The following is a 57,671-nucleotide window of genomic DNA, read 5'->3' on the forward strand; positions in this document are numbered from 1 at the left end:
GTTTACCTAGCAATCGCTGCAGACCAATATTGCCGAGTGTTACGATAAGCTTCGGTTTAAGGTTGGCTACTTCAAAATCAAGGACCTGTGCATGAGCCAATTGCTCTTTTTGTGTCGGTGGACGATTATACTTTCGTTCCGTCAAACTACCATCCCGTTCTTTCCTTGTTCCCCATTTGTACGGTCTACTGCGGAACGAACTCGTCATATAGACATCTTCACGTGTTAGCCCAATCGATGCAAGAGATTTCATTAATTCATCACCTGCGCGACCGATGAACGGAACACCATGTATCGCTTCGTGTTCCCCCGGTGCTTCACCAATCAGCAAAAGTGTTGGTGATTGCGGCCCTTCTCCGTGGACAAAGCCTTCCACTGGAAATCCCTCGCTACGTTCTAAAGCAATACGCGCAATTTCATCTGGTACACGAAACATTGTATTCACTCCTTTCTGTAATTATAAAGGTTTTGCTACCGAATAAAAAATGTTAACCATCGAAAAAGCCGCTCCCATTTATATAAAATGGAAACGACTTATTTTATACTATGTTAACTCAGTTTGTTTCGTTTCTGTTCCAAGGAAAATGACGGCTAGTACACCTACCATGATGGCTGCACAGAAAATACCAAAAATGACTCCGAAACCGTATCCAGCTGTTAACAGTGAACCAACGAGAAGCGGTCCGAAAATCCCTCCCACACGCCCGACCGCTGCCGACACTCCAGAGCCTGTCGCTCGAATAGCGGTAGGATATTGTTCCGGCGAATACGCATAGAGCGCTCCCCAAGCACCCAAGTTAAAGAAGGATAGAAACGCACCTGCGACCATCAATGTAGTCAATGTCTCCGCATTACCGAAAGCTAGAGCACTGAGTGCCGTTCCAAATAAATAAGTAGCGAGGACGAATTTTCGTCCCATGCGTTCAATTAGCCAAGCGGCACTGAAATAACCTGGTAACTGTGCTAAAGTCATCAATAATACATAGCCAAAGCTTTTGATTAAACTGAAGCCTTTGATCACCATGACACTAGGTAGCCAGAGGAACATGCCGTAATACGAGAAGACCACCGCAAACCATACGATCCACAGCATAAGGGTCCGTTTTCTAAATGCCGGCGCCAGTAATTGCTTTAGTTTCTGCCCTGTCGTTTGTGATATTTTTTCTTGCTCTACAAACTTCTTGGAGTCGGGTAAATTACGCCGTAAGTAAATCGCATAAAATGCCGGTAGTGCCGTGATGATCAGTGCTACTCTCCAACCGAATTCCGGGATAATGAAATACGCTATTAAAGCCGCTAAGAGCCAGCCGGCCGCCCAGAAGCTTTCAAGTAACACCACTACACGTCCCCGCTCTTTTGCGGATACGCTTTCCGAAACCAATGTAGAGGCAACAGGCAACTCCCCACCCAACCCTGCTCCTACTAAGAAGCGTAAGGCTAAAAACGCCCATAACGTCGTCGTCAAAGCGGATAAGCCGCTGGCAACTGAAAATAAAACCAATGTCATCATAAATACTTGCTTACGTCCAATTCGGTCCGCCAATAAACCGAATCCGAATGCACCTATCGCCATACCGATGGAGTTAATGCTACCGATCCAGCCCATCTCAGATGAAGTCAGATTCCAATCTACAGCTAATGCAGCAATGACGAATGACAGAATTCCAACATCCATTGCATCGAACATCCAGCCAGTACCTGCGATTCCTAGTAATTTATTTCGTGAGATTTCTTTCTTTTTCACGGGGCTTCTACCTTTCTATTGTGCAATCTTTATATGTCTTTACAGGTGTCATTATAGCACTTTTTAATGGTATTTGACTAGTTTTGTTTAGTGGAGATTTTTGGATGTTGTTTGTTGTGTGTAGTTATTGAGCGGGAAGGCCACGGCTTTGAGCGGATAGCGAACGGGATAGAGCGCGACGACCACCGCGGTGAGCGAACGGGATAGAGCGCTCCTCAAAGTTTATTGAGCGCAATCCATAAATTAAAGCGAAAGAATAACCATGTAAATACAAAAATCCCAGAAGACAGAGTCTCCCGGGATTTCATTCGTTCTTATAGGCCAGCTTCTACTTCTTTGATCATTTCTTTGATCGATTGAAGTCCGCCACCAGACAGGTACCAGTATTCACCGTTCAAATAAACCATTTTGTCGTTCTTGAATGCGTTTGTTTTCTTCACAAGATCGTTTTCAACGGAATCCTTCGCTGTAGCGCCGTTACCGATTGCTGCGTCACGGTCGATAATGAAGAGAATATCTGGGTTTGTTTCTAAGATGTATTCAAATGTAATATTTTGTCCATGTGTAGAAACTTCAATTTTTTCATCGGCTGGTTTAAAACCAAATACGTCATGAACTAGTCCGAAACGCGAGCTTGGGCCGTATGCACTTACTTTCCCTTCAGTTGCCAGGATGATCAATGCAGTGCTGTCGATGCCTTCAGTTTTAGTTTTGATTCCTTCGATGCTTGCATCTACGTCTGCTAATTCAGTTTTCATTTCCTCTTCTTTGTCGAAGATTGTAGCGATTTTACCCATGTTCTCTTTGAAAGATTCCATGTAGTTAGATGTATCAACACCCATGTAGATTGTTGGAGCGATTTCAGATAACTGATCATACAAGTCTGTTTGACGTGCAGAGATGAAGATCACATCTGGCTTCATTGCATTGATTGCTTCAAAGTCAGGCTCTTTCAAACTACCAAGATTCTCATACTTTTTATCTTCGTATTTAGAAAGGTAACCCGGTACGTTTGATTGTGGAAGACCTGCCACTTCAATTCCTAGCTCATCCAATGTATCCAATGTTCCAAAGTCAAAAACTACTACCTTTTCAGGGTTCTTTTCAAGTGTTGTTTCACCAAGTTCATGTGTAATTGTTACTTCTGTGCTTTCTTCAGCTGGCTTATCTTCAGGTGTAGCATTGTCTGCAGGTTTTTCTTCGTCTTTTGCACCGCCACAAGCAGCCAGTGCAAGCATTAAGATCAATGCGAATAAGGATAGAGTAAGTTTCTTCATTTCAGTATAATTCCTCACTTTTTATAGTTTATTTTAAGAGTTAAAATACACACAAATACGGCAATCCTTCATTTGTTGAATCGGAATTTCCATATCATAAATTTCGCGTAATGATTCGGAGGTGATAATATCGTTTGTTACTCCGTCCTTGACGACTTTTCCGTTCTTCAACGCCACGATGCGGTCTGAATAGACAGAGGCAAAATTGATGTCATGCAAGACGATGACCACAGTTTTGCCAAGTTCATCAACAAGCTGACGCAAGATTTTCATAATTTGCACAGAGTGTTTCATGTCCAAGTTATTCAATGGTTCATCGAGTAAAATATAATCGGTGTCTTGTGCAATCGTCATGGCAATGAAAGCTCGTTGACGCTGACCGCCGGATAATTCATCCAAATAGGCTTCTTGCATGTTTGTCAGGCCCATATATTCCAACGCCTGATCCACCATCCGCTCATCTTCTTCCTGAAGACGGCCCTTACAGTGCGGGAAACGACCGAACGAAACAAGTTCGCGAATGGTAAGTTTGACATTCATGAAGTTGGATTGGTTTAAAATCGCGACGCGTTTAGCAAAGTCATTGGATTTCATGTCTTTCACTTTACCTTTGTCGAGCAATACTTCGCCCGTGTCAGCATCCATTAATCGACTTACCATCGATAGAAGAGTAGATTTACCAGCCCCGTTCGGTCCAATGAATGATGTGATTTTTCCACGGTGAATATTTACACTGACCTTTTCGACGACTGCTTTTTTTCCATAAAACTTCGTTAGCTCACGAACTTGGATCATGAAGATCGACTCTCCTTTAATAATAAGTAGATAAAGTAAATGCCACCGACAAAGTTAATGATCACACTGAGTGTGGTCGAGAAAGAAAATAAACGTTCAACAATCCATTGTCCACCCACTAATGCAATGACACTCATCAGTGCAGCGCCGGCAATTAACACCGAGTGCTTGAACGTGTTGAAGAATTGGTAAGACAAATTGGCTACGATCAACCCGAAGAATGTAATCGGGCCTACAAGTGCCGTGGACACCGCAATTAGTACTGCCGATAAAATCAACATGATCTTGACGACCGACTGATACGGCACACCCAGATTAATTGCTGTATCCCGTCCCAATGATAAAACATCGAGTTCATTGATATAGCGCCAACCAATCAGAAGTGTGATGACTAATATCGCCAATGCCCACCAAACGAGATCTCCATTGATATTGTTGAAACTCGCAAACATCTTATCTTGCACACGCAAGAATTCATTCGGATCAATCATTACTTGCAGGAATGTCGAAATACTTCCAAAGAATGTACCGACGATGATACCGACTAATAATAAGAAATAGATCGGCCGGTTTCCTTTACCGAATAAGAAGTGATAGAGCAGCAAGGCGAACACTATCATCGCACCAACAGACAGCATGAAGTTAAATTGCTGGTTGATCAGTACAAATGAAGTCGATCCGAAAAAGAAAATTAGAACGGTTTGCAGCAGGATATAAAGCGAATCCAACCCCATGATACTTGGCGTTAAGATACGGTTATGCGTGATCGTCTGGAAAATAACTGTAGAGTATGCCACTGCCACACCTGTTAAGATCATCGCCACCACTTTGACCGCTCTTCTGGGAAGTGCATAGTCATAGCTGCCGTTCAAGTCTTGGAATAGATATAATCCGCAAAATACTAATGAGAATGTTAATAAAATCAGTAGCTTCGTTGAATTACGCATAGGCTTTCCCCCTAAACAACAAGAACAGGAAGATTGCGCTTCCTATGACACCGACCATTAAACTGATCGAGATTTCATAAGGGAAGATAATAACCCTGCCTAGAATGTCACAGATAAGGAGGAAGATCGCGCCTAGCAATGCAGTATGCGGCAACGTCTTTTGTAGATGGTCTCCTTTAAAAATCGAGACGATGTTCGGAATGATTAACCCTAGGAAAGGAATTAATCCTACCGTCAATACAACGGTTGTCGTAATTAATGCGACCAAGATCAACCCGATATTGACGATACTCTTGTAAGCGAGTCCTAAGTTCTTGGAAAAGTCTTCTCCCATACCCGCCACTGTAAATCGATTCGCATATAAATATGTAATGATCAACACAGGTATACTAATATACAAAAGCTCATAACGGCCTTTCATGATCATGGAAAAATCTCCTTGAAGCCAAGCAGACATATTCTGGATCACGTTTGCTTTAAATGCAAAAAATGTGGCGATGGAAGAAAGGATATTTCCAAACATCAATCCAACAAGCGGAATGAAGATCGCATCTTTAAATTTAATACGGTCAAGAATTTGCATAAACAAGAAAGTGCCTAGTAAGGCGAATGTGAACGATACCGCCATTTTCTCTAATAGTGTTGCGTTGGTAAATATCAACATAGACACTAAGATTCCCAGTTTAGTCGCATCCAACGTTCCCGCCGTGGTTGGAGATACAAACTTATTGCGGCTTAGTTGTTGCATAATCAAACCTGCAATACTCATACCTGCGCCTGCAAGTACTATCGCAACTAATCGAGGAACTCGACTAATCAAGAATATTTCTGTTGCTTCAGAACGCCAGTCCAATAGGTCCGCTGGTGTGATTCGGCTTGCACCGACAAACAGCGAGAGTAATGATAAAAGTATAACTGCTGTAATTAAGTAACGTTTCTTCATGAAGAACTCCGATATCGAATATTTGAGCATTTCTCACTTAAATGAAAATGATTATCATTCGCTCAAGAACAACATTACTCCGTTTAACATATGATGTCAATATCTAAATGAAAATCGTTATCAATACTTTTTGGGAATTAAACATTACAAGACTTAAGTAACGTTATTTACCTATATAGAATCATACGAAAAAACCATTTTCCATATGATACGGAAAACGGTGAATTCACTTACTGCTGATTTATCCCTTGATACATTTCTTGAGCGCTATCCATTATTTCTTTCGGTACTTTAATTTCATCAATCTCATTAATCTTTGTCACAATACCCTTAATTCTCTGTGTGACTGTAACTTTCTTACCTTGCTCGTCCATGGTCATAATCATATCCATGTCAAAGTCCTTTGTGAAGAAGGTCTTTTTATCAATGGTGAATTGTAAATCAACCTTTTCAACTTTCATATCTGTTTCTTCCAACATCGCTTCATCAGTTCCTGCTGGTCTATTCCTCAACATTTCTTTCAAAAGCTCACTGAACTTTTCACCGGATCCTTCCAATGTCAGAACGTATTCATCATGGGTCTCTTCAAATGTAAAATCCTCTGCATATTCCTTATACATAGAAAAGTCCACTGGTGATTCGGTCACTCCAGCCATTTGACCGGTGACTTCTTTATACATATCATCCGGCAGTTTAACCCAGCTGCCTGATTGTGGATCTTTCATGAAGAAGCCTTCTTCTGTCATATATTGTTCTATTGCCATTTCTTCACCGCCAACTTGCATATTCATCGTTTGACGCATAGCGAGCGGTTCAAGAATCATATCCATATCAATCGTTGAAGTAATTTCCTGCTTCTCATCACCCATTTCTAACGTTTGCAAGATTTCCATATCGGAATGCATACTTTGTTGCGTTTCCGCTGCTGCATTCGCTTTTTTCATTACTTCACCGGCTGTCAGTTCACTCTTTACGACTACTTCTTCTTTTTCCCCTGTAATAGGATCTTCTTTAGGTACAGCAGTTTGGCCGCAGGCACTCAATACAAATGCTAGTATTCCTGCTGTACAAATTATTGTCCATTTTTTCATACAGTCCATCACTCCTTATATAATTTCCTTGCGAAGTTTTATGATTAATTAAGGAAAAACCGTCAGATCCACCTTTTCATATCAAGCATGAAAAATAAAGTACTGTGAATAAAGAAGAGTATATTAAGTCTTTTTTCTTATTTCTATTAAAGATGTTTAGATCTTTGTAATTCGGGCAAACTAGAAGCATCCCACCCCCTTTCTCTTCTTATAAAGATAAAAGGATTTGGCTGCATGCATTGCGCATGCAGCCTTTTTTTACGTTCACTTTAAAATGAATTCTTGAAGACGTTCACATTCACTTTCGGGCATTTCCACAGTCATCAATGTTCCTTCTTCTTCGTATGCCGTATCTTTAATCGAAGCATTTTCATTGAGATGGGCAACGATTTCCCCACGGTCGTATGGAATCATTAATTTACACGTGACATATTGTCGAAATAAGTTTTGATGGATTAAAGTTAGCAATTCAGGGATACCTATATTTTCGCCAGCTGACATCCAAATACTCTGATCCTTTACACGCGGATAGGAGATTTCGGTCAAGTCCGATTTATTATATATGTTGATAGTAGGGATACTTTTTACACCAATATCTCCTAGTGTTTCGTTGGTAACATCCATCATATGACCATGTTCTTCGTCGGAAACATCCACAACATGCAGCAGTAAGTCAGCATTCTTAGCTTCTTCTAGTGTCGAACGGAATGCTTGGACAAGATGGTGAGGGAGTTTGGAAACGAACCCTACGGTATCCGTTAAAATAAATTCTTTTTTATCTTGCAGTTTGATTTTTCTTACAGCGGTTTCAAGCGTTGCGAACAACATATCTTTTTCACTAACTTCTTTGGATTCATCTACATCCGTATATTGCAACAATCGATTCATCAACGTGGATTTCCCAGCGTTCGTATAACCCACGATCGATACAACAGGTATGCCGCTTCTGACACGCTGTTTTCGCTGTGTTTCACGTTGATCACTCACATGCTCGAGTTCTCGGCGAAGTTTCGCAATCTGATCTTCGATTTTCCGACGGTCGAGCTCAAGCTTCGTTTCACCGGCTCCTTTATTCTGTAAGCCGCCTCCTGTTCCGCCACCTTGCCTACTGAGTGAAGCCCGAAGTCCAACAAGTCTCGGCAATGTATATTGCAGTTGCGCCAATTCAACTTGCATCTGCGCCTCTCGATTGCGTGCCCGTCTCGCAAAAATATCCAATATAAGCATAGTACGATCAATGATTTTACATTCTAGATCTCTCTCCAGATTTCGCAATTGGGAAGGTGATAATTCATCATTGAAGATGAGTAAATTCGCTTCAGATTCCTCATATACACTACGGATTTCATCAATCTTGCCTTTTCCAATATAAGTAGATGGATTTTTCCGTTCTAAATTCTGTGTCACTTCACCTAGGACTTCCACATTGATTGCTTCCGCCAAATTCTTTAATTCTTCCATCGCATATTCAAAGTGCAAATCCTTCTGTTCGTGCACGCCAACTATTATAGCCTTTTCAATTAACACATCCATGCTAGCATCCCCCTGACATCTTTATATATAGTTTACCCTGCGTTCTGTTTGCTAATCGTTCGTGGTGAAATGAATCATTGCCAACCGTCTCCAGTTTGCTGACCATGAAAGTATTGTGCAATAAGCGGCAGATTCGTTGCCGCTATTCTTGCTTTGTCTTCGTCTTCTACTGTTAGCCATTCGATATATACATTGTCAGCATACAATAACGCATTCGCTTTTCCAAAGCTTTCATGCTGTGTGGATCATCCTGAGTGAAATAGACAAGGTGGTCGAGTTTCATAGTAAGCATGCCCTCCTAAATAGATAATTTTCTTCTATCATATCAAACCTGTCCTATCCATCGGGGTTCTCTACCACTCATAGTATGAGATCAGCTACAGTTAAAATAAGCTTCAGTGTTTCCCGAAAGGTCAGAATAGTGTAGGATAAAAGAAGAGTTTCAGGGAGATATATGTCCTGATGAAAACGAATGCGGAGGGATTGTATGGTAATCGATTTATTAAAATCTCACTCATCGGTTCGACGTTATAAAGATGAACCGATTTCAAGAGAGACAGTGATAGAACTAATTAAAGCGGGTCAACACGCAGCTAGTTCTCACTTTGTGCAAGCATGTACCGTAATGTATGTAACGGACACGGAAAAACGTGGTCAGTTGGCCGAACTGTCCAAGAATCGCCGTCAATTCTATACAGCCGGCGCAGTATTAGTATTTTGTATGGACTATAACCGATTATCTCACGCCGCTCGTTTACATGGTCAAGAAATTGACTATACAGTAGCAGAGAATGTGCTAGTTGGCGCAATCGATGTTGGTCTATTCTCGCAAAATGTCGTCATTGCTGCCGAATCAAAAGGCTACGGTATTTGCTATATCGGCGGTGTACGAAATGCAATGGAAGAAATCTCAGAAGTACTGGAATTGCCAAAAGGCGTTGTGCCTCTATTTGGATTGTCCATCGGTGTTCCAAATGAATCCAATGAGGTCAAGCCGCGTTTACCTGTAGAAGCCGTCTTGCATGAAAACACGTATAACGAAGATCAGTACAAGGATCTATTGCCAGCATATGACGAAATAATGAAAGAATACTATGCGAGCCGTGATACCAATCAGCGTGATGCCATGTGGACGAAAGAAATGGCGGATTTCCTTGAGACACCAAGAAGAACGGATCTCGAGGCTTTCTTACAAAAACAAGGATTCCTATTGAACTGAAGAAAGACAGGAGTGTCAAACGATGTCAGTAGATGACGTGCTGGAACTACTCCAGCGACGCATGACAGATGGAACATTCATCCGTGCCACAATTAGTGGGCCACGAATGAAATCCAATGATGTGAAACGAATTAAATTAAAGCCGCTTGAACTTAAAGGTCAATTTTATATTCAATTTGAATATCAGCATGAACGTATTCTCAAGCATGTTAATGTGGCACTCGAAGAAGTGGAGCAACCATTGCACGACGCTTTGGAAAACTTTAAGCAATTCCATATTGATTTATCAGATGAAACGATGCAGATTCAAATTTCTAAGAAGATGAAAGTGTCGATAAAACGAATTTTCCTCAACACGGAGAAGACGGTCGACTATGCGCATAATCGGACGAAGAATTATGCTTTACATGAAGGAACCCCTTACCCATTTCTCATTCGTCTCGGCGTTCAAACACCGGAAGGTAAGGTCAAAAATCAAAAACATGATAAGTTTCGTCAGATTAATCGCTTTGTTGAACTGATTGATGATACCCTTTCACACTTGCCGAACGACCGTCCGATTCGTATACTGGATTTCGGATCAGGTAAATCTTATTTGACGTTCGCACTGTATCATTACTTGCGAATCGAAAAAGGCCTCGATATTCGAGTAACGGGATTGGATCTAAAAAAAGAAGTCATTGAAGAATGCCAGGAAATTGCACGTGATCTGCAATACGATCAGCTAGAATTTCTAGTAGGCGATATCAATGAATATGATGGAGATACTGCAGTCGATATGGTCGTCACGCTTCACGCATGTGACGTGGCAACGGATATGGCATTGGCTAAAGCAGTCAACTGGGGAGCTTCAGTCATCCTATCTGTTCCTTGTTGTCAGCATGAGCTGTTTTCACAAGTTCAAGCTCCTGCGCTCGACATCATGTTGCAGCATGGACTAGTGAAAGAACGTTTTGCTGCACTCGCAACTGATTCTATCCGTGCAGAGCTGCTTACATTAGTTGGCTATGAATCACAACTTGTGGAGTTCATCGATATGGAGCATACACCGAAGAACATCTTGATACGTGCCTATCGAAATGATAAAGAGCCAACTCCAGAGCAAATTAATCGTTACGCAGCATTCAGGAATATGTTGCAGACGAAGCCTTTCTTGGAAAATGAACTGAAGCATTTGCTAAGTTTTCTACCGGCACATGACAATCAGACCCTATCATAACGAAAAAGATCGCCGCAATGTCCTATTACGACAATGCGGCGATCTTTATATATATCTTAAGATTGTGGCAAATGCTCAATAATGCTATCCACCGCTTGCTTAATATAGTGCGGTTTCGTGCCGAGATTTAAACGAATGAAACCTTTCGAGTTCTCCCCAAACCACTCTCCGTAGTCGATTGCCAGTTTACATGTATCTTGAACAAATTCTTTTACACCGTCTGGTTGGATATGTGCACGCAAGTCGATCCACAGTAAGTATGTCCCTTCCAACGGTGTAACGATTAACTTGGGCGCATGCTCTGCAAACTGTTTGACCGCATAGCGTTCATTTGATTTAACGACTTCTCGCAATCCTTCAAGCCAGTCTGTACCATGATTATAAGCTGCCTCTGCAGCCGTCATACCTAGCATATTTACTTCTGTTTGACTAACAGATTTCACAAACGTATCGAACTGCTCTAGCAACGCTTTATTTTCAATTATGATCTGTGATGTCAACAAGCCCGCCAAGTTGAATGTTTTGGAAGCCGAAGTAACGGTAATGACACGCTCAGAGTACTTCCCTTCAGCAACAATTGCAGAGGGTATATGTGTGTGATCACCAAACGTCATATCATGATGTATCTCATCGGACACTACTAATACATCATGCTTTTCACAGATCGACAGAAGCCTCTCTGCTTCCTCTGCTGTCCACACACGACCAACGGGATTATGCGGTGTACAATGAATGAATAATTTTACGTCGTTCTCCACTATTTGCTTCTCAAAGTCTTCAAAATCAATCGTGTAAATACCCGCTGTATTAATGAGCTCACTGCTAATCAGTGTGCGGCCGGTATCTTTCACTGCGTTGGCGAAAGGATAATAGACCGGAGACAGGATAATCACGGCTTCTGTAGGTTTCGTAAAGGCATTAACAAACCAGTACAGCGCCGTCACGACACCTGTTGAAAAACGCATCCATTCCTCTTTCACTTCATATCCATGATGCTCACGTTCCCAGTTAATGAACGCTTCAAAATAGGATTTAGGTGCATATGTATAGCCAAACACCCCAAAGTCCACTTTTTCTTTCAACGCTTCTATCACTTGCTCCGGAGCCTTAAACTCCATATCCGCTACCCAGGCCGCAAGTAAATCTGCATCTCCAAAACGTTCCTCAAGCTTGTCCCACTTCAGCGAGTTCGTACCCTTCCGATCAATTGCATAACGTTCCAAAAACTCTTCTTTATTCATATAGAAACCTCCACTTTTATCGATTTCATAACTGTCATTCTATTCCGATTGTATCATATGTCCCCTTTTGCTTCCTCCGTTGTTGTTATGAATTATTTTGGGGTATACTAGAGTATTGAAGCAGCATTTAGTTGGAGGTCATGAAAGTGAGAAAATGGAATACTGTAACACTTTTACTAGCACTACTTTTCATTTGTTCCATACAGTCTGTCAGCGCACAAACGACAGATGTAAAATATATAGATGTCCCGGATCATCACTGGGCAAAAAATGAAATCATGCAGCTGGATGAAATGAAAATCATTACAGGCAATTTTGATGTGCAGTTCCATCCCGAAACACCGCTAACAAAGGGACAGGCCGCTGTTTCTTTATCTAAAATCTTTGGATCAAAATTTATTGATAAATCCTATGGTTTTTCAGATATTGCCTGGGGATCGGATAAAGGACGTTTTGCTTTGACTGCGGTCGAAAATGGATGGATTCAACCAAGCAGACGAGGTTTTTTCGGCTTTGATGAACCATTGACGAAAACAGAACTCTGGAATTCATTCATTACAGCTTTTGATATGGAAAAGGACTTCGGTAAAATATTGGCCACTAGTTGGCCTTCTAGTTCGGATAGAGTTACATTAAAAAATATTCCCGTTTACACGTTTCCTCAAGCGGAGGAATTTCTTCATTACGGTGACTCGATCGTATCAAGAGCGTATTTTTCAAAAGCACTGCATCGGATACTAGTGGAAACTAACCGTATTAAACAACCGAAGCAGTTTACCCTTTCCACCCCAGAAGAGTCCGGTCACTATAGTAAAAGCGTCCCCGAGACTTATTTAGGAAGTGTACCATTCAATACTCACCCTCTTTATTTGCGCTCTAAGGAAACATTTGCATACAAAGACTTTACACAAACTAATTATGGATTTTCACGCGATAGTGCGTATACATATGCTGTCGGAAAAGAAGGCGCTGAAATCAAATTGACAGTTCGTGAATTGCCTAACAAAGATGTATTTGTATTCTCGGAACTAACTAATCCTACTGACAGATCAATAACGGTAGAGGTACTTCAAAAAGAACAAGATATCGCACGGTTTGATCTATTCCGCTATGATCGCTATCCACTCATGCGTGAGAACCTAGATTTGGCGGATGCAGATATGACAACTTATCCAACAGGCCTGCTGCGCTTTATCAAGACGGACGGCACTGTAGAAGAACGGATGATTGGACAGGCCTACCAATCCAAACAATTATCCCTTCGCTATGATAATGATGAAGAAAGTGTTTCGCGTGAACTTCTTGGAGAGCGAGAGAACTTCTCCTATGCGTTAGCCGGTAAAACGCTTTTATCATCCTATAAACTACAAGCTAAAGCGGGAGAAATAGTGGATCACTGGTATGTAGATTCCGATGAGCAGTTGTTTAAATCAAAGGATGACCTATTCAAGTGGATGAGAGAAACAAGTCAGAACCACAAGAAGCGCAATAAGTGGTACACAGCTGAAGGTTCATATAATAAATTGGCTGACTCAACAGAACCGATGCCCGTTACAGGTCAAAACTATGGTCGTAATTTATTGATGTTAAAAGAAGATCGCGCATTGACGCTTTATCACGAAAATAAAGGACGTTATTTTGAGAATCTAGTCTATAATGCTTTCGTCAACTTGAAAAACTTTAAAGAGGACAAAGACTACTGGGAAACAGAAGTAACAAGTACGTATCTTAAAAACTTATATGATATTCACGCACCATTTATTGATACGCGTTTCAATGAACAAATTGCTTTATTCTATTATAATAGCGGCGATGAGTTTGGAATTCCTTCTGCGAATGAACCACTGCGCGATTATGCTGACCTTCTCGTATCCCAGCAACGAAAAGGCAATATTATTCGAGTAGCTAGTGATGCCTATTACATTGCTGACTACTTTCCAATCAAACAGAAAGTCACTACCCATACATCCATGAATCATTCACTCGGTGGTATGAATATTTTACTCATGTCTTACCAGGAGTTCGGGGATTGGCGATATCTTCACACCGCGCGCAATATCCAGCGAGCCATTGTCTATCAAAAAGACAAATGGATTCGCGACAATGGAGATATTTGGTACAAGATTTCTCCGGAATCCACTTTTGAGGGCGATGATTATAAACATTTAACGCTGGAAGACTTGATAGACTCCTATCAACTTTGGCAACAAATCGATCCAATTTACTTGCCTACACTTAAGCAACTAATTATTTCGAAGGCCACTTTCCTATCAAATGAAAAACTCGGCTATACGACGAAGATTAAAAAAGGCTTGAAGAAAATTGGATTATACGAGTATCTGCCCGATGGCGACGAAGTGACGGACGCGTTATAAATGATATAGACAGAGAAAAGAGAGCTATCCATTGCATATTGCGCAATGGATAGCTCCTTTTTCACATCTCTTTTTCAAGTAATTCCAATGTGTCATCGTATTCTCTTTCAATAACAGGGTCTTGTTTATACGTTGCCTTGCTGACCAATACCGCAACAATAAGGCAAAGCACAAATCCAGGAACAATTTCATACAATGTGTCGTGCAGGAAATCGATACTTCCCCAAACACCTACCGTTACAGCACCAATAATCATACCGAACAATGCTCCTTTAGCTGTTAGCTTTCTCCAGTATAATGACAAGAGAATAATAGGACCAAACGCCCCGCCGAAACCTGCCCAAGCGAATGAAACCAATTTCAATACAGATTCTTTATTCGGCCAAGCGAGTACCATTGCGATGATCGTCACGACGAGGACAGCTAAACGCCCTAAAAATACGTAGTGACTATCTGTAGCATTTGTTTTGAAAACCGCTTTATACAAGTCTTCAATTAAAGCAGACGATGTCACGATCAATTGTGAAGATATCGTACTCATAATAGCCGCCAATACCGCCGCTAACATGATGCCTGCAATCAACGGATGAAAAATAATTTGTCCGAGAACGATAAAGACCGTTTCTGGATCCGCCAAGTCCGCGCTGTTTTGTTGAAAATACGCGATACCAATTAATGCAGTAGCAATGGCACCAAACAAACTTAGCATCATCCAACCAATACCAATCCGTCTAGCACTCTTCGTCTCTTTCACTGACTTGATCGCCATGAAACGGACGATGATATGCGGCTGTCCAAAATAACCAAGTCCCCATGCAAGCGAGGAGATTATGGTGACAACACTGACACCCGACACAAGGTTCAGCAGTGCGGGATCCACTTCACGTATACTCGCTGCCGTTTCATAGAAACCACCTGTGATAAAAATCCCGAACAACGGAACTAAAATCAGTGCCAAAAACATAATCAAGCCTTGTACAAAATCCGTATAACTAACTGCCAAGAATCCACCGAACAATGTATATGCCAGAACTACCACCGATACAATAATCAGACCCGTATGATACTCAAGTCCAAATGAACTTTGGAAGAATTTCCCGCCAGCTACCATGCCTGAAGATACATAGAATGTGAAAAACACTAAAATAATAATGCCTGAAGCCACTCTCAATAAGCGGGATTTATCTTTTAACCTGTTATCCAAGAAACTTGGGATCGTGATGGAGTTATTTGAAACTTGCGTATATGCACGTAAACGTGGTGCGACATATAACCAGTTTAAATAGGCACCCAATGTCAAACCAATTGCAATCCAGGCTTCACCCAGTCCACTTAGATAAATAGCACCCGGCAATCCCATCAATAGCCAACCCGACATATCAGAAGCTCCCGCACTTAATGCGGTGACTGCTGGGCCGAGCGACCGTCCGCCTAACATATAATCTGTTAGATTCGATGTGCGTTTGAATGCATACCAACCGATTAGCAGCATGGCTATCATATAGACGACAATAGAAACGAGTTGGTACATTTGCTCCGTCATATAATCATCTCCTTTCTTACTATCAATATACCTATACTACCTTATGGATAGTACACTTTGAACATTTTTTTGGCGATTCGTAGAATAGAACTATTTTTTCATACAGTATTCCCCGGGAAATTACACCATTTGACACAGCAACTTAACGTAACGTACTTTACATATTCTACGCATATATTGAAACCATTCTTTCTATTGTAACGTATATAAAAAAAGGGGGAGATCAAATGTTACACACGACAACTAATATGCTGCAAGGTCGGACAATTGAAACGTATCACGGGATTGTATCAGGGGAAACCATTATGGGGGCAAATATCGTCAGGGATATTTTTGCATCTGTCACCGATATTGTAGGTGGACGCAGTGCTGCCTATGAAAGCAAACTAACGGAAGCACGTCAAACAGCAATGGATGAAATGTCTCAGAAAGCGAGTGCTATGGGTGCGAACGCTGTCATTGGTATAGACTTAGATTTCGAAATGGTACGTGAAGGCATGATGATGTGTATCGCAACCGGTACAGCCGTTACGTATCGCGACGGGGAGTAATCAAATCCACGAAAAGAGGCTGGGACATAACTTAAAAAACAGTCCGTTCCCCTACGCTACAAAAGGCGCGCTTGAGCCTCCTCGTCGCTGGCGCACCTGCAGGGTCTCAACATTCGTGCTGAATCCCGCAGGAGACGGCCTTTTTCCGCTTCGGTACACTCTTGATTACTAACTAATTAAACTTTATAAATAAGTTTCAGTGAATTAAAAAAGGTATGAAGGTGTCTTCTCCTTCATACCTTTTGAGGTTTTGTCCCAGCCTTTTTTTGTTATTCTAATATTTCTGCCACACGTCCAACCTGTCCATCTTCAAGTCGTACTTTAATACCGTGTGGATGAAAACTGGAATTGGTCAATAAATCTTTAACAACACCTTCTGTTTTCACGCCGCTTCGTTGATCTTTTTTTAAAATAACAGCTACTCGTAAACCAGGTTTTACATCTGATCGATTCTGTCCATTCATATACTAATCTCTCCTCTTTTTTATTTAGTGTACCATATTCACGATCTCTTTCTGCTTAAGTACATCTGGTGAAGGAAGACATAATACATGGTACAATAAAGACTATCAAACTAGGAGGTGTATTCATGCGATTAACAGTATACCTAGCTGGAGAAATTCATACATCTTGGCGAGATGAAATCAAACAACAAGCAAGAGATCTACAATTACCCGTAGACTTTGTCGGACCCATGGAAGACCATGACCGCTCGGATAACATAGGAGAAGAGATTCTAGGACAACAGCCGGATAAAATCTTCAAAGATGCCGCGGCTTCAAGTCTCAACAACTTACGAACGGAAATTTTAATGAAAAAATCAGATGTTGTCGTTGCGTTATTTGGTGAACAGTACAAACAATGGAATACTGCAATGGATGCCAGCGCAGCAGTCGCTTTTGGGAAGCCACTCATTTTGATTCGTCAGGAAAACCATCACCATCCATTAAAAGAACTATCCCGTAAAGCACATGTTACGGTGGAATCGGTAGATCAAGCAGTTCTAGCATTAAAATATATTTTTGAGTAAACATGTACATTACTTGCCAGAGGACAAACCTATTAAATTATAGGTCTGTCCTCTTCTTTTCTGCTAATTTGTCTTAATCTTTAATTGAAACACAACGTATTTTGGCTAGTATTTTCATGCATGCAATTCAACCTACCACGTATCCAAAACATTATTTTTTAACTGAAAATTCTATCTGTAAATACTAAAGGTAAATGATAGAATAGGAGTATATGAGGAAGTGGGAAGGGGCAATCGGATGGCGCATAAAAAAGGGATTCGTCAACAATACATAAAAGTATTTATCGCTTCAATAGTTGTTGCGATTATCGGGATGGGTAGCATGTATTTCTATGCTAGTAGCTCTTGGGATCAACTAGAAGATAAACAGCAAGCCTCAATAGAAAAGTCGATATTGATTGAAGGAATATCCGATTCAATCCAAGAGCTATTCTTTCGGATTCGTGGTTACTATGCATTTCAAATAAAAGAGGAATTAAATTTTGCCTATCAAGCAATTGAGGACATCCATTCTCATTCCCGTGAATTTAAGTCCCTCCAATTAACGGCAGAAGAGCAGCGAATCATTGACGAAATCGATAATTTCTTAATAGAATATGAAAATGTTACCCTTCCAAATGCTATTCATTTTGTAAAAGAGAACGATTATGCTGGCTTACAGGCCCTAGCAAAGAATGGTACGAACTTAGCTGTTAATAGCTTCATTACATATGCTAATGAATATGAAGATTCTTCAAAGGATAAGCTAGAAAATGCATATAATAATACCATGCAACAAACCAAAACATTCTTTTTGATCATCACACTATTCGGCTTTATCTTCTTGCTTATTCCAATCTTTATGTTTTGGAGCGTTATCAACCGAGTGGTCAAGCCGATAGAAGATATCACGCGCGCAGCAGATCAGTATGAAACTGAAGGCACTGTCCTATTCCAACCAATTCAGACAGAGAATGAGATTGGCGCACTCTCACAATCCATTCATAAAATGATGGTACGCATTCAAATGAATGAGCAGGAGCTTCTTTCACAAAATGAAGAATTGATTACACAGCAAGATGAATTATTTAATCGCCAAACTAAGATGGAATTCGCTTTATCAGAAGCTCGATTTTCCCGTGTCCGTTTGGAACGATACAATGGTTTGAGTCATATATTATCATTCTCGTTAGATAAGCAAGAAGTATGTGACCAAACTTCTCGCTATGTAAATCACATCTATCAATCCGACTTAAGTTTTCTTTGGTTTCCTAAAAGTGACATTCATACGTTAAAGGGGATTTCAGAAGAGTTTTTCACTGAAATTAAACAAGAGCGGTTAGAGTATATAAAAATCCGACTTGAAACAGAACCCTATTTCATTATTAAAAGAGAAGCGGAATATGAAAAAGGAATAGCAGACACTATTACATACGTCTATGATTTTGTTACAGGTATCTACAATGTTGTTAACGAGTTAAGCGTTGTGTCTGTCCTCTCACGTGTCGGTAAGCCGTTTACAGAAGACGACCAAGAAGATTTGTACGGTTTGATCAAACGTATTGCGATCGCAGTGGATCGTATTGAGCAATACGAACTCATTAGTCATGAACGTCAGTTGAATCAGAGTATCTTGGATAACATTAACGAAGGCATTCGTTTCGTTTCAAATACAAGTGAGAATGATAAGTACAATACAGCCTTATTCGATTTACTTGGGATGGAACCTGAAACAGAATATAAAGCTTGGCCACGAGAGGAATGGACAGAGTATTTCCTCAGTCAAATTGACGACCCTGTTCAATATAAAGCATTTCTTGATGATGCAATCAGGTCTACATCCACGGAATTCATTACTAACGAATATATACTTTCATTGCCCTCTCAAGAGTCACGGGTAATGAATGTTTATAGTGTCCCAATTGTTATTCAAGATGAAAAAGTTGGTACGATCTTCGTACACCGTGATATAACACACGAACATGAAGTCAATAAAATGAAGACAGAATTGGTATCAACTGTTAGTCACGAATTACGAACACCTTTATCTAGTATCCTTGGATTCTCTGAGCTTTTACTCAATAAAGATATGGATGAACAACGCAAAAAACGGTATCTTGAAACTATTCATAGCGAAGCAACCCGATTAACGGCGCTCATCAATGACTTCTTAGATTTACAGCGAATGGAATCAGGGCGACAATCCTATACGATGGAGGACTTATCCGTCGGCAAAGTAGCTGAAAAGGCCGTAGATTATTTACGGATTCAATCACCTCACCATACGATAAAGATGCAGGATCTCACCTATTCATCTATAGTCAGAGGGGACTATGACCGCATTCTACAAGTATTCATGAATTTAATTGGCAATGCCATTAAATTTTCACCTGACGGCGGAAATGTGAATATTTCTCTGTTAAATCAACAAGATGCCGTTATCATTTCTATAGCGGATGAAGGCATTGGAATTCCATCAGATACTATTGAACATCTATTTGAGAAATTCTACAGATTTGATAATAGTTACAGCAGAAAAATTGGCGGAACAGGTCTTGGTCTATCTATTTGCAGAGAGATTATCCAAGATCATAATGGACAGATTTGGGTACATTCTGAGGAAAATGTAGGGACCACCATTTTCTTTTCCCTTCCTTTGAAACAACAGTTGCCTAAAGAGAAAATTGACTACGACAAACCTTTGGTTGTCATTGTAGAAGACGATGTAAATATTTCATTATTATTGGGAGAAGAACTAGCAAGCAATGGATTTTCAGTCATTCATCATTCCAAAATTAGCAAGGCATTTGAATGTATAGAAGCAATGCAACCAGCCGCAGTCGTCGTCGATTTAAAATTAGAAGAAGGTGAGAATGGTTGGGATTTAATAAGCCAAATGAAAGAACACACTAAAACTAAATCGATCCCAATTGTGATATCCTCTTCATTAGAAAAAGAGTCTGTATTGATGGAGAAATTCCAGGTCGGTAAATACTTGACGAAGCCTTATCCTCTTAGCGATTTATCATCTATTATCATGGAGACTATGGAGCGTTCTGATGGACTGATTTTGTATCCAGAGAACAACTAAAAAGAACGTCTTTTCCTTTACGGAGAAGACGTTCTTTTATTTTGTATGGATAGACTGTAATTAAAATAATGATTTGACTAATTCAGCCAGTTCATTTGGGCTAAAGGGTTTGGGTACGAAGTAAGAAGCCCCTTTTGCTAAAGCAACGTCCTGATCTGCTTGCTGTGCCTTCGCAGTGAGCATGATAATAGGCGTTGTCAGTTCTAGCGGTTGTAGACGCTCTAATAATTCTAAACCTGTCATACGTGGCATCATATAATCCAAGAGAATGGCGTCATATGAAGTGCTTTGAATTTTCTCCAAAGCTTCTACCCCGTCTTCTGCTTCTTCTACTTGAAATCCTTCAAATTCCAAAGTATCCGCAAGTAACATACGTAAAATATCTTCATCGTCTACAACTAACACTTTTTTTCCTACATGTATCAAAGTGGGCACCTTCTTCTATTCTCTTTTATCAAATAAACGATTCGCTAACTTGTCAATTCTTCCGAGCACTTCCGACGGTTGAAAAGGTTTAATAATATAATCATCTGCTCCAAGCCAAAGCGCTGCTTTAATATCATTCGCACTTTTTCTAGCTGTCATCATGGAGACTGTGACGTTTGTTTTGGAATGGTCACTCTTTAATCGGCTCAACACTTCTAGACCGTCCATTTTTGGCATGACACCATCCAGTAATACGATGAAATAAGCATCCGGGCTGTACCAATCATCCTCCAGAAACGAAGGGCCATCAGCATATGTCTTAACTGTAATATCGATATCTGGGGATTTTAACTCCAGCAAGGTTTGCTGAAGAATTTGTCTGATGAATGAATCATCGTCAACGATAATCACAATCAATTTCCGTTTTACTACCCGTTTTCTCTGGTCGTAAATCACCGTTTGGTTTCTCCCTGAACGCTTCGCCTCATAAAGAGCTTGATCTGCAGCGGATATCATGTTTGCAGTATTTCCCTCATACGTCGCACTGCCCGCTGAAAAAGTTACTTGGAATGTCTCATCACCGGATGTGAATATAGTGTTATTGAATTTGGCTCGAATCCGCTCAACGGCATGCACAGTATCTTCTGCTTTACTATTACAAAATAATAAAGCGAACTCTTCCCCGCCATAACGACATACATAATCGCCCTCGCGTTTTTCCTCTTTGATGATTTCGCCAAACTTCCGTAGAACTTCATCACCTGCTGGATGACCATACAGATCATTTACTTGTTTAAAGTGATCCAAGTCTATTATGACCAGCGAGAAAACCGCTTCAGATTGATCGGCTTTTTTGGCCAACGTATTGATGGTCTCGTCGAAGTAACGTCGATTACCAACGCCTGTCAAACTATCTGTAATCATACTGCTACTAACCGCATGCTGACGCAATTGTCGATTGAACAAATAAGGAAAAAAGATATCCATATCAAAAGGTTTAGATATCAAATCCATAGCACCTCTTCGATACGTTTCAATCAGAATTTCTTTCGTTACTTCTTCACTTGAGATGGCTAAAGTCGTATTTTTTTGCCGCGCGGGTTCTGCAATTTGATCCAATACTTCAAAGCCTGTCATATCAGGCAACTTTGCATCTATGATTACAATACTTGGCCTCATAGAGTAAAATTGTTCAATTCCACGCTTTCCATTCAATGAAATAATGACTTGAGCCCCAAGCTTCTCAAGCAACTCTTTTAAATAGGATACGAACTCTAAATCTTGATCAATAATTAAAATAAACGTTTCTTGATCAAGACGGTTAACGTAGCGATCAGGTAATTGAAATTCTTCTTTTTTTACAGCAATAGTAGTATCAAAATGCGATCGAATACGATTCTTCAAATTTTCTAATGAAGAAACGGGTATTTTCTGATCATTGGAAGACGTCAGAATCTCCAATTGTGACGCACAAAAGAGAGACAACTGTTGCAATCCAATTGTACCGGATGTTCCCTTCAATTTATGAAGAAAGTAATATAACTCCCTTTCCGTTAAACTACCCCGCGCTTTCCACTCTTCAAAGATATTCTCTGTACGTTGTGCAAGCATTTTCTGATATTTTTTTTGACTCACTGTTTTCCTCTCCGTTCAGCGGAAGCATTCCCATTTCGTCCTGTACATCTGATTCCCCGGTATTCTACTTCTATAAAAAGAGAGCCGGTAATATAGAATTTCCTATTACCAGCCCATACGTATATTTACTCTAGACCCATTTCCTCTTTTACAACTTGTGATATCCGATCTGCATATTCTGCACATTGTGCTTCTGTTTCAGATTCGACCATTACACGAACGAGAGGCTCTGTCCCCGAAGGACGTACAAGTACTCTTCCCTGTCCGTTCATCTCTTTCTCCACCTCGTTAATAACTCCGACAATACGCATATTATCCATTACCGCATATTTATCCATTACACGAATATTAACAAGTTTCTGTGGATACACTTTCATTTCGCTAGCTAATTCAGAAAGTTTTTTACCTGTTTGCTGCATGATGTTCACAAGTTGCAATGCTGTCAGTAAGCCATCACCCGTTGTATTGTAATCCATGAAGATAATGTGGCCTGATTGCTCACCGCCAAGATTATAATGATTTTTACGCATCTCTTCTACGACATACCGATCGCCTACAGCGGTTTGGACACTCTTCATGCCAAATTCCTCTAGTGCTTTATAGAAACCTAGATTGCTCATCACAGTAGAGACGATAGTATCTGATTTTAATCTGCCTTTGCTATGTAAATATCGGGCTACAATGAACATAATTTGGTCACCGTCGACAATATTTCCTTTTTCATCCACTGCAATAAGTCGATCACCATCGCCATCGAATGCCAGTCCGATATCTGCACTTTTTTCTACTACAAGTGCTGCAAGTGCTTCAGGGTGTGTAGATCCAACGCCGTCATTAATATTCAATCCATTTGGAGAAGCCCCCATTGTAGTCAAGTCTGCGTCCAAATCTGCAAATACATGGGTTGCCAAGACCGAAGTCGCACCATGTGCGCAATCAAGCGCCACATGGATATTCTCAAAATCCTCATCGACAATTTGTTTCAGATATTGAATATACTTTTGACCACCTTCAAAGTATTCCGTTATAGTTCCAACATTTCCGCCAACTGGACGAGGTAATGTATCTTCTTCTGCATTTAGTAGCTGTTCGAATTCTTCTTCCTGTGCATCCGTTAATTTAAAGCCGGTTTCTCCAAAGAATTTAATTCCATTATCTTCAACCGGATTATGTGATGCTGAAATCATAACACCTGCTTGAGCGCTCATGACACGTGTTAAATAGGCTACGCCCGGTGTACTAATTACGCCTAATTTCATGACTTCCACACCAACAGACAATAGGCCTGCTATTAAGGCATTTTCAAGCATTAAACCAGAAATGCGTGTATCTCTTCCTACTAGTACTTCTGCTTTTTCTTCTGCATCTTTAGTGAATAAATATCCACCAATTCTGCCTAATTTAAATGCTAATTCAGGTGTCAGTTCTTCGTTCGCTACACCTCTGACGCCATCTGTTCCAAAATACTGTGTCATGTTGTATTCTTCCTTTCGATCTCATCTCAGTAGATCACGTTTGTTACGAGTCTTATGATTCTTTATTATCATCCGTCTTTTTCGATACGTCGGAAGTATCGCCTGAAACCTTCACCTGAATTTTCAATTTGGCAGGTGTCACTTTCGTAATTCCTTCAGGACTTTTTACATCTACTTCCACTTTGCCGGACTTATCTATTTTATCTATATCTAGTTCTACTGGAATTTCTTTAATTGCATCCACTATACTCTTAGGACCGTATATGCGAATGATTTGAACATCGGGTGCTGCACTTTCAATAGTTATTCCACTTGGAGATTGTCCTTTTTGTTGCAATTTCAACGGAACTTCACGACTATATTCCTGAATATCTACTTTGACCGTGACTTCCTCAGGATCCAACGCAAGGGATAGCTTATTCAAGTCGCGATCCAATACCCGAACACGTGATTTTTGCTCAAAAGGTTTATCTAGGCTACCGTCATTGGTAATAGAAACTTTTACGAAACTAATCGCATCCACCACACTCTTCGCACCTGTAACATTAATCGAAGAGGGTCGGACACCCATGCTTTTCACTTCATAACCTTCCGCTAGTAATCTCGTATTCATCTCTGGATCGACACGAAATGATTGAGTTACCTTTTCCTCAATATTTATAGTAACCGTTGCAGGATCAAGTCGAACATCCAGTTTATCTGATAAATTTTCTGCTTGTATACGTACGCTATGTTCACCAAGTGTCAAGTTTTGTAAATCTAATTTTAATGTAAAATCCTTTAACAATTTAGTAGTCTGTACAATTTGAGCGGGTCCTTCAATTGTCATATTGACCACGTCAGGTACTCCGGTTACTACTAAATTTTCCGTATCGTAATATACTTCCACGGGAACGTCTTGCATAAGATCGAACACATCGCCTATTGTATTACGACTGGATTGATTCTCCGCTTTTACAGAAAAAAACAACATAATTGCTAAAAACAAGGCAGTCAGTCGCAGAAACCAGGGGCTATCCATGAATTTATCCATTTTTTCTCTTCCCCCACTTCCATAGAGAAGTATCCGTTTGTCCTGTAGTGTTACCAAACCAGGAAATACGTAATAATTTTTCGAATTCCTCGATATCCAGCTTCCTGTTAATTTCCCCATCCGCAGCCAGACTTATGGCACCTGTTTCTTCTGATACGATGATGGTTACCGAATCAGTGACCTCACTTATTCCAAGCGCAGCACGATGTCGTGTACCTAGCTCTTTGGAAATAAACGGACTTTCCGACAATGGTAAATAACAACCCGCGGCAGCAATACGGTTTTTTGTCACAATGACTGCACCGTCATGCAGTGGAGTGTTTGGAATAAATATATTGATAAGAAGTTCGGAAGTAATATGTGAATTCATCGGGGTGCCTGTTTCGATATATTCACTAAGACCTGTTTCCTTCTCAATCGTAATGAGCGCACCAATACGTCGCTTTGCCATATAACTAACGGATTTGACGAATGCTTCAATCAAACGGTCACGTTCTTCTTCTTCCTGCATAGCAGTCCGCGCAAAGAGTCTGCCTCGTCCCAATTGCTCTAATGCTCGACGAAGTTCAGGTTGGAATATAATGATCGCGGCCAAAAACCCAAAACGAAGTACTTCTTCCATCATCCATTGAAGCGTTTTCAAACCGAGCCATTCTGTAATATAGCGAACGATTAAAATCACAAATATACCTTTTAGTAATTGGACAGCCTTTGTTCCCTTAATAATGGTAATTAATTTATAGAGTACGAACCAAACAAGAAGCACATCCACAATATTTTTTAGTATTTCTATTGGTGCTAACGTTGTTGCTTGCTCCAAACCCGGCATGTGCTTCCCCTACCTTTTAAGAAAGTTCTTATATATTTAGTATAACATAATTACCAACTAACATGGTCAACTAAAAGGTATCGTACCTCTGAATGAAAACCAAAAAAGTGATGCGTAAGCTCTCAAGACGCATCACTTTGAAAATCTATTTTATCATTCATTTTCAAGCTTTTGATCCTTCGATGCCGGGATAATTTCTTTTGCCATAGACTTCATCTTATACCATAACCAATCAAAGATCTCATTGATTTCTTCACTCGATCCCGTTATAACGGCTGTTGAAGCCATATACTTAGAACCCCTAATGACTGTGACATTACCATCGACTTCTCCCTCAATTCGAAGGTCTCCATTCTTCACAACAAGATCTCCAACAACCGTTTCTCCTGCCGGTACCACAACCGTTTCCCCTTCAACCACTAAATTAGGCTGTTTCGTAAATGAAAACTGCTGCTCATTTTCAAAACTCGAGAAGAAAGATGCACTCATCAGCAATAAAAACATCGCGGCCGCCACCATAAACGGGTGTTGACGAAACCACTTACTTGGACCTTTTTTAATTGTCTGTTTCGGCAATCTTGCAGTCACGCCATTGACAAATCCAGGGGGCGCTTCCACTATATCTACACCCTTAAATAAAGTAACAGTTTGCCCTAGTTCCTCAAACGTTTCTCTGCATTCTTCACATATTTTCAAATGTTCGTTCATAACTTGTTCATCCTCAATGGTGATATCACCATCTAGAAACGCATGTATATAATGGACAACATGTTTAGGACATTTTCCCATGAATCTAACCTCCTACATACTCCCCATTTGTTGCCGAAGTGCTTCTCGCCCTCGATGTACTCGTGTTTTCACTGTACCAAGTGGCATCTCCAAAATGTCAGCAATTTCCTGCAACTGTAGGTCTTCCATATATCGTAAAATAATAATCGTGCGGTATTTATCGGGCAGCCTGTTTACTTCATATTGAATACGATCTTTCATTTCCATCTTTTCTACTTCTTCTTCCGGTAATTTTTGCACTGCTGCAATTTGTGAATACATATCCAAGCCTTCAGTTCCTGGAATTGTAGCATCCAAGTAGTAATCGGGTTTTTTCTTACGAATGCGATCAATACACAAATTGGTCGCAATGCGGTACAACCAAGTAGAAAATTTCCGCTTTTGGTCATAGGTTTCCAAGTTTACATAAGCGCGCACAAAGGCTTCTTGCGCAATATCTTCTGCCTCTGCCGCGTTGTTTAACATTCGGTAGCACACTTGATATAGGCGGTGCTGAAAATGGATGACGATTTCCTCAAAAGCTTCCTGATTACCGTGTAAAACTTCTTTTACCCGTTTGTTAATTAATTCGTCCAATAGGCTTCACTCTCCGCTCTTATGCGGCTGTCCCTCTATATACGTTAGAAACTACATTTAGTTTCACTTTTTTCATTTAGTATGCTCATCTCTACTTTATCATTAATCTCGCCATCAGTGATAGTCATTTCCACAATAGGAAAAAGTGATCAAAACCTGCAGGCTTTAATCACTTCAATTAATTATAGTAGTTTTTCACCAAATAATGATCCCATCAATCCGACTGCTACATCAGCCGTCTTATTGTACTCGTCAAGTACAGGATTAACCTCAACAAATTCCGCGGATGTAATGACATTTGCATCTTCTAGTAATTCCATAGCTAAATGACTTTCGCGGTATGTGATCCCTCCTGGCACAGGCGTTCCTACCCCCGGTGTATATAACGGATCCAAACCGTCCAAATCCAATGACAAATGAACACCGTCTACTCGTCTTGAAGCAAAATATTCAAGTGTTTGTTGTATCACCGCTGACATTCCATAACGGTCGATTTCATGCATAGTAAATACTTTTACGCCTTTTTCTTTAATTATTTGTCTTTCACCAGGATCTACTGAGCGTGCTCCGATAATTACCACGTTTTGGGGATTGATTTTCGCTCCCTCACTATGCACATTCACCAACTGCTCATGCCCCAACCCCATACTAACCGCGAGCGGCATACCGTGGATATTTCCCGACGGAGATGTTTCGCTTGTATTCATATCTGCATGCGCATCGTACCAAATAACGCCAAGGTTTTTATAGTGTTCTCCCAATCCGGCAAGTGTCCCTATTGCGATACTATGATCTCCACCAAGCACCAGTGGAAACTTCTTGTTTTTTACAATAGCCGAAACTGTCGCGGCGAGCTTTTCGGCCGCTTCAGTCACTTCTGTTAAGTTCTTCAATCCTACTTCATTACACGATACATCATGAATAGGAGAAACAGAAATATTTCCTTCGTCCATTACGTGATGACCCAATGCCTGGAGACGATCTACCGCTCCTGCATATCGAATCGCACTTGGCCCCATATCCACTCCACGTCGGCTCTGACCTAAATCCACGGGTACCCCGATTAAAGAAATGTTTAATTTGCGCATGGCTAATCCTCCCACCTAATCTTCATATTTTCGACTAGAACGATATTATCCTATTTTTTTCGCATCTTCTAGTGACATCGGTCGGCCGAAATAATAGCCTTGTCCTTCGCGGCATCCTAAGTTGTAGAGCATTTTGGCCTGCTCTTGCAATTCTATTCCTTCTGCCACTACATTCAACCCTGCTGTATCGGCAAGAGTAACAATCGCTTTGACTATAGCCTGACTGTTTTCATTCTCCAATATATCCCGTACAAATGATCTATCAATTTTCAACGTATCAGCTGGGAGTTCTTTAATATAACTGAACGTACTATAACCTGTACCGAAGTCGTCAATCGCAACAGTAATCCCTTCGCTTCGAAGTCTTTGAATGGATTCTTTCATGCCTTCCGTATCCATAAATGAGCTTTCTGTCAATTCAAGCTCTAGCATCTCAGGCGGTACGCGATATTCTTTAATAATATTCAAAACGGTGTCAATAAAGCCTTCTTCTCTCATTTGAACTGTTGAGACATTCACAGCAAACCGGCATCTACCACCTGCTGCGAGTTCTATTTGTGCGCGTTTACACACTTCCCGTAAAATCCATTCTCCAAGTGGTATGATGATTTTCGTTTCCTCAGCGAGTGGAATGAATTTATCAGGCGGAATCACGCCTAAATCAGGATGTTTCCAACGAACCAGTGCTTCTACGCCAGTCAACTCACCGGTATCCAGTAGTACTTTCGGCTGGTACTCAAGATAAAAATGTTGTTGTTGCACACTTTTACGTAATTCATTTTCTAACAAAATTCGCTCTAATGACATCTTTGAAGTACCCGGCTTGTACATTTCCGTATCTCCGCCACCGTGTAACTTGACCTTACCTAATGCTAATGTAGCTTTAGTGACCAATTCGGAAGGCTGATTGGCGTGTTCAGGATAGATAGAAACACCGCAACTTATTGACAAGGTGTAGAATTGTTTTCCGACTTGAATAGGTTGTTCCAAAAAGATACGAATATCTTCCGCATGATTATAGAACTCTTCTTCGTCTTTCAATCCGGATATAATGAATGCAAATTCATCACCCGCAATACGAGCTAATAGACTTTCAGGACCGGTTCTCTTTTTCAATCGTTCTCCAACCATTGCCAATAAATAGTCTCCCGCTTCATGCCCCAGTAAATCATTTGCATAGCGTAGACGATCAATATTCATATGTACGAGAGCAAATACTTGCTTGCGTGTACGTGCTCTTTCAAATGCTAGTGCCATCTGTTCTCTAAAAGAATTTCGATTCATTAAGGAAGTTAGTTGATCATTGTAGACAAGATATTTGATTTTCTCGTCTGATTTCACACGTTCTGTAACATCTCGCATGACGACTAACAGCTTATCTTCATATTCAACTGTTTCTTTCACTTTATCAATTTTCGCTTCCATAATATGCAAACCCTTTTTACTATCTAAAAAAGAGTACTCTAAATTACATGCTTGGCGCTGATATCCCCCAAATTGCATAATTTTCTTTTTTACTTGTTGACGATTTTTCTTACAGATATAAGAAAAGAAGGAATTGGCATATAGTTCATTCACCGAATGTCCAAGAAGTTTCTGAAAAGAAGGGGATACGTAGTAAAACATCCCTTGTCGATCAATAATCGCAATATAGTCAGATGCATTGTCTGTAATAATTTCGTAAAGATCTGCATTTTTTCTTATCTCTAGCTCCATTTTCTTTCTCTCGGTAATATCATAACGAATTGCAATGTATTGGTAAGGTTTTCCTTTATCATTTAAAAATGCGACGATCGTTGTGTCTACCCAATACGTTGATCCATCCTTCGCACGATTACATATATCGCCACGCCAAGTATTGCCCGCCCCAATCGTTGACCACATGTCTTTGAAAAATGCTGCATCATGGTGACCTGAGTTTACAATACGTTGATTAGCACCAATTAATTCTTTTCTCGAGTATTTTGAAATTTTTTCAAAGTGTTCATTTGCATATTGGATCGTTCCTTTTGAGTCAGTAATTGCGACAATGGCAGCCTGTTCTAGTGTATAGGCAATATCACTAAGAACCTTTTGTAATTCCTTTTCACTACTAGACTCCACAAATGTATCCATACCGTTTAAAAATTCTTGCATTGCTATATCACAATCCCTATATCTGGTTATTTTTTCATTACTTATACAAGATAAATTACCTATACATGTTCCAAATTATTAAACAAGATAAACAAGATAAACAAGATATACAAGATAAACTACCTATACATGATACAATTTATTATACATGATAATTCCAATTATTCTATATGATTAAGTAATTGGACGACAAAAAAACCCTTTATCATTTTAAAATAATAAGGATTCGACATATTTACTATTAAATTGTAAGTGCATGGGTACAATGGCTGGGGTAGCTGGATTCGAACCAACGAGTGACGGAGTCAAAGTCCGTTGCCTTACCGCTTGGCTATACCCCAATGTATAGCTGACTATATTTGTCTTAAGGTAAAAAAACATGGTGGTGGGGGACGGATTCGAACCGCCGAACCCGGAGGGAGCGGATTTACAGTCCGCCGCGTTTAGCCACTTCGCTACCCCACCGTGTTAAATTTTTGCTAAGCTTTGCTTTAAATGAGTAAATGGTGACCCCTACGGGATTCGAACCCGTGATACCGCCGTGAAAGGGCGGTGTCTTAACCGCTTGACCAAGGGGCCATGAAAATGTTCATGGAGCTTCCAGCCGGACTCGAACCGGCGACTTCTTCCTTACCATGGAAGCACTCTACCTGCTGAGCTATGGAAGCATAAAAAATGGCTCCGCAGGTAAGACTCGAACTTACGACCGATCGGTTAACAGCCGATTGCTCTACCACTGAGCTACTGCGGAATAATAATATGTTTAGTACGCCTGACGACAAAAACCATTATAGCATGATTGCTAACTCTGTGCAACAAATACTTTTGAATCACTCAAGCTTTTTTAATTATAGTGGTCATAGTCATAGACGTCAAGGGTTTTTCATATAATAGTTTAGATTTCACATAATGAAGGAGATTGGCATGATAAAAAAATTTCTCTTCCTTTTTGTATTAACTGCAATATTCCTAGCTTTTATTCCCCAATTGACCAAGCCTTCTTCAACTTTGAAGGCAGTTTTCCGATTGACTGAACAACCTGCAGTAATAGTGAAAGGTACACAAGGTTCAGCATTGACCATTAATATTTCATTTGGTGAAAAAGAAGTGGAGGAACTTCTTGAAAATTTGTCGCAGCCCTATCCTTTATTGTTTATTGATAGTGACTGGGCTTCACGCTTCCCCCACATTACAGAACAGATTAAACAGCGATCTTTGCCTGTCGCATTACTTGGAACCGAAGGTCAACAATATGTGAGCAATCCCAAGCTTTTAAGCGAACAACTACAAACGTTTGAAGAGTTGTTTAGCACGCGTCCTCTTTGGTTCCGTACGACAGATGAAGAATTCCCTTTGACACTGCTGCAAGAATTGAGTGAAGCTGAAATAAACGCCTTGGGATCTACTATCCAGTGGTCTAGCGGTGCACTACCGAAGGCTTCTAAGGGAGAAATCATTGCCGTTCCATACACTCGTAATGAACACGTCGCCACGGCAGATGTAAAACGACTACTTGCCAGTCGTACTTTTCAATCCGTAGAGGATCTATTATTTCGGACAACTGTAAAAACAAAAAAAATTCCAAAATAAAAAACTGACAGGTGAAAAACCTCCTGTCAGTTTTTTTTTGATTTCTTTGCTTGTTTCTTCGTTTTTTTTCTATCACTTCTGCGTTTATCTAGCTTTTCTTTATCAATATCGGATTGTTTATTGTATTTAGGCAATACTAATAGTTGATACGCATTTACTGCGAGTAGCGGGAATAAAAGAATTGTTACCCATTCATCTTTGTTACCTGAAGTAACCATAAGCGCCGGCAACCATTCAAGCGTCGTGATAACAATCATGAAAAATAATGCAGAAATCAATGCATGTTTTTTCGTCCACTGTGCTTTGAAGTACGCTGTCACTACGGATACTGCGATTAAGGTAATCAGTAAGAAAATATACAGAAGCGTACGGCTCGTATCTGCTTTCGTTAATTGAAAACGGAAAAAGACTAAGTCAAACAGCACGACTACTATGATCAACAGTTGAACCCAGTTCCACAACGTGAGTGTACGGAACATATTCACACCAAACTGATGAACGGTCAAATAGGCAAAGAAGCCCATCTGCGCAACTACACTCATCGTAAACCCTAAGAAAATCATCCATAAAAAAGCACCAAGAAATTGCCATATCTCGCCTGCCTGTATGTATCCATAGAAAAAGTCCCACCGTACAATTAGACCGACAATGGCTGTAATCGCTCCACCAATTGCCATTGCGCGTAAGAAAAATTTTACCCAATTTCGTATTGTCACAGCACTGTTCCCCTTTTTATCATGTCTATCCTAGTGTATCAACGATCGACAAAAAAATCTATTTCATTGAACGATTCATGCATATTCCTCCTTATATTGTGAACAATAAATGAAAATACAAGTGGAAGGTTGAGTGGAATGAAAAAAATGGCAGTTCTTTTTCTATTCCTTCTATTTCTTACGGGTTGCAGCGGAAGTCATCAAGCAGCACCAAGCTATGATGAGATGAAAAAGATGATGACAGATGCAATCCAGACGGAAGACGGAAAAAAGGCACTCCGTAAATTGATGACTGATCCCGAGTTCAGGGAATTATTAGTACTTGAACAACCAGAAGTCAAACAGAGCATTGAGAATGTATTGCTTTCTAAAGAAGGAGAACGCTTTTGGAAAACGGCTTTTGAAGATCCTAAATTTACTGAATCCATTGCAAAGAGCATGAAAAAACAACAAGCAGATATCATGAAAGATTTGATGACTGATGCTTCTTTTCAAAAGGAATTGGAGAAGTTTTTTGGTCAACCTGACATGATGAAACAAATGGAGAACATCGTGAATTCCGCAACGTTGAAGAAGGAGATGGAGAAGGCCATAGAAGATACAATTAACAGCCCTTTAATGCAGGCGAAGTGGCAAGAACTCATCATGAAGGCTGGTAAAGGCGCTACGGGGGGATCTTCCAAGGATGGTGGTAAAGGACAAAAAACAGACGAAGAAGGAAAATAATTCTTTCTTCGTCTGTTACTCATTATTTTTTCGTTTTTTTGATTACTGTATCGGCAACGTCTAAATAGATTTTCCCTATCGGATGATCTTCCGCATAAACGGAAGGTGCAAAGTCCGTTTCGTTCCAGTCAGGTTGACCAAGTGGGATTTGGCCTAATAATTCTGTACGAAGTTCTTCAGAAAGACGAACACCGCCCCCTTGACCAAAGACATATTCTCTCTCGCCCGTTGCTTCCGATGCGAACCAAGACATATTTTCAATCACACCGAGTAGTTCATGTTCAGTCTGTAATGCCATCGCTCCCGCACGCGCTGCAACGAATGCCGCAGTTGGGTGTGGAGTAGTCACAACAATTTCTTTGGATGCCGGAATCATTTGGTGAATATCAAGCGCTACGTCACCTGTTCCAGGTGGTAAGTCGAGCAACAAGTAATCCAATTCGCCCCAGTCTACGTCACGGAAAAATTGATCCAACACTTTTCCAAGCATAGGTCCACGCCATACAACAGGTGCGTTATCTTCAACAAAGAAGCCCATTGAAATCACTTTTACGCCAAAACGTTCCACTGGCATGATACGATCTTCTCGGACTTCAGGCATTGCTGTAATCCCCATCATATCCGGAACACTGAATCCATAAATATCTGCATCGATTAAACCAACTTTTTTGCCACGTCTTGCTAAGGCTACTGCTAAGTTGACGGAGACAGTAGATTTCCCAACGCCACCTTTACCAGATGCAATCGAAATAAATTCAATATTGGATACAGGGGATAAGATATCTTGTGTTTCCGCTTCGGTAACTGTACCACGGAATTGCTCTAATACTTCTTTAGGCAACTCTTCAAATCGTATGCCTACAGAGTCTGCTCCTGCACCTTTCAACACTTCTACTATTTTTGATTGTAGCGTCAATTGCTCTCCGGTATTCACTTTCGCAATCGCGATTTTAACACTGACGTGTTCTTTCTCAGGTTTAATGGTGACACCCACAATACCATTCGTTTCTGCCAATGTTTTATGTAAAAACGGATCTTCCAATGCGCCAATCAATTCACGGACTTGTTGTTCATTAATCACATGTAACACTCCTTACTGAATTCATTCACTCCTTTTTAGTATATCATATTCCCTATTCACCCAACCGTCATATGCATTATTGCTCTTCAGCAAGTTGATATTTTACAATTCCATCTACAATCGCCGCGGCTACTTTTTTCTGGTACGATTTATTTGCCAACAACTTTCTTTCTTCCGGATTGGACAGGAAGCCCGTTTCTACTAATACAGCTGGAACCGGCACTTTTTTCAACAAGTAGACTCCTGTGATTTTCATCGCTTCCCGTTCGGTATTTTTCAACTGATCACGCAGTTCGTATTGGATGGACGTCGCTAGTTGCTTACCATCTGGGTGGCCGCCTGGATGATAAAATACTTGCGCCCCTCTCCAACGTTCTTCTGGAATCGCGTTAACGTGTACGCTGATAAACATGTCCGGCTTCGATTCTACTGCCATGCTTTCACGTAGTTTTAAGTCTGCAAACTTTCTGCTTCTCAATGAAGTAAACTTCTCGGATGGTGCATGTTCCGCAACTGCATCGCCGTTTTTCTCCCTAGTCATTTCAACAGTTGCTCCTTTTTTCTTCAATAGTTTACTTACTTCATGAGAAATGTTTAACGTAATATCTTTTTCAATGAGTTCACCTGCCGAAGCACCTCCGTCTTCCCCACCATGTCCAGGATCAATGAGAATGCTTACCCCACCGAGTTCTGAGGGCAGAAAAAAGCCACGATCGGATGCTTTGACGCCGTATAACACTCCACCTAATGAGAAAATGATTAGCATCACTGCCACAAGCCACTTTTTCATACAGACACCGCCTTTTTCTTTCACTATACGCTTGGACTTTTCAGGTTATGTCTATCTAGTACATGACTAGAAGTTTAGAGTAGATAATAGATTGGATAACAGGCGGCTACGAATTGGTATCTGCGAGGGCAAAGGCATCGTTGCACTAAGCTTAGGAAAATTATCAGGACTTCAATCCGATCTAGCTGATACCTTCTTCTCCCACCTCCCTTATACTTCTTTCCCTACATTAGAACTGTGAGATCCGTTAGCGAATAGCGTTTCTTTGGGAATACAGGCAAAGCGTTAAGCGTGTGTATTCCATGGAGTTAGCAAACGCTACTCCGTACGGATGAAAGTGCGCACAAAAAAGCCGTCGCAAGAAGTTTTTCACTTCTTACGACAGCTTTAGATTCGTGTATTATTTTGTTTGGCCTTCCCACGCTAGCATTCCGCCTACCATGTTTGTTACATCAAAGCCTTCGTCAGCCATAAGCTCTTGCGCACGGCCGCTTCTTCCGCCTGAACGGCAAACGAGAATGTAAGGTATTTCAGCATTCAAGTCATGCATTTCGACTGGCAGATTACCGAGGGCGATGTGTTCTGCGCCTGGAATCATACCTTCCGCTACCTCGTCATCCTCGCGTACATCGATGATATTCAATTCTTTACCACTTTCTAGTTGCTCTTGTACTTCTTTTGCAGTTAATTCTTTTAAAGTCATGAGTGATATCCTCCAAAGTGTTTAATGTACCCTTATTCTATCTTGCTAGGTTGAGCATTGTCTATTTAAATGAACTAATTAGTATTGCTGTAATTCTTTCGTAGTATGTCCACGGTTTTCCCATAATCTAGTCGTATCCGCTACTGCGACAATCGCAGGGATATAGCGCTCGGATTCTTTAATAGGCAGCTCCAGACGGGATATAAATGAGGACAGTTCCATCATGAAGTCACCGCCACTTACTTGCAAATTAAATACCAGTTCCGAGACTATTGCGTCTACATCCAATTGATCACCGAAATCCTCTTTTAACATATTTTTCACTAGTAATTGCTCGGGCGTTTCTTGTACATACTCCTCGTCAATGAAACACAATAATTCTTCTCTTACAGGTATATAATACGGCTTTCTAGCTGCGTTTTGTCTTAGGTTGTCCTTCTCGGCTTCTTCGATTGTCGCTTCAGCTACAAATTCGTTTGATTCAATATAGACGAAGCTCTCCTCTAGTTTCTCTTTCACTCGCTTAGTTTGCAAAAACCTTTCCACTTCATCCAATGAAATCTTCTCTTCATTTTGATCATTGTAAATCTCCATTACTTTTTCAATAGGCACAATCCCATATAGGTTTGTGCACGCCACAATATACTTCATTACCATTTCTTTATTCAATATACACACGCCTTTCGCTGATCTGGATACATTCCCTATGTACTCTTTCTGTATTGTATCAAAACTATTACCTATTGTTCTGCCTGAGAACATTTTGATCATCCTTGAAGGTTTCATAATATACTATACCAACTAGAAAATTCAGGAGGAATGGTATGGGTGCTATAAATGGCAACGAGTTTGTGCGTAGAATAAATGAGCAGGACGCGGAGATTTGGCTAGATGGACAGCAATTAAAAGGACCTATTTCTAAACATCCAGCCTTTAAAGGGCTTATTGAAACAAAGGCTTCTCTGTATGATTTACAATTATCACCTTCACATAAGGCTCGCATGACATACGCCTCACCAGTCACAAACGACCCAATTGGACTTTCTTACTTACAACCGAAAACCAAAATGGATTTGCAGAAACGAAGAGTTATGACAGAAGAATGGGCAAGACTTTCCTGTGGCTTACTTGGTAGAAGCCCAGATTACCTCAATACGGTGATCATGAGCTTTGCCTCTTCTTCCCCTCACTTGCTCGGCAAAGAAAACTGTTTTCCAGAACATATTCAAGCGCTTTATGAACGAGCACGAGAAGAAGATCTATCTTTTACTCATACCTTTATTACACCGCAGGTCAACCGATCGCAGAATGCCTTTAATACGTCAGATGAACCGATCTCTGCGAAGATTGTAGGCAAGACATCTGCAGGGCTCATCATTAAAGGAGCAAAGCTACTAGCCACACAGGGCGGCGTGACGGATGAAGTGTTGGTGTTCAGCACGCCTTCATTTCTTGGGGATCCTGATGAAGCTTTCGCCTTTTCCATTCCTTCCAGTACAGAAGGTTTACGTTTTCTTTGCAGGGAATCATTTGTAGGTGGGAATTCTACGTTTAATTACCCACTGAGTTCACGGTTTGAAGAGATGGATGCTATAGTTGTTTTCGATAATGTTCTCGTCCCATGGAAGCGTGTATTCTTTCATCACAATAAGGAAGTAGCTTCAGAATTTTTCTCAATGAGTTCATTTCATCCATTTGCTACCCATCAAGTCATTACGAGACAGATCGTCAAGACGGAGTTCATGTTAAATTTGGCAGAGCAACTCGTCCAAACGATTAATATAGCGGAATATCTCCACATTCAAGAGAAATTGTCTGAAATAATTATAGGGCTCGAAACGATGAAAGCCTTGCGAGATAAATCCGAAGCCGATGCATTACCCGATCAATGGGGTTATATGTGTCCAAGTGCGATACCACTTCAAATAGCTAGCAATATTTTCCCCAAAGTCTATCCGCGTTTTAGTGAAATCATTCAGCTAATTGGAGCGAGTGGAATGGTTGCGCTACCTACCGATAAGGATTTCCATTCGGCTATTCAACCTGATCTCACAAAGTACCTACAAGGTGCTACGAAAACCGCGTTAGAACGTGTACAACTATTTCGATTGGCTTGGGATTTGACGATGAGTTCGTTCGGCACAAGACAAACGCAATATGAACGGTATTTCTTCGGTGATCCAGTTCGCTTATCAGGTCATCTATACCGATCCTATCCAAAAGACGCAGGACAAGAAATGATACACCGGTTACTCTCAGATTAAATGAAAAGTCAGTAATTTGCCGAAATTATGTCAGCTCATCGTATTTGCCAGATGCTACACTTTGTATATGGAGTTGATGATTATGGTGCTATCTGTAAATAGAATTAAGCTATTTCAAGAAGCAGTCCGGTTTATTCACAGTTGTTATGACGAACTAGGACTTTCTCAAGAAGAACAAATCAAGCGCGTGAAGGAAATTGAAGAAGAGATTATCCAAACGGGAACGTACACCCATACAGAATCCGAACTGATACAAGGCGCGAAAATGGCTTGGCGAAACAGTAATCACTGTATCGGCCGATTGTTGTGGGAAACATTGGAGGTATTTGACGAACGACAAGTCACTACTGCTGAAGTAGCATTTGAAAAATTGAAGCATCACGTGGATTATGCAACGAATGATGGAGATATTCGCTCAACGATTACAGTCTTCGCTCCGCGAGCGCAAGATAAAGACCCCCTAAGGATCTGGAATCATCAATTAGTTCGTTATGCTGGATACAAGGAAGGTCCCACAATCATTGGTGACTCTACATCCATTGAAATGACTAAGTTATGTGAAAGCCTTGGTTGGCAAGGAGCCAAAACACCTTTTGATGTATTACCGCTTGTCATTCAAGAGTATGGGAAATTTCCGCGGCTTTTTGAATTGCCAAAGTCGTCAGTAAAAGAGGTACCTATCAGTCATCCCGAAATCAAAGGAATTTCTGAGTTGCACACAAAATGGTATGCTGTTCCGATCATTTCCAATATGCGTCTTGATATCGGTGGAATTGAATATCCCATGGCACCATTTAACGGCTGGTATATGGGTACGGAAATTGGAGCGCGTAATCTTGCAGATGCGGATCGTTATAATCTTTTGCCGTCTGTCGCCAAACTGATGGGGCTCAACACAAAATCCAATCGATCTCTTTGGATAGACAAAGCACTTGTAGAGTTGAATATAGCCGTTCTACATTCCTATCAGCAAGAAGGCGTCACACTTGTTGATCATCATACCGCAGCTAAACAATTCAAATCGTTCGAAAAGAAAGAGCAAAGTGCAGGAAGAAAAGTGACAGGTAACTGGGTATGGCTCATTCCACCACTATCACCCGCCGCTACCCATGTCTATCACAAACGGTTTGCCAATGACATTATAACTCCCAATTTCTTTTATCAAAAAGATCCCGAATAAACCAACGCCCCTGCACCATGTTATATGGTCTAGGGGCATTGGCTTATTGAACAGGTATTTCTTGAAAGTTAATGCGAATAAATTGACCCGTTTCAGCTGAATATGTGACAGTCACTATCACACCGAATTCTCGTTCTTCCTCTTTTAACCAAAGCTGAAACTTTTCCACACTCGTCACGTTCTTTGAGTCGGTTGCGATATGCAAATAATCCTTGATTTCTGCACGAGGATATTTGAGCATCGTTTGCTTGATCGCAAGCCTCGACCACTTAGCGTATGCCGGTACTTCTACCTTACTAAGAGTGGCAACCGGCGCCTCGCTAGTGCCCGTCGCGCTTGTCATTATCATCCCAAGCGCAAAGATTATTTTCGCAAAGATAGCACGCACCTCCTTTTGGAATAGCATGCGCTGTTTATATCCATTCAATTCTAATTAATAACATTCAACTTAAATAGTCGCACGTTTTTTTTATATTAATTTGTAATCATCTGTCCTTCATGCATACCGGGCCACATTTGCTTCGTGTAGGCCATGTCCCAGAACATATACTCATATCGAGTCGTATTAAGGAAGATCTCCTCTAACCTCACTAATTCTGATTCAGGCTTGCCTCCTGCAGTTTCATCCATTAATTCTAAGCACCAAGTAGCCAACTCGCCAAAGTCTTCCGATGAATACATGCGAATCCAGTCACCATACAATGGATGTTCCAGCGCACCAGGCAATTCCGAAAGCTCTTTGCCAATCTCCCAGTAGCTCCACGCACACGGCAATAATGCAGCGACAACTTCCGCTAGAGAGCCGTTTTGACTTACATGTAGCATATAGTGCGTGTACGCTAGAACAATTGGAGACGGCTGAGCATTCTCGAGCTCTTCCTCGGTAATGCCAAAGCGTGCTGCATATTGACGGTGAAGTTCCATTTCAGTGTGTAGTGTACCGTTAAGCAATGCAGCAAATTTACCCATCGTCTCTACATCCGTAGCCTTCATCGTGCCCACAGCAAACACTTTCGCGTAGTCAATTAAATACAAATAGTCTTGCACCATATAAAAACGAAACTTCTCCTGATCCAACAGACCATTTCCAATCTCCTGTACAAACGGGTGACTATGATTCTGTCTCCAAATCGGTAATGTCTTCTCTAATAAACGTTCTGTAAACTTCATGTATACTCTCCCCTTTTTCGTAATAAATGAAAAAGCCACTTCTTGACTAGAAGTGGCGGAGAGACATCACAGAGCACAGAAATAAGCTAAGTAACATCTGCACCACTTCCTTACGCCGGTATGAACCGGATCAAGTTAAAGGGTTAAAGCATATGCTTCTCTCAGCTCCACAGAGCACCCCTAGCGGTAACAACTATTTCATTTGTATATTCTATTGTAGACTTACTTTATCAGAAAGGTCAAACGAATTGAGATTACACGTAGCCTACATACAACACAGCAATTGGCAGCAGACCTTAAATTGGTCTTACTCAATCGAATACGTTTATTCCACAAACTTCACGCAGTGTCAGTTTGTTATTCTAGATGTTCTTTTAGCTTTTTCTCAACATCTTCTTCTATTTTTTTTACGCGCTCTTCTTCTAGTTTACGTCGTGGTTTAGGATGATACCATTCAATTTTCCCATTAATGAATGTACCTTTAAATTCTTCGCCTTGAATCTTCAATTTAAATGACTGAAGTGGTCGAGTTTGACTTCCGCTATTCGATTGTTCGATCTCAATATTATCCGCTTCATTTCGAATCCCTTGCTCGGATAAAAGTTCCAAAACTTTATCCTCTATAGCAATTACTTCCTCTTCGCCAACATCATGTTTGGGATGTGGATTAAGCCATTGAATTTTACCGTCATGATAGTCACCTTTATAATTACGACCTTCTAAGATGAGCTTAAACTGAATTCGCTCGTACTGCCTGTCTTCAAAAACTTTTTCTGCTTCAAAGTCATCTACCACAGGGAACACCTCCAAAAATAGTATAAAGCCTCTTTTTATAAAATGGCTCATCTTACGTTATCCATAACTACTAATTCAAGCCTTCTAGCCTGAAGTTTAATTACCCATCATTCCTGCTCACGTATAAATCCTTTAAAAAAATTTAAACTCTAATATAACTTAGCAATAGGTTGTTGTCAAATCCATTAATATTCTACTATGCTTTATATCATTCGAATATACGGTCCAAACACCGTAAATCGTAGCGAACTTACTCCCCGTACACTCTATTACATCTTCACTCACTACCAGGCAGAAGATCAACTTCACACATGTGTCACAACTTTATTGCAGCCTTTAATAATTACCGTGAGTGTTGAACCAATACACGCAAAGACTGCTATACATTCTATTGACTTGACGGACATGGTTAATCCTATGAAGGACACACCACGTATGTATAATAATACCCCATTTTTTGTGTTTCAATCATTTGAACAGTGACATAGTTGTTTGAACAAACTACATAATATATTCGGAATAACTTAGCTCTCTTTATTACTTTCCGTACATATTAATTTCTGCAGTACTAGCATAACGGACAGAAAATGCCCAACAACTCATTGAATTGTCGGGCCATTTCTAGTACTTCCTTAAAAAACTTGGTTTCGTTTGATTCCATTCTTCGCTAATTACGTGGTGGCAGACTGAAATAATTCGCTCTATGACTTGTGTATAGTTTGCCAAGATGCGTATAGTGAAGCCAGGAACGGCAAGCTTAGACAATCCGAATGCAAATTCTCCAGCCTCTTGTTGAAGAGTTTCATATAATCGATCCAATAGAGCATCATTCGTTTTTTCTCCAACGACAATTAAGGAACCCAAATGTGTGTATCCTTCCATAAAGCCTAACTCATTCATATTTTGTGACGCTGGATGAAGTTTTATATGGTCAAAGACAACAAGTTGACCTCCCATATAAATCTCGGTTTTCAAACGGAGCATGTCATAGCTGAATTTTTCTCCTTCCGGCGACCAGCCCGGAGTCAATATTTCGGCATACAGCAAAGTTGCTCCTTTTTCCATGTATATACTATTTTTCTGATAGCAACTGGCATCTTTGTATGCAATAAGCGCATCCGGTAAGTACTCTAGATAACTATCTTTTTTCATACGAATGACTGTCTCTTGATATACTTGCTCGGTCGGTGTTCTATATACTTTCGTCGCTGACTGGGTCGTCAACGTCAGCATCGCTCGTTCACCAAGGGTGACTTTCATTTGATACCGATCCCCATCTAAATAGCCACCGCCAGGATTCAATAAATAATAGCATGGATAACTATTCTTATTAAAATAGACAGGACGCATCACTTTAAATGCACCTTGAAAGTAAACACTTTTCGCCACGGAGCGTCCTTGTCGATTTTCCATGACGAGGTCAAGAACACCTGTCCATTCAGACATCTTGTCCTAGTCCTTTTAACAAAGCGTGTTTTCTGATCCATTCAACCACTTCATCTAGTCCTTGATCATCTTTTAAATTGGTGAAAAAGAAAGGTTTATTTCCTCTAAATACTTTTGTGTCGGACTCCATTACTTCAAGACTCGCCCCGACATATGGCGCTAAATCTGTTTTGTTAATAATAAACAAATCAGATTTAATCATTCCTTGTCCACCTTTGCGCGGGATTTTTTCACCTTGCGCTACGTCAATTATATATATAGAAAAGTCTACGAGTTCTGGACTGAACGTAGCCGCTAGGTTATCACCGCCACTCTCTACAAAAATCAACTCGAGGTCGGAATGTTTTTCTTTCAATTCATTAATCGCAGCGAAATTCATCGAAGCATCTTCACGAATTGCCGTATGTGGACAGCCTCCTGTTTCCACACCGACAATACGGTCTTCCGGAAGAATACCGTTCGCAACTAAGAATTTGGCATCTTCTTTCGTATATATATCATTGGTAATAACCGCCATACTCACTTCGCCATCTAATGCGCGTGTAATTTTTTCAACGAGCATGGTTTTTCCCGCACCAACTGGTCCGCCGACACCTATTTTAATTGGTCCCATTCTAAGCACATCCTTATTATCAATTTCATTACATTCATTACGAACTAAAAATACGTATCCCGACACGTTCATGTTGCATTTGTGAAAGCTCGAGGCCTGGCGATACAACGCCAAACTCTTCTTCGTCTAATTCCATTATTTTGTCTGTCGTTTGCTGAAGTTGTTGTTGAAAAGTGTAAATGATTTTCTGTCCAGCAGTTTGTCCAAGCGGGATTGCCCGTACAGCATTTTGCACAAGACTAACAACCGTCGAGTATAAGTAATATAAAACCGTTGTATTCTTTTCTACTTGAAGATGATGTCCGATCATCGTAAAAACAATGGCTGGATGGCCAAAAGCTTGTTTATCACGAATTTTTTGGGCGTAAGTAGTTAACACAGGTATTTTGTAAATGGCTTCTGCAATGTTTAACATCCTATCACCCATACGCTGTGTACCATCACGTGATTCGCGAGCAAGATTCTGTACAGTCAATATGCGGTCCAATTCCCAAACCTTATCCAGGTCATCGATATCCAGTGCATCATAAGTGAGTCTTACAGCTAAGCCGTCTGCATAAGCAAGCTGTTCATGCACATAGACATGTAACCATTCAGAAAATGTGTTAGCATCGGTAACCTTGTTTTTTTGAATATAGGTTTCTAATCCGAATGATTGACTAAAAGAGCCGATGGGAAAACTAGAATCGCATAGCTGTAACAAGGATAATGCATGATTAGTCATGGCTATGCCCAATATGACGGAAAGCCTTTGCAACTTTTCGTTCTTCTCTCTTAAATGGAATATCCATTTCCTGTAGCAAATCCTCAACTAAATAATCATATTGCACAAGCATATCCTCTTCTTCAAATTGCGCAGGCAAATGACGATTTCCAAGTTGATGGGCAATCGTTCCCATTTCAAGCATTGTCCGCGGGCTAATAACAAGTAAATCATCAGAAAGGACATCAACCAAAATAATATTCTTATCATCCATAAACAGAATGTCTCCCGCTTCCAAATCACGCGGGTTTCTTAATCGAATTCCAATTTCACGTCCATGATCGGTTTCTACGCGTTGAATTCTCTTCATTAAATGTGCGCTTTCTAAGTACACTTTCTCTTTATGACGGCTTTCATACTCACTTGGATCTAAATCCCTGATATTCATCACGATTTCTTCTACAATCATTTTCTTCACCTCAGAATAGGAAATAGCGTTGCCCCATTGGCACCTCGTCAACTGGGTCACATGTTATAAGCTTTCCATCGATTTTCACTTCGTACGTTTGTGGATCTACATCAATATGTGGTGTAGCTGTATTTAATTTCATATCTTTTTTCGTAAGACTCCGTATGTTACGGACAGGCAGTACTACTTTTTCAAGTCCAAGCTTCTCTTTTATTCCTTGATCATATGCGATCTGTGAAACAAATGTAATGGAACTTTGCGGCAATGCCTTCCCGAGTGTTGCGTACATCGGACGGTAAATCATTGGTTGCGGTGTAGGAATGGTTGCATTTGCATCGCCCATTAAGCTAAATACCGCCATTCCACTCTTCAAAATCATCTCCGGTTTAACTCCAAAGAACTTCGGATCCCAAAGGACAAGATCAGCCATTTTGCCAACTTCAATTGAACCGATATACTCAGATACCCCGTGAGCAATAGCAGGATTAATCGTATATTTAGCGACATAGCGTTTTACCCGAATATTATCCGAATACTCACTATCACCTTCCATCACGCCAAGTTGCTTTTTCATTTTATGGGCTACTTGCCACGTACGAAGAGCAACTTCACCGATACGGCCCATCGCCTGAGAATCGGAGCTTGTCATACTAAAGACACCCAAGTCTTGTAATATATCTTCCGCTGCAATCGTTTCGTTGCGAATGCGTGAATCTGCGAATGCGATATCTTCTGGCACGGAAGGATTTAAGTTATGTGCAACCATTACCATATCCAAATGCTCATCAATCGTATTAATCGTATACGGCAATGTAGGGTTGGTAGAAGCCGGCAACACATTCATCATACCAGCCGATTTAATCAAATCCGGAGCGTGTCCGCCTCCCGCACCTTCCGTATGATACATATGAATACCTCGACCATTAATTGCCTTGATCGTATCTTCAAAGAATCCTGATTCATTCAACGTATCCGCGTGAAGTGCGACTTGTACATCATATTCATCAGCAATTCGTAATGCATGATCAAGAACGGACGGTGTCGCGCCCCAATCTTCATGGACTTTCAAACCAATCGCACCAGCAATTATTTGTTCTGCCAAGGGAGCTCCCGCTGCCGCATGTCCTTTACCTGTTAAACCAATATTGATTGGTTGTCCATCTAAAGCCTTCAGCATGGAGTGAAGATGCCAGGCACCCGGTGTGGCTGTCGTAGCCCTAGAACCATCTCCTGGTCCAGCTCCGCCGCCGATTAGTGTGGTTGTCCCCGCCGTCAGTGCAACATCGACTTGTGCGGGATTAATGAAATGCACATGCGTATCAATTGCGCCAGCCGTAATGATTTTACCTTCCCCCGAAATCACTTCAGTGGAAGCCCCAATAATAATGTCTACTTTGTCTTGCACAAGCGGATTACCTGCTTTTCCGATACCCGAAATTTTACCGTCACGAATCGCTAGGTCGGCTTTATATATCCCCGTATAGTCAAGAACGACGACGTTTGTAATGACAGTATCAGGTACTCGTTCATCTTCTTCACGCGTAATAAGCGGATGTTGCCCCATTCCATCACGAATGACTTTCCCACCGCCAAATACAACTTCTTCTCCATATTTCGTAAAATCTTTTTCAATTTGGATAAACAAATCGGTATCTGCTAATCGAACAGAGTCTCCGGTTGTTGGTCCAAACATTTGAGCATATTGCTCTCTATCCATTTTAAAACTCATTTCGTATTCCCGCCTTCCAATGGTCCGTCTACTTTATTGTGAAATCCGTAAACTTCTCTTTCTCCAGCATAGTCAATTAGTTGTATTTCTTTCTCATCGCCCGGTTCAAAACGAACAGCAGCACCTGCAGGTATGTTGAGACGTTTACCGTACGTCACTTCCCGATCAAATTGTAATGCAAGATTCACTTCGTAAAAGTGGTAATGAGAGCCAATTTGGATAGGTCTATCGCCATGATTAATTACTTGTACATGTATACTTTCCGTGCCTTCATTACAAGTAATCGGTTCATCTTTTAAAATATATTCGCCTGGTATCATCGTTACGTCTCCTTTCTTTCCATCAACAATTTATCTTATTGGATTATGCACTGTGACCAACTTCGTTCCATCCGGGAATGTCGCCTCTACTTGAATATCATCGATCATTTCTGGAATGCCATCCATTACATCTTCACGAGATAAAATCGTTGCACCATAAGACATGAGTTCTGCCACAGTTTTACCGTCTCTGGCACCTTCCATCACCTCATACGTAATGAGTGCCATGGCTTCTGGGTAGTTCAATTTAAGTCCTCGTTCTCTTCGTCTTCTAGCAACATCTGCAGCAACAACAATCATTAGTTTATCCATTTCACGCGGTAGTAATCGCATTGTTCAACCTCCTAAAATAATAGTATGTATTATATTCCATTAGTGCGCTTCTCTCATAATCCACTTTAATAGAAGGCTTTAAATATTCCGAGTATTTAACGAGCTATTAGTAGCTCACATGAATTTTCGGGATAAACTTAAGCCATCCCTTTTAAATAAGGCCCTGTTTGAAGCAACAAGGCAAAGAAAAAGTCGGTATACCGACAGTATCCCCTTAAGTTAGTTAGCATAAACGTTGCCACGCCTAAAGTTTTTGCTAGTAAATGACTAATGGGCAGTCATGGATGCAAGTTCGAACTATACGTGTAATGTAACAAAGTGTGTTATATAATGGTTTGATCGCAAGTTGATCCGATTGTGATTCATACATCCGGGGAGGATCGGTGAATCTCTTGGGTATTCGAAACAACTGGAATGGGGGGATTGTGTCCATTTACCTCATTTAAAAACAGTGGAAACGGCTGGGAGTTACTGCTACTAATTTATTGTACAGCTTTGTGGCGAAGAATCAAGTGTTCACGCTTACACAATGAGCTGGTAAGATATCTACTCACAGAAGTACTGCTAAAGCTATTTTATTGCAGATAAAATGCTTGGATCACCTCTCATCATACAATCATCTGGTATACAAAACTTCGCAAATTATGTGTGATGCGAACATTTGTAAATTAGCAAACGATACTCCTAGTGTCAGCACTATTTACTGACCAGCCAGTAGTAACTGTTCATCCCCAAAATATAGCTAATGCTACACGCAAAAAAGCCCTTCTCATTAAATAATGAGAAAGACTTTTGAAAAAAATTATCGTTTTGAGAATTGTGGTGCACGACGCGCGCCGCGAAGACCGTATTTTTTACGTTCTTTCATACGTGGATCACGTGTTAGGAATCCTGCTGATTTAAGTGCTGCACGGAAATCAGGATCTACAGTAAGCAATGCACGAGCAACGCCGTGACGGATTGCGCCTGCTTGACCTGTATAACCTCCACCGTGAACGTTAACGTGGATATCGTAGCTTCCAAGTGTTTCCGTTGTTACTAGTGGTTGTTTAATGATTTCACGAAGTGTTTCGAATGGTACGTAGTCCTCTACATCACGATTATTGACGACAATTTTACCTTCGCCAGGAATTAGACGTACACGAGCTACTGAACTTTTACGACGGCCAGTGCCGATATATTGTACTTGTGCCAAGTGGGTTTCCTCCTCTTAATTAACCGCGAAGCTCGAAAGCTTCTGGTTTTTGTGCGCTATGCTGATGCTCTGGACCAGCGTATACGTGTAATTTCTTGATTGTTTGACGACCTAGAGGACCGTTTGGAAGCATTCCTTTAATCGCTAGTTCAAGCATTTTTACAGGGTAGTTAGTACGCATCTCAAGTGCAGTACGTGACTTAAGACTACCTGTATAACCAGAGTGACGGTGGTATAATTTATCTTTCAATTTATTACCTGTCAAATGGATTTTTTCAGCGTTGATGATGATGACGTGATCGCCTGTATCAACATGTGGTGTAAACGTTGGTTTATGTTTACCGCGTAAAAGAGTTGCAACTTCTGAAGCAAGACGACCAAGCGTTTGTCCTTCAGCGTCGACAACTAGCCATTTACGTTCGACTTCGTGACCTTTAGCCATGAATGTTGTGCGCATATTGTATTTCCTCCTAAAATATCGAATCTGTTCCCTTGTTTTCTCTATCCCTAAACACAAATAAACTTCCGGGGCTTGTTTGTGGGGTTATTGAAATACCATTTATCATGTTATACTTTATTGTCAATAAAGTCAAGCGTTTTTATGAAAACGCCAGGATTAGTTGCCATGAGCTCAATAGGTCACTTCTATTAAGTACAAACCGTGTGCTGCCGCTGTCTTCCCTGCCCTTTGACGATCTTTCGCCTCGAGAATCTTCTGGACATCTTCCGGCTCGTCCCAACCAATACCAACAGCCAGCAAAGCACCGGCAATCGTACGAACCATATTGTAAAGAAATCCATCACCTTCCACTTCAAGAATCAGTTCCTCCTGATGTCGCTCAAGTGTTAGTTTTCGGATTGTGCGGACTTTATTCAAGGTAGCGGTCTTCGCTGAACAGAAACTTGTGAAATCATGTGTACCGATTAAATAGGCAGCACCTGCATTCATTCGTTCCACGTCCGGATTCCATCTACCTAAATGGACTGCAAAATTACGCTCAAATGGACTTTGCAATTCTCCATAAGACCATTTATATCGATACGTTTTACCTTTTGCACTGTAACGCGCATGAAATTCTTTAGACACCTGTTCAATCGCAGTTATGCGTACGTCCTTAGGTAGTAGCACATTCAATGCCATCAGCCAGCGATCACCTAAATCCAGAGGTGTATCAAAATGGATCACCTGACCTAGCGCATGAACGCCAGCATCAGTTCGTCCGCTTGCTACCGCGTGTGATGTCGAATCTTTATGCAATTTCACAAGCGCCTTATCAATCTCTGCTTGAACTGTCCGCATGCCTGGCTGGGATTGATAGCCAGCAAAATCCGTGCCATCATACGAAACAGTCGCTTTCATTCGTTTCAATCTATTCACTTCCTCACCCATAGCAATACACCTACCAATAGCACAAAAGCGATCAAGACAACAGTATCCCTCATTTGCCAAGACAGCTGTCGGAACCTTGTGCGACCTTCTCCGCCACGGTAGCCACGCACTTCCATTGCAATCGCCAAATCTTCCGCGCGCTTAAATGCACTAACAAATAGCGGGACAAGCAAAGGAATGACTGCCTGTATCCGTTCTTTGATGGAACCGGTACTTAAATCAGAACCTCTTGCTAGTTGTGCCTTTAATATTTTATCTGTTTCGTCCATTAAAGTTGGAATGAAACGTAGAGAAATGGACATCATGAGTGCTAATTCGTGTACGGGTAATTTCAGCTTTTTAAAAGGATTGAGTAGCGTTTCCAACCCATCCGTAATCGAGATCGGTGAAGTGGTTAGCGTCAATACTGTCGTAATCAACACAAGCACCAAAAATCGGATGGATATGAATATACCCATTCGCAATCCTTCTTCATAAACTTTAATAAACTTCCATTCAAATAGAAGGGGGCCTTCACGTGTAAAGAAAATATGTAATAGAAGAGTAAAAATAATTAAAAAGATGACAGGTTTTAATCCGTTGATCAGAAAATAAGGTCTGATTCTGGCAAGCGCAATGACAAATGCTGTGAAACCAAGCAAAATAGCATAAGACACTACGTTGTTGGCCAAGAACACCGCTATTACAAACAGAAAGACAAAGAGTAATTTGGAACGCGGATCCATACGATGGACAATAGAAGTACCAGGAATAAAACGACCGATAATCATTTTTTCTAACATGGCCGCTCCTCTTTCCTTGCAATAGCTTTTGCTAATTCTTGTGCCAATACGTCTTCCGTAAGTGCAATACGATCAAAACATCGTCCCCTCATCTTTTCTATCTGACGCTGAAAACGCACGGAACGTGGGACGCTGAGTCGAAATGAATGAAGTTCCTCTTCCTGACTATATATTTCTTCAGGCGTTCCTTCCATCACAGCTGTTCCCTCATGCATTACCAGAATTCGATCACTGTAGCGTGCAGCATCTTCCATACTATGGGTAACGAGGATAGTCGTTAGACTCTCTGTCTTATGCAAATGATGGAACAACTCCATGATCTCTTTACGGCCTTTAGGATCCAACCCCGCTGTTGGCTCGTCAAGTACCAAGACAGATGGTTTGAATGCGAGGATACCTGCAATCGCAACACGCCGCATTTGCCCTCCTGATAGCTCAAAAGGTGACTTCTGCAACACGTCTTCAGGAAGACCTAAAAGCTTCACTAGTTCATGTGCACGAGCCCTCGCTACCTCTTTCGGCACTCCAAAATTGATAGGGCCGAACATAATATCTTTTTCAACTGTTTCCTCAAATAACTGATGTTCAGGAAACTGAAACACAATTCCTACGTGCTGTCGAACTTCCTTCATCTGCTTACCTTTAGTCTGGGCAGTAATTACCGTGTCACCTATTTTGACAATACCCTCAGAGGGCTTTAGCAATCCATTCAAATGAAGTAATAAGGTCGATTTCCCTGATCCTGTATGCCCAATGATGGAAGTATAAGAACCTGAAGGAATCGTAGCTGTCACGTCCTGCAGGGCACGTTTCTCAAACGGTGAATCTTTAGCGTATAAGTAGCCTACTTGCTGAAGTGATATGTCCACAATTCATTCACCAACTCTTCTTCTGTCATATGATTGCCAACCAACTCTACGCCAGCTATTCTCAATAACTCAGAAACACGTAAAGCAAACGGCAGATCGAGCCCAACCTTTTCAAGTTCAGTACCTTGTTGAAAGATTTCTTGCGGTGAACCTACCATCAATACTTGTCCTTCATTCATTACCAATATACGATCTGCCAATAATACCTCTTCCAAGTCATGCGTAATAGATAACACAGTCAATCCGATTTCAGAGCGTAACCTCTTAACGATCTCGATTACTTCTTCACGTCCCTGGGGATCCAACATGGAAGTAGCTTCATCTAGTATAAGAAGTTCGGGGTGCAAAGCTAATGCACCTGCAATCGCCACACGCTGCTTCTGCCCCCCCGAAAGATGATGTGGTTCATGGTTGATGTAATCTTTCATCTTCACCTGCTCCAGAGCCTCATGGACACGTTTTACCATCATGTCGTGTGGTACGCCATTGTTTTCGAGTGCAAATGCCACATCATCCTGCACGGTCGAACCGACAAACTGATTATCAGGGTTCTGAAAGACAATACCCATACGCGAACGTGTTTCCCAAAGATTCTCTTCAGATAGTCGTTCCGAAAAGAGATGTACTTCACCTGACGAAGGAAACATCAAGCCAATCAATAGCTTGGCTAACGTCGACTTACCAGAACCATTATGTCCTACAACTGCCAGCCATTCTCCTTCATATAAAGTGAAAGATACATCATGTAATGCTTTAGTTGACATACGCGAAGATTCCTCTTCTTCCATGTCGTAAGAAAAGTCAACATGGTGCATCGACGCTATTTCCTCCATCTGGACTCCCCCTCTTAAGTGTTGTTATGAATTAATGTAGTTTTTATGTAATGAATTATTCTTATGTATAAAAAAAAAGCGCGTACCTCATCTAAGGAATGCGCCTTTGAAAACGAAAATGCCGGGTGCTCATGCCGACATCTCAGATGAGGTACGTAGAGCTAGACCAGTCGATTACTCGCGGATCATAACACTCAGCTTTTATGTCGTATAAATCTCGTACTTGTAATAAAAGGGTGTGCTGTGCGTGACAGACACACCCTCGAAGTGTTGGAATTACACCAGTTCGATAATAACTACTGGTGCGCCATCGCCACGGCGAGGTCCCATTTTCATTATACGTGTATAACCGCCTTGGCGATCTGCATAACGTGGTGCTACTGTATCAAAAAGCTTTTGAAGTGCAAACACTGTTGCTTCTTCGCCTTCTGCGTTTTCAACAGCTACCTTTTCACGACGAATATATTCAGCCGCTTGACGACGCGCGTGAAGATCTCCACGTTTTCCAAGAGTGATCATCTTTTCAACTACTTTACGTAATTCTTTCGCACGTGTTTCAGTTGTTTGGATGCGCTCATGAATAATAAGATCTGTCGTTAAGTCGCGAAGCATTGCTTTACGTTGTGAACTTGTGCGTCCAAGTTTTCTGTATCCCATTTGAAGTTACCCTCCTTCAATATATGTCAGTTATTCTTCAGAGCGTAACTCAAGGTTTAGCTCATCCAATTTAGCCTTCACTTCTTCAAGTGATTTACGGCCTAAGTTACGCACTTTCATCATTTCGTCTTCGGACTTGTTAGCAAGTTCTAAAACTGTATTGATGCCTGCACGCTTCAAGCAGTTATAAGATCGGACAGAAAGATCAAGTTCTTCAATCGTCATTTCCAGAACCTTTTCTTTTTGGTCTTCTTCTTTTTCTACCATGATTTCTGCAGTTTGTGCTTCGTCAGTCATACCAACGAATATATTTAAATGCTCTGTTAGAATTTTAGCTCCAAGTGATACCGCCTCTTTAGGACCTATGCTTCCATCTGTCCATACGTCGAGTGTCAACTTATCAAAGTTGGTACTTTGTCCGACGCGAGTGTTTTCAACTTGGAAGTTAACGCGTGATACAGGAGTGTAAATCGAGTCAATTGGAATCACACCAATCGCTAGATCCTCACGTTTGTTTTGATCGGAAGGAACATATCCGCGTCCACGTACAGCATACATACGCATACGTAAATGTCCATTTTTACCGAGAGTAGCAATCGGGAGATCTGGATTTAATACTTCGACATCACTATCATGTGTGATGTCTGCAGCCGTCACGACGCCTTCACCTTTCACATCGATCTCAATAACTTTCTCATCATCTGAGTAAATTTTGAGTGCTAGTTTCTTCACATTCAAAATAACTGTAGATACGTCTTCGACGACACCTTCAATTGTAGCGAATTCATGAAGTACACCATCGATTTGAATAGATGTCACAGCAGCTCCTGGTAATGAAGACAAGAGAATGCGGCGCAAGGAATTCCCTAGGGTATTTCCATATCCACGCTCTAAAGGTTCGATAATAAACTTACCGAACTGTGAATCTTCACCGATCGTTACTGTTTCAATCTTTGGTTTCTCAATCTCGATCATTTATTTACCCTCCTAAAAACGTCTCTATATTGGTTTAACCTTATTGAATTCACTGATAATAGATAGTCTATTTCAACAGTATTAACAAAAAATGTCTTTCTTAATCCAATAGATTCAAACCGATTATACGCGACGACGTTTTGGCGGGCGACAACCATTGTGCGGAACCGGAGTTACGTCTCTGATTGCAGTAACTTCAAGACCTGCAGCCTGTAGTGAACGGATAGCCGCTTCACGACCAGCACCTGGCCCTTTAACTGTTACTTCCAATGATTTCAAACCATGTTCCATTGCTGTTTTTGCTGCAGTTTCAGCAGCCATTTGTGCAGCAAACGGAGTAGATTTACGGGAACCTCTAAAGCCAAGTGCACCAGCGCTAGACCATGAAAGTGCATTACCGTGGCTATCCGTGATAGTTACGATAGTGTTATTGAACGTTGAACGGATATGTGCAATACCAGTCTCAATATTCTTTTTTACACGACGTTTACGAGTTTGTTGTTTACGTGCCATGTTGGAAAGAACCCTCCTTTACCTATTATTTTTTCTTGTTAGCCATTGTGCGTTTAGGACCCTTACGCGTACGTGCATTGTTTTTCGTGTTTTGTCCACGAACAGGCAATCCACGACGGTGACGGATTCCACGGTTACTACCGATTTCCATCAAACGCTTGATATTAAGAGAAGTTTCACGACGAAGATCTCCTTCTACTTTCAAGCCGTCAATTTGTTCACGAATCTTATCCAGCTCAGCGTCAGTTAAATCACGAACGCGAGTCTCTTGTGAAACGTCAGCTGCAGTTAAAATTGATTGTGCAGTTGTTTTACCAATACCGAATATATATGTCAATGAAATGACAACGCGCTTATCGCGCGGAACGTCTACACCAGCAATACGTGCCATATAAGTTGTGCACCTCCTTGTGTTTTAGCCTTGTCTTTGTTTGTGCTTTGGATTTTCACAGATTACCATTACTCGGCCGCGTCTACGAATAACTTTACATTTTTCGCAGATCGGTTTTACAGATGGTCTTACTTTCATCCTACCCAACCTCCTTCAATATTTCGGGAGTGCAAAAGTTTATTTGAAACGGTATGTGATACGACCACGTGTTAAATCGTAAGGTGAAAGTTCCAATGTCACCTTGTCGCCTGGCAGAATACGAATAAAGTGCATACGAATTTTACCTGACACGTGTGCAAGCACAGTATGTCCGTTTTCTAACTCCACTTTAAACATCGCATTCGGCAACGTTTCAAGAACAGTTCCTTCTACCTCAATTACGTCGTCCTTCGCCATCAATCCTGTCTCCCTTCTATATCCAATAAAGGCTTTCACCATCGAGCGGCATCAGTTGCCTTCAAAAGGCTTCCTTCAACATATGTCCAGTTAGCATGAGTGATGTTCGAAAGACGTCTGCCACATTTCGCTGTTTCGCATAAATTGCGAATGAGATCCTTTATTGCCCTCGTTGCAGTGCCAATTATATATTATACTGCCATTGACAATAGAATGCATGTCGGAACTACCAAGGAATTAATGATAAACTCTCATTTATCTTATAACAGGAACTTAAAGCTTTTGCAGATCGTTTTCATCCATTACTTTCCGAACCATGATGAAAATGTGCCCGAAAAGGATTGATTACTTATTACGTTGTTGCAAAATTGCATCCAAGTCCTTGAATACAAGATTAATGTCCTGTTGGCCATTAATTTTAGTCAGTACACCTTTTTCGCCATAAAAGTCGAGTAAAGGAGCTGTCTGATTCATATTTACTTCCAGACGATTCATGACAGTATCCGGATTGTCATCTGCACGCTGGTAAAGTTCGCCGCCATCTTTATCACACACATCTTCTACCTTTGGTGGGTTGAAGATCAAGTGATACGACGTGCCACACACTTTACAAATCCGACGACCAGATAATCTTGCGACTAATTCTTCCGTATCGACTTCGATATCCAATACGTACTCAATGCTTTTTCCTAGGTCCTTAAGTAAAGCATCTAGTGCTTCAGCTTGAGGTACTGTTCTAGGGAAACCATCTAGCAAGAATCCATTGTCACAATCCGTTTTGCTTAACCGCTCACGCACGATACCAATGGTAACCTCATCAGGAACTAATGCGCCTTGATCCATGAACGATTTTGCTTTAACTCCAAGTTCCGTGCCATCTTTGATGGCAGCACGGAACATATCGCCTGTAGAAATATGAGGGATTCCGTACTTCTCGACAATTTTGTCTGCTTGTGTACCTTTACCAGCACCAGGCAGACCCATTAATACGATATTCATACGTCCTTGCCCTCCATTTGTTTACAATAGGTCAGGCTATTGTTCTTTATTTCATAAAGCCTCTGTAATGTCTCTTCACTAACTGTGATTCTAATTGCTTCATTGATTCGAGGGCGACCCCTACTACGATGAGCAAGCTCGTTCCACCGATTTGAGCGGATTGAGGTAAATTCGCCAAGTTAATGAAGAAGATTGGCATAACCGCTACGACGGCCAAGAAAATTGAGCCGACGAACGTCAATCTATACAGAGTACTTGTTAAGTACTTTTGAGTGTTTGCTCCTGGGCGTATTCCCGGAATATATGCACCTTGCTTTTTCAGATTGTCTGCCATATTTTCTGGATTCACTTGAATGAATGCGTAGAAATATGTAAACGCAATAATAAGTGTTACATACAAAATCATACCGATCGGATTCGTATAATCGAAGATCCGAATAATAGTTTTAGTTACACTGTTTTCACCGAAAAACGGAGCAATTTGTTGTGGCGTAATGAAGAATGCCACCGCAAAGATTACCGGGATAACTCCTGCAGCATTCAATTTCAAAGGTAAGTGTGTTTGTTGACTTGCAACAGACTGATTACGTCCTGAGACACGCTTCGCATATTGAATCGGAATTTTCCGCAATGCTTCTTGGAAGTAAATAACCCCGACTACAATAGCTACGATCACGATCAATAATAAGACCATCGTTGCAATTCGAATAAATAGTGCATCTCCAGCGTCTTGAATTTGCGTTACATACAACTGGTTAACAGCATTTGGAATGCCGGCAACAATCCCTGCAAAGATAATGATGGAAATACCATTCCCAACACCTTTTGCAGTAATTTGTTCACCAAGCCATAGTAGGAAAGCTGTACCGGCAGTCAATACAATTGCAATTGTGATATAAGTGGATATGCTGTTGTCTTGAATCAGTGTACCGCCAAATGTTTGGTTAAAACCAAATGACATGGCAAGTGCTTGAATAAAGGCAAGAACAATCGTGAAATATCTTGTGAATTGTGCAAGTTTTCGTCTTCCGACGTCCCCTTGTTTTGACCACTCAGTAAACTTCGGAACAACATCCATCTGCAAGAGTTGTACAATGATGGACGCCGTGATATACGGCATAATCCCCATTGCAAAGATCGAGAAGTTGGATAATGCTCCTCCACCGAATGTGTTCAAGAATCCGATAAACTGGTTATCTGATTGTTGTAAAGCAGTTGCATCAACGTTTGGAACCGGAACAAATGTCCCTAGTCTAAAAACGATGAGCACTAGGAGGGTGAAAATTATTTTAGACCGGATCTCCTTCACACGCATGAAATTAGAGATTGTCTGAAACATTATACCACCTCTGTTTGCCCGCCTGCTTTTTCAATTGCTTCTTTTGCAGAAGCGGAGAATTTGTTAGCACGTACTGTAATCTTCTTATCAAGTGTTCCGTTACCCAGAATCTTGATACCAGATTTAGCGTTGCTTACAA

The 57,671-nt window shown here is 40.9% G+C and carries 61 protein-coding genes, 5 tRNA genes and 1 riboswitch (2 of these 67 cut by a window edge); of the genes, 10 read left to right on the forward strand and 56 right to left on the reverse strand.

Going from position 1 to position 57,671, the window contains the following annotated elements; all coding sequences use genetic code 11:
• The 9 genes from CSV75_RS09885 to CSV75_RS16650 all read right to left on the reverse strand — a co-directional run.
• Window positions 1–436: the 5' portion of a uracil-DNA glycosylase gene (locus CSV75_RS09885; protein WP_099675718.1), read on the reverse strand. 227 nt of this gene lie to the left of the window's left edge; 436 of the gene's 663 nt are visible here — the first part of the coding sequence; the start codon lies at window positions 434–436; its stop codon lies off the left edge, out of view.
• A 108-nt stretch (window positions 437–544) separates the two neighbouring features.
• Complete coding sequence (locus CSV75_RS09890; RefSeq protein WP_199171350.1) at window positions 545–1,687, reverse strand: MFS transporter; 1,143 nt, start codon at window positions 1,685–1,687, stop codon at window positions 545–547.
• Between the two features lie 371 nt (window positions 1,688–2,058).
• Window positions 2,059–3,021, reverse strand: coding sequence for a siderophore ABC transporter substrate-binding protein (locus CSV75_RS09895; RefSeq protein WP_099675720.1), 963 nt, complete (start codon window positions 3,019–3,021; stop codon window positions 2,059–2,061).
• A gap of 33 nt (window positions 3,022–3,054) precedes the next feature.
• Complete coding sequence (locus CSV75_RS09900; RefSeq protein WP_099675721.1) at window positions 3,055–3,816, reverse strand: iron ABC transporter ATP-binding protein; 762 nt, start codon at window positions 3,814–3,816, stop codon at window positions 3,055–3,057.
• Window positions 3,813–4,763: an iron chelate uptake ABC transporter family permease subunit gene (locus CSV75_RS09905; RefSeq protein WP_099632431.1), complete on the reverse strand. Its 951-nt coding sequence runs from the start codon at window positions 4,761–4,763 to the stop codon at window positions 3,813–3,815. The genes CSV75_RS09900 and CSV75_RS09905 overlap by 4 nt, the downstream gene beginning before the upstream one ends.
• The gene (locus CSV75_RS09910) at window positions 4,756–5,706 is read right to left on the reverse strand and encodes an ABC transporter permease (RefSeq protein ID WP_099673618.1); all 951 of its coding nucleotides are present in this window, start codon (window positions 5,704–5,706) and stop codon (window positions 4,756–4,758) included. Before CSV75_RS09910 ends, CSV75_RS09905 begins: the two co-directional genes overlap by 8 nt.
• Before the next feature lie 230 nt (window positions 5,707–5,936).
• A complete protein-coding gene (locus CSV75_RS09915; protein WP_099675722.1) occupies window positions 5,937–6,797 on the reverse strand; it encodes a DUF6612 family protein in 861 nt (286 codons plus the stop codon).
• Between the two features lie 264 nt (window positions 6,798–7,061).
• Window positions 7,062–8,330, reverse strand: a complete 1,269-nt coding sequence (gene hflX / locus CSV75_RS09920) for a GTPase HflX (RefSeq protein WP_099675723.1) — start codon at window positions 8,328–8,330, stop codon at window positions 7,062–7,064.
• A gap of 74 nt (window positions 8,331–8,404) precedes the next feature.
• Window positions 8,405–8,536 (reverse strand): hypothetical protein, encoded by a 132-nt coding sequence (locus CSV75_RS16650; RefSeq protein ID WP_255406638.1) that lies wholly within the window; start codon window positions 8,534–8,536, stop codon window positions 8,405–8,407.
• Window positions 8,537–8,817: 281 nt separating this feature from the next.
• Between CSV75_RS16650 and nfsA the strand changes: the two genes are divergently transcribed.
• Together nfsA and CSV75_RS09930 are read left to right on the forward strand one after the other, a co-directional pair.
• Complete coding sequence (gene nfsA, locus CSV75_RS09925) at window positions 8,818–9,549, forward strand: oxygen-insensitive NADPH nitroreductase (RefSeq protein WP_099675724.1); 732 nt, start codon at window positions 8,818–8,820, stop codon at window positions 9,547–9,549.
• A gap of 22 nt (window positions 9,550–9,571) precedes the next feature.
• A complete protein-coding gene (locus CSV75_RS09930; protein ID WP_099675725.1) occupies window positions 9,572–10,768 on the forward strand; it encodes a class I SAM-dependent methyltransferase in 1,197 nt (398 codons plus the stop codon).
• A 56-nt stretch (window positions 10,769–10,824) separates the two neighbouring features.
• Here CSV75_RS09930 and CSV75_RS09935 read toward each other — a convergent pair whose 3' ends face one another.
• Window positions 10,825–12,009, reverse strand: a complete 1,185-nt coding sequence (locus CSV75_RS09935) for a MalY/PatB family protein (protein WP_099675726.1) — start codon at window positions 12,007–12,009, stop codon at window positions 10,825–10,827.
• Window positions 12,010–12,155: 146 nt separating this feature from the next.
• Here CSV75_RS09935 and CSV75_RS09940 point away from each other — a divergent pair, with 146 nt between their 5' ends.
• A complete protein-coding gene (locus CSV75_RS09940) occupies window positions 12,156–14,384 on the forward strand; it encodes an S-layer homology domain-containing protein (protein ID WP_158231646.1) in 2,229 nt (742 codons plus the stop codon).
• A 61-nt stretch (window positions 14,385–14,445) separates the two neighbouring features.
• Here CSV75_RS09940 and putP read toward each other — a convergent pair whose 3' ends face one another.
• Window positions 14,446–15,927: a sodium/proline symporter PutP gene (putP, locus tag CSV75_RS09945; protein ID WP_099675728.1), complete on the reverse strand. Its 1,482-nt coding sequence runs from the start codon at window positions 15,925–15,927 to the stop codon at window positions 14,446–14,448.
• Window positions 15,928–16,154: 227 nt separating this feature from the next.
• Between putP and CSV75_RS09950 the strand changes: the two genes are divergently transcribed.
• The gene (locus tag CSV75_RS09950; RefSeq protein WP_099635762.1) at window positions 16,155–16,478 is read left to right on the forward strand and encodes a YbjQ family protein; all 324 of its coding nucleotides are present in this window, start codon (window positions 16,155–16,157) and stop codon (window positions 16,476–16,478) included.
• A gap of 269 nt (window positions 16,479–16,747) precedes the next feature.
• On the opposite strand, the gene CSV75_RS09955 is transcribed toward CSV75_RS09950, so the two are convergent.
• Entirely contained in the window at window positions 16,748–16,942 is a 195-nt protein-coding gene (locus CSV75_RS09955) for a YwbE family protein (RefSeq protein WP_099675729.1), read from the reverse strand.
• 125 nt (window positions 16,943–17,067) lie between these two features.
• On the opposite strand from CSV75_RS09955, the gene CSV75_RS09960 reads away from it, so the two are divergent.
• Window positions 17,068–17,508, forward strand: coding sequence for a YtoQ family protein (locus CSV75_RS09960; protein ID WP_099675730.1), 441 nt, complete (start codon window positions 17,068–17,070; stop codon window positions 17,506–17,508).
• A 238-nt stretch (window positions 17,509–17,746) separates the two neighbouring features.
• Complete coding sequence (locus CSV75_RS09965; protein WP_099675731.1) at window positions 17,747–20,578, forward strand: ATP-binding protein; 2,832 nt, start codon at window positions 17,747–17,749, stop codon at window positions 20,576–20,578.
• Between the two features lie 60 nt (window positions 20,579–20,638).
• Here the strand turns inward: CSV75_RS09965 and CSV75_RS09970 are convergent, their stop codons facing one another.
• The 14 genes from CSV75_RS09970 to CSV75_RS10035 form a co-directional block, all read right to left on the reverse strand.
• Entirely contained in the window at window positions 20,639–21,004 is a 366-nt protein-coding gene (locus CSV75_RS09970) for a response regulator transcription factor (RefSeq protein WP_099630576.1), read from the reverse strand.
• A 15-nt stretch (window positions 21,005–21,019) separates the two neighbouring features.
• The gene (locus tag CSV75_RS09975) at window positions 21,020–22,639 is read right to left on the reverse strand and encodes a diguanylate cyclase (RefSeq protein ID WP_099675732.1); all 1,620 of its coding nucleotides are present in this window, start codon (window positions 22,637–22,639) and stop codon (window positions 21,020–21,022) included.
• 125 nt (window positions 22,640–22,764) lie between these two features.
• A complete protein-coding gene (gene glmM, locus CSV75_RS09980; RefSeq protein ID WP_099630574.1) occupies window positions 22,765–24,114 on the reverse strand; it encodes a phosphoglucosamine mutase in 1,350 nt (449 codons plus the stop codon).
• Between the two features lie 52 nt (window positions 24,115–24,166).
• A complete protein-coding gene (locus tag CSV75_RS09985; RefSeq protein WP_099675733.1) occupies window positions 24,167–25,147 on the reverse strand; it encodes a CdaR family protein in 981 nt (326 codons plus the stop codon).
• Window positions 25,140–25,976: a diadenylate cyclase CdaA gene (gene cdaA, locus CSV75_RS09990; RefSeq protein ID WP_099675734.1), complete on the reverse strand. Its 837-nt coding sequence runs from the start codon at window positions 25,974–25,976 to the stop codon at window positions 25,140–25,142. Before cdaA ends, CSV75_RS09985 begins: the two co-directional genes overlap by 8 nt.
• Window positions 25,977–26,129: 153 nt before the next feature.
• Window positions 26,130–26,765, reverse strand: a complete 636-nt coding sequence (locus CSV75_RS09995) for an anti-sigma factor family protein (protein ID WP_099675735.1) — start codon at window positions 26,763–26,765, stop codon at window positions 26,130–26,132.
• Window positions 26,766–26,777: 12 nt separating this feature from the next.
• Complete coding sequence (sigW, locus tag CSV75_RS10000) at window positions 26,778–27,341, reverse strand: RNA polymerase sigma factor SigW (protein ID WP_099630570.1); 564 nt, start codon at window positions 27,339–27,341, stop codon at window positions 26,778–26,780.
• A gap of 182 nt (window positions 27,342–27,523) precedes the next feature.
• The gene (rocF, locus tag CSV75_RS10005; protein WP_099675736.1) at window positions 27,524–28,429 is read right to left on the reverse strand and encodes an arginase; all 906 of its coding nucleotides are present in this window, start codon (window positions 28,427–28,429) and stop codon (window positions 27,524–27,526) included.
• 45 nt (window positions 28,430–28,474) lie between these two features.
• Window positions 28,475–30,565: a sensor domain-containing protein gene (locus CSV75_RS10010; protein ID WP_099675737.1), complete on the reverse strand. Its 2,091-nt coding sequence runs from the start codon at window positions 30,563–30,565 to the stop codon at window positions 28,475–28,477.
• Between the two features lie 266 nt (window positions 30,566–30,831).
• A tRNA-Gln gene (locus tag CSV75_RS10015) sits at window positions 30,832–30,906 on the reverse strand.
• Window positions 30,907–30,945: 39 nt separating this feature from the next.
• Window positions 30,946–31,030: transfer RNA gene (locus tag CSV75_RS10020), tRNA-Tyr, on the reverse strand.
• 39 nt (window positions 31,031–31,069) lie between these two features.
• Window positions 31,070–31,144 (reverse strand) — tRNA-Glu (locus tag CSV75_RS10025).
• A gap of 13 nt (window positions 31,145–31,157) precedes the next feature.
• Window positions 31,158–31,233 (reverse strand) — tRNA-Thr (locus CSV75_RS10030).
• 8 nt (window positions 31,234–31,241) lie between these two features.
• Window positions 31,242–31,316, reverse strand: a tRNA-Asn gene (locus tag CSV75_RS10035).
• Between the two features lie 173 nt (window positions 31,317–31,489).
• Between CSV75_RS10035 and CSV75_RS10040 the strand changes: the two genes are divergently transcribed.
• Complete coding sequence (locus tag CSV75_RS10040) at window positions 31,490–32,155, forward strand: polysaccharide deacetylase family protein (protein ID WP_099675738.1); 666 nt, start codon at window positions 31,490–31,492, stop codon at window positions 32,153–32,155.
• Between the two features lie 26 nt (window positions 32,156–32,181).
• Here the strand turns inward: CSV75_RS10040 and CSV75_RS10045 are convergent, their stop codons facing one another.
• Window positions 32,182–32,871: a KinB-signaling pathway activation protein gene (locus CSV75_RS10045; protein WP_099675739.1), complete on the reverse strand. Its 690-nt coding sequence runs from the start codon at window positions 32,869–32,871 to the stop codon at window positions 32,182–32,184.
• A 138-nt stretch (window positions 32,872–33,009) separates the two neighbouring features.
• On the opposite strand from CSV75_RS10045, the gene gerD reads away from it, so the two are divergent.
• Window positions 33,010–33,597, forward strand: a complete 588-nt coding sequence (gene gerD, locus CSV75_RS10050) for a spore germination lipoprotein GerD (protein ID WP_099675740.1) — start codon at window positions 33,010–33,012, stop codon at window positions 33,595–33,597.
• Window positions 33,598–33,619: 22 nt separating this feature from the next.
• On the opposite strand, the gene CSV75_RS10055 is transcribed toward gerD, so the two are convergent.
• The 4 genes from CSV75_RS10055 to CSV75_RS10070 form a co-directional block, all read right to left on the reverse strand.
• A complete protein-coding gene (locus CSV75_RS10055) occupies window positions 33,620–34,678 on the reverse strand; it encodes an Mrp/NBP35 family ATP-binding protein (RefSeq protein WP_099675741.1) in 1,059 nt (352 codons plus the stop codon).
• A 76-nt stretch (window positions 34,679–34,754) separates the two neighbouring features.
• Complete coding sequence (locus CSV75_RS10060) at window positions 34,755–35,468, reverse strand: N-acetylmuramoyl-L-alanine amidase (RefSeq protein ID WP_099675742.1); 714 nt, start codon at window positions 35,466–35,468, stop codon at window positions 34,755–34,757.
• A gap of 400 nt (window positions 35,469–35,868) precedes the next feature.
• A complete protein-coding gene (locus CSV75_RS10065; RefSeq protein WP_099630562.1) occupies window positions 35,869–36,171 on the reverse strand; it encodes a rhodanese-like domain-containing protein in 303 nt (100 codons plus the stop codon).
• 78 nt (window positions 36,172–36,249) lie between these two features.
• Entirely contained in the window at window positions 36,250–36,840 is a 591-nt protein-coding gene (locus CSV75_RS10070) for a hypothetical protein (RefSeq protein ID WP_144034779.1), read from the reverse strand.
• Between the two features lie 155 nt (window positions 36,841–36,995).
• On the opposite strand from CSV75_RS10070, the gene hpaB reads away from it, so the two are divergent.
• Both hpaB and CSV75_RS10080 read left to right on the forward strand, forming a co-directional pair.
• The gene (hpaB, locus tag CSV75_RS10075) at window positions 36,996–38,435 is read left to right on the forward strand and encodes a 4-hydroxyphenylacetate 3-monooxygenase, oxygenase component (protein ID WP_099675744.1); all 1,440 of its coding nucleotides are present in this window, start codon (window positions 36,996–36,998) and stop codon (window positions 38,433–38,435) included.
• Window positions 38,436–38,517: 82 nt separating this feature from the next.
• Window positions 38,518–39,615 carry a nitric oxide synthase oxygenase gene (locus CSV75_RS10080; protein WP_199171351.1) on the forward strand — a complete coding sequence of 366 codons (1,098 nt, stop codon included), beginning with the start codon at window positions 38,518–38,520 and terminating at the stop codon, window positions 39,613–39,615.
• Between the two features lie 43 nt (window positions 39,616–39,658).
• On the opposite strand, the gene CSV75_RS10085 is transcribed toward CSV75_RS10080, so the two are convergent.
• From CSV75_RS10085 to rplO, 25 genes are all read right to left on the reverse strand, one after another.
• Window positions 39,659–40,021: a DUF3889 domain-containing protein gene (locus tag CSV75_RS10085; RefSeq protein WP_099675745.1), complete on the reverse strand. Its 363-nt coding sequence runs from the start codon at window positions 40,019–40,021 to the stop codon at window positions 39,659–39,661.
• Window positions 40,022–40,089: 68 nt separating this feature from the next.
• Complete coding sequence (gene tenA / locus CSV75_RS10090) at window positions 40,090–40,785, reverse strand: thiaminase II (RefSeq protein ID WP_099675746.1); 696 nt, start codon at window positions 40,783–40,785, stop codon at window positions 40,090–40,092.
• 90 nt (window positions 40,786–40,875) lie between these two features.
• Window positions 40,876–40,977: riboswitch (TPP riboswitch) on the reverse strand.
• 165 nt (window positions 40,978–41,142) lie between these two features.
• Complete coding sequence (locus CSV75_RS10095; RefSeq protein WP_233191643.1) at window positions 41,143–41,580, reverse strand: YheE family protein; 438 nt, start codon at window positions 41,578–41,580, stop codon at window positions 41,143–41,145.
• A 621-nt stretch (window positions 41,581–42,201) separates the two neighbouring features.
• The gene (locus tag CSV75_RS10100) at window positions 42,202–43,026 is read right to left on the reverse strand and encodes an urease accessory protein UreD (RefSeq protein ID WP_099675748.1); all 825 of its coding nucleotides are present in this window, start codon (window positions 43,024–43,026) and stop codon (window positions 42,202–42,204) included.
• Window positions 43,019–43,639, reverse strand: a complete 621-nt coding sequence (gene ureG / locus CSV75_RS10105) for an urease accessory protein UreG (RefSeq protein ID WP_099675749.1) — start codon at window positions 43,637–43,639, stop codon at window positions 43,019–43,021. The genes CSV75_RS10100 and ureG overlap by 8 nt, the downstream gene beginning before the upstream one ends.
• A 37-nt stretch (window positions 43,640–43,676) precedes the next feature.
• The gene (locus tag CSV75_RS10110) at window positions 43,677–44,363 is read right to left on the reverse strand and encodes an urease accessory protein UreF (RefSeq protein WP_099675750.1); all 687 of its coding nucleotides are present in this window, start codon (window positions 44,361–44,363) and stop codon (window positions 43,677–43,679) included.
• Window positions 44,356–44,811: an urease accessory protein UreE gene (gene ureE, locus CSV75_RS10115; RefSeq protein ID WP_099675751.1), complete on the reverse strand. Its 456-nt coding sequence runs from the start codon at window positions 44,809–44,811 to the stop codon at window positions 44,356–44,358. Before ureE ends, CSV75_RS10110 begins: the two co-directional genes overlap by 8 nt.
• 10 nt (window positions 44,812–44,821) lie before the next feature.
• A complete protein-coding gene (ureC, locus tag CSV75_RS10120) occupies window positions 44,822–46,540 on the reverse strand; it encodes an urease subunit alpha (protein WP_099675752.1) in 1,719 nt (572 codons plus the stop codon).
• Window positions 46,537–46,860, reverse strand: a complete 324-nt coding sequence (locus CSV75_RS10125; protein WP_099675753.1) for an urease subunit beta — start codon at window positions 46,858–46,860, stop codon at window positions 46,537–46,539. The genes ureC and CSV75_RS10125 overlap by 4 nt, the downstream gene beginning before the upstream one ends.
• 30 nt (window positions 46,861–46,890) lie before the next feature.
• Complete coding sequence (locus CSV75_RS10130) at window positions 46,891–47,193, reverse strand: urease subunit gamma (protein ID WP_099630551.1); 303 nt, start codon at window positions 47,191–47,193, stop codon at window positions 46,891–46,893.
• Window positions 47,194–47,995: 802 nt separating this feature from the next.
• Entirely contained in the window at window positions 47,996–48,388 is a 393-nt protein-coding gene (rpsI, locus tag CSV75_RS10135; protein WP_029053248.1) for a 30S ribosomal protein S9, read from the reverse strand.
• 19 nt (window positions 48,389–48,407) lie between these two features.
• The gene (gene rplM / locus CSV75_RS10140; protein WP_099630550.1) at window positions 48,408–48,845 is read right to left on the reverse strand and encodes a 50S ribosomal protein L13; all 438 of its coding nucleotides are present in this window, start codon (window positions 48,843–48,845) and stop codon (window positions 48,408–48,410) included.
• Between the two features lie 174 nt (window positions 48,846–49,019).
• Window positions 49,020–49,748 (reverse strand): tRNA pseudouridine(38-40) synthase TruA, encoded by a 729-nt coding sequence (gene truA / locus CSV75_RS10145; RefSeq protein WP_369825375.1) that lies wholly within the window; start codon window positions 49,746–49,748, stop codon window positions 49,020–49,022.
• A gap of 14 nt (window positions 49,749–49,762) precedes the next feature.
• Window positions 49,763–50,560 carry an energy-coupling factor transporter transmembrane component T family protein gene (locus CSV75_RS10150; RefSeq protein ID WP_099672992.1) on the reverse strand — a complete coding sequence of 266 codons (798 nt, stop codon included), beginning with the start codon at window positions 50,558–50,560 and terminating at the stop codon, window positions 49,763–49,765.
• Window positions 50,554–51,429, reverse strand: coding sequence for an energy-coupling factor ABC transporter ATP-binding protein (locus CSV75_RS10155; protein ID WP_099675754.1), 876 nt, complete (start codon window positions 51,427–51,429; stop codon window positions 50,554–50,556). Before CSV75_RS10155 ends, CSV75_RS10150 begins: the two co-directional genes overlap by 7 nt.
• Window positions 51,405–52,262, reverse strand: coding sequence for an energy-coupling factor ABC transporter ATP-binding protein (locus CSV75_RS10160; RefSeq protein ID WP_099675755.1), 858 nt, complete (start codon window positions 52,260–52,262; stop codon window positions 51,405–51,407). Before CSV75_RS10160 ends, CSV75_RS10155 begins: the two co-directional genes overlap by 25 nt.
• Before the next feature lie 276 nt (window positions 52,263–52,538).
• Window positions 52,539–52,919: a 50S ribosomal protein L17 gene (gene rplQ / locus CSV75_RS10165; protein ID WP_099630546.1), complete on the reverse strand. Its 381-nt coding sequence runs from the start codon at window positions 52,917–52,919 to the stop codon at window positions 52,539–52,541.
• Window positions 52,920–52,949: 30 nt separating this feature from the next.
• Window positions 52,950–53,894: a DNA-directed RNA polymerase subunit alpha gene (locus tag CSV75_RS10170; RefSeq protein WP_029053255.1), complete on the reverse strand. Its 945-nt coding sequence runs from the start codon at window positions 53,892–53,894 to the stop codon at window positions 52,950–52,952.
• 123 nt (window positions 53,895–54,017) lie between these two features.
• Window positions 54,018–54,407: a 30S ribosomal protein S11 gene (gene rpsK / locus CSV75_RS10175; protein WP_009499031.1), complete on the reverse strand. Its 390-nt coding sequence runs from the start codon at window positions 54,405–54,407 to the stop codon at window positions 54,018–54,020.
• Between the two features lie 25 nt (window positions 54,408–54,432).
• Window positions 54,433–54,798, reverse strand: coding sequence for a 30S ribosomal protein S13 (gene rpsM, locus CSV75_RS10180; protein ID WP_085132003.1), 366 nt, complete (start codon window positions 54,796–54,798; stop codon window positions 54,433–54,435).
• A gap of 24 nt (window positions 54,799–54,822) precedes the next feature.
• Window positions 54,823–54,936, reverse strand: a complete 114-nt coding sequence (gene rpmJ, locus CSV75_RS10185; RefSeq protein ID WP_076758849.1) for a 50S ribosomal protein L36 — start codon at window positions 54,934–54,936, stop codon at window positions 54,823–54,825.
• Between the two features lie 39 nt (window positions 54,937–54,975).
• The gene (gene infA, locus CSV75_RS10190) at window positions 54,976–55,194 is read right to left on the reverse strand and encodes a translation initiation factor IF-1 (protein WP_029053257.1); all 219 of its coding nucleotides are present in this window, start codon (window positions 55,192–55,194) and stop codon (window positions 54,976–54,978) included.
• Between the two features lie 345 nt (window positions 55,195–55,539).
• Window positions 55,540–56,193: an adenylate kinase gene (locus CSV75_RS10195; RefSeq protein WP_099630545.1), complete on the reverse strand. Its 654-nt coding sequence runs from the start codon at window positions 56,191–56,193 to the stop codon at window positions 55,540–55,542.
• 46 nt (window positions 56,194–56,239) lie between these two features.
• Window positions 56,240–57,532 carry a preprotein translocase subunit SecY gene (gene secY, locus CSV75_RS10200; RefSeq protein ID WP_099630544.1) on the reverse strand — a complete coding sequence of 431 codons (1,293 nt, stop codon included), beginning with the start codon at window positions 57,530–57,532 and terminating at the stop codon, window positions 56,240–56,242.
• Window positions 57,532–57,671, reverse strand: the 3' end of a protein-coding gene (gene rplO, locus CSV75_RS10205; protein WP_029053260.1) for a 50S ribosomal protein L15. It continues 301 nt past the right edge of the window; 140 of the gene's 441 nt are visible here — the last part of the coding sequence; its start codon lies off the right edge, out of view; it ends in the stop codon at window positions 57,532–57,534. Before rplO ends, secY begins: the two co-directional genes overlap by 1 nt.

It is taken from the genome of Sporosarcina sp. P18a (genome assembly GCF_002743135.1).
GTDB lineage: Bacteria > Bacillota > Bacilli > Bacillales_A > Planococcaceae > Sporosarcina.

Excerpts from the sequence above, each read along its gene's own strand:
- CSV75_RS09890 (WP_199171350.1), bottom strand. The coding sequence starts at position 1,687 with ATGTTCGATGCAATGGATGTTGGAATTCTGTCATTCGTCATTGCTGCA.
- CSV75_RS09895 (WP_099675720.1), bottom strand. The coding sequence starts at position 3,021 with ATGAAGAAACTTACTCTATCCTTATTCGCATTGATCTTAATGCTTGCA.
- CSV75_RS09900 (WP_099675721.1), bottom strand. The coding sequence starts at position 3,816 with ATGATCCAAGTTCGTGAGCTAACGAAGTTTTATGGAAAAAAAGCAGTC.
- CSV75_RS09905 (WP_099632431.1), bottom strand. The coding sequence starts at position 4,763 with ATGCGTAATTCAACGAAGCTACTGATTTTATTAACATTCTCATTAGTA.
- CSV75_RS09910 (WP_099673618.1), bottom strand. The coding sequence starts at position 5,706 with ATGAAGAAACGTTACTTAATTACAGCAGTTATACTTTTATCATTACTC.
- CSV75_RS09915 (WP_099675722.1), bottom strand. The coding sequence starts at position 6,797 with ATGAAAAAATGGACAATAATTTGTACAGCAGGAATACTAGCATTTGTA.
- hflX (WP_099675723.1), bottom strand. The coding sequence starts at position 8,330 with ATGGATGTGTTAATTGAAAAGGCTATAATAGTTGGCGTGCACGAACAG.
- nfsA (WP_099675724.1), top strand. The coding sequence starts at position 8,818 with ATGGTAATCGATTTATTAAAATCTCACTCATCGGTTCGACGTTATAAA.
- CSV75_RS09930 (WP_099675725.1), top strand. The coding sequence starts at position 9,572 with ATGTCAGTAGATGACGTGCTGGAACTACTCCAGCGACGCATGACAGAT.
- CSV75_RS09935 (WP_099675726.1), bottom strand. The coding sequence starts at position 12,009 with ATGAATAAAGAAGAGTTTTTGGAACGTTATGCAATTGATCGGAAGGGT.
- putP (WP_099675728.1), bottom strand. The coding sequence starts at position 15,927 with ATGACGGAGCAAATGTACCAACTCGTTTCTATTGTCGTCTATATGATA.
- CSV75_RS09950 (WP_099635762.1), top strand. The coding sequence starts at position 16,155 with ATGTTACACACGACAACTAATATGCTGCAAGGTCGGACAATTGAAACG.
- CSV75_RS09955 (WP_099675729.1), bottom strand. The coding sequence starts at position 16,942 with ATGAATGGACAGAATCGATCAGATGTAAAACCTGGTTTACGAGTAGCT.
- CSV75_RS09960 (WP_099675730.1), top strand. The coding sequence starts at position 17,068 with ATGCGATTAACAGTATACCTAGCTGGAGAAATTCATACATCTTGGCGA.
- CSV75_RS09965 (WP_099675731.1), top strand. The coding sequence starts at position 17,747 with ATGGCGCATAAAAAAGGGATTCGTCAACAATACATAAAAGTATTTATC.
- glmM (WP_099630574.1), bottom strand. The coding sequence starts at position 24,114 with ATGACACAGTATTTTGGAACAGATGGCGTCAGAGGTGTAGCGAACGAA.
- CSV75_RS09985 (WP_099675733.1), bottom strand. The coding sequence starts at position 25,147 with ATGGATAAATTCATGGATAGCCCCTGGTTTCTGCGACTGACTGCCTTG.
- cdaA (WP_099675734.1), bottom strand. The coding sequence starts at position 25,976 with ATGCCGGGTTTGGAGCAAGCAACAACGTTAGCACCAATAGAAATACTA.
- CSV75_RS09995 (WP_099675735.1), bottom strand. The coding sequence starts at position 26,765 with ATGGGAAAATGTCCTAAACATGTTGTCCATTATATACATGCGTTTCTA.
- rocF (WP_099675736.1), bottom strand. The coding sequence starts at position 28,429 with ATGCGCAAATTAAACATTTCTTTAATCGGGGTACCCGTGGATTTAGGT.
- CSV75_RS10010 (WP_099675737.1), bottom strand. The coding sequence starts at position 30,565 with ATGCAAGAATTTTTAAACGGTATGGATACATTTGTGGAGTCTAGTAGT.
- CSV75_RS10040 (WP_099675738.1), top strand. The coding sequence starts at position 31,490 with ATGATAAAAAAATTTCTCTTCCTTTTTGTATTAACTGCAATATTCCTA.
- gerD (WP_099675740.1), top strand. The coding sequence starts at position 33,010 with ATGAAAAAAATGGCAGTTCTTTTTCTATTCCTTCTATTTCTTACGGGT.
- CSV75_RS10060 (WP_099675742.1), bottom strand. The coding sequence starts at position 35,468 with ATGAAAAAGTGGCTTGTGGCAGTGATGCTAATCATTTTCTCATTAGGT.
- CSV75_RS10065 (WP_099630562.1), bottom strand. The coding sequence starts at position 36,171 with ATGACTTTAAAAGAATTAACTGCAAAAGAAGTACAAGAGCAACTAGAA.
- hpaB (WP_099675744.1), top strand. The coding sequence starts at position 36,996 with ATGGGTGCTATAAATGGCAACGAGTTTGTGCGTAGAATAAATGAGCAG.
- CSV75_RS10080 (WP_199171351.1), top strand. The coding sequence starts at position 38,518 with ATGGTGCTATCTGTAAATAGAATTAAGCTATTTCAAGAAGCAGTCCGG.
- CSV75_RS10085 (WP_099675745.1), bottom strand. The coding sequence starts at position 40,021 with ATGCTATTCCAAAAGGAGGTGCGTGCTATCTTTGCGAAAATAATCTTT.
- tenA (WP_099675746.1), bottom strand. The coding sequence starts at position 40,785 with ATGAAGTTTACAGAACGTTTATTAGAGAAGACATTACCGATTTGGAGA.
- CSV75_RS10100 (WP_099675748.1), bottom strand. The coding sequence starts at position 43,026 with ATGTCTGAATGGACAGGTGTTCTTGACCTCGTCATGGAAAATCGACAA.
- ureG (WP_099675749.1), bottom strand. The coding sequence starts at position 43,639 with ATGGGACCAATTAAAATAGGTGTCGGCGGACCAGTTGGTGCGGGAAAA.
- CSV75_RS10110 (WP_099675750.1), bottom strand. The coding sequence starts at position 44,363 with ATGACTAATCATGCATTATCCTTGTTACAGCTATGCGATTCTAGTTTT.
- ureE (WP_099675751.1), bottom strand. The coding sequence starts at position 44,811 with ATGATTGTAGAAGAAATCGTGATGAATATCAGGGATTTAGATCCAAGT.
- ureC (WP_099675752.1), bottom strand. The coding sequence starts at position 46,540 with ATGAGTTTTAAAATGGATAGAGAGCAATATGCTCAAATGTTTGGACCA.
- CSV75_RS10125 (WP_099675753.1), bottom strand. The coding sequence starts at position 46,860 with ATGATACCAGGCGAATATATTTTAAAAGATGAACCGATTACTTGTAAT.
- CSV75_RS10130 (WP_099630551.1), bottom strand. The coding sequence starts at position 47,193 with ATGCGATTACTACCGCGTGAAATGGATAAACTAATGATTGTTGTTGCT.
- rplM (WP_099630550.1), bottom strand. The coding sequence starts at position 48,845 with ATGCGCACAACATTCATGGCTAAAGGTCACGAAGTCGAACGTAAATGG.
- truA (WP_369825375.1), bottom strand. The coding sequence starts at position 49,748 with ATGAAAGCGACTGTTTCGTATGATGGCACGGATTTTGCTGGCTATCAA.
- CSV75_RS10150 (WP_099672992.1), bottom strand. The coding sequence starts at position 50,560 with ATGTTAGAAAAAATGATTATCGGTCGTTTTATTCCTGGTACTTCTATT.
- CSV75_RS10160 (WP_099675755.1), bottom strand. The coding sequence starts at position 52,262 with ATGGAGGAAATAGCGTCGATGCACCATGTTGACTTTTCTTACGACATG.
- rplQ (WP_099630546.1), bottom strand. The coding sequence starts at position 52,919 with ATGGGATACAGAAAACTTGGACGCACAAGTTCACAACGTAAAGCAATG.
- CSV75_RS10170 (WP_029053255.1), bottom strand. The coding sequence starts at position 53,894 with ATGATCGAGATTGAGAAACCAAAGATTGAAACAGTAACGATCGGTGAA.
- rpsK (WP_009499031.1), bottom strand. The coding sequence starts at position 54,407 with ATGGCACGTAAACAACAAACTCGTAAACGTCGTGTAAAAAAGAATATT.
- rpsM (WP_085132003.1), bottom strand. The coding sequence starts at position 54,798 with ATGGCACGTATTGCTGGTGTAGACGTTCCGCGCGATAAGCGCGTTGTC.
- rpmJ (WP_076758849.1), bottom strand. The coding sequence starts at position 54,936 with ATGAAAGTAAGACCATCTGTAAAACCGATCTGCGAAAAATGTAAAGTT.
- infA (WP_029053257.1), bottom strand. The coding sequence starts at position 55,194 with ATGGCGAAGGACGACGTAATTGAGGTAGAAGGAACTGTTCTTGAAACG.
- CSV75_RS10195 (WP_099630545.1), bottom strand. The coding sequence starts at position 56,193 with ATGAATATCGTATTAATGGGTCTGCCTGGTGCTGGTAAAGGTACACAA.
- secY (WP_099630544.1), bottom strand. The coding sequence starts at position 57,532 with ATGTTTCAGACAATCTCTAATTTCATGCGTGTGAAGGAGATCCGGTCT.